At 41.0% G+C, this 57671-nt stretch carries 59 protein-coding genes, 1 tRNA gene and 4 pseudogenes; 47 read left to right on the forward strand and 17 right to left on the reverse strand.

What is annotated here, in order from left to right:
• Window positions 1–105 precede the first annotated feature (105 nt).
• Together mutS and mutL are read left to right on the forward strand one after the other, a co-directional pair.
• Window positions 106–2646 carry a DNA mismatch repair protein MutS gene (gene mutS / locus D0463_RS04755; protein WP_117305689.1) on the forward strand — a complete coding sequence of 847 codons (2541 nt, stop codon included), beginning with the start codon at window positions 106–108 and terminating at the stop codon, window positions 2644–2646.
• A 24-nt stretch (window positions 2647–2670) separates the two neighbouring features.
• Window positions 2671–4572: a DNA mismatch repair endonuclease MutL gene (gene mutL / locus D0463_RS04760; RefSeq protein ID WP_117305691.1), complete on the forward strand. Its 1902-nt coding sequence runs from the start codon at window positions 2671–2673 to the stop codon at window positions 4570–4572.
• Window positions 4573–4657: 85 nt separating this feature from the next.
• Here the strand turns inward: mutL and D0463_RS04765 are convergent, their stop codons facing one another.
• The 3 genes from D0463_RS04765 to D0463_RS04770 all read right to left on the reverse strand — a co-directional run bounded on the left by D0463_RS04765 (window position 4658) and on the right by D0463_RS04770 (window position 6270).
• Window positions 4658–4843, reverse strand: a complete 186-nt coding sequence (locus D0463_RS04765; protein WP_117305693.1) for a DUF4083 family protein — start codon at window positions 4841–4843, stop codon at window positions 4658–4660.
• A 117-nt stretch (window positions 4844–4960) separates the two neighbouring features.
• On the reverse strand, window positions 4961–5131 hold the full coding sequence (locus D0463_RS19565) for a hypothetical protein (protein WP_174234294.1): 171 nt from the start codon (window positions 5129–5131) through the stop codon (window positions 4961–4963).
• Between the two features lie 314 nt (window positions 5132–5445).
• Window positions 5446–6270 carry an STAS domain-containing protein gene (locus D0463_RS04770; RefSeq protein ID WP_117305695.1) on the reverse strand — a complete coding sequence of 275 codons (825 nt, stop codon included), beginning with the start codon at window positions 6268–6270 and terminating at the stop codon, window positions 5446–5448.
• Window positions 6271–6380: 110 nt separating this feature from the next.
• On the opposite strand from D0463_RS04770, the pseudogene D0463_RS04775 reads away from it, so the two are divergent.
• The 3 genes and pseudogenes from D0463_RS04775 (at window position 6381) to hfq (ending at window position 8682) form a co-directional block, all read left to right on the forward strand.
• Window positions 6381–7364, forward strand: a pseudogene (locus D0463_RS04775) (HD domain-containing protein).
• Between the two features lie 97 nt (window positions 7365–7461).
• Complete coding sequence (gene miaA, locus D0463_RS04780; protein ID WP_483295715.1) at window positions 7462–8415, forward strand: tRNA (adenosine(37)-N6)-dimethylallyltransferase MiaA; 954 nt, start codon at window positions 7462–7464, stop codon at window positions 8413–8415.
• A gap of 33 nt (window positions 8416–8448) precedes the next feature.
• Window positions 8449–8682 carry an RNA chaperone Hfq gene (hfq, locus tag D0463_RS04785; RefSeq protein ID WP_117305699.1) on the forward strand — a complete coding sequence of 78 codons (234 nt, stop codon included), beginning with the start codon at window positions 8449–8451 and terminating at the stop codon, window positions 8680–8682.
• A 44-nt stretch (window positions 8683–8726) separates the two neighbouring features.
• On the opposite strand, the gene D0463_RS20360 is transcribed toward hfq, so the two are convergent.
• Window positions 8727–8840 carry a YuiA family protein gene (locus tag D0463_RS20360; RefSeq protein WP_483295716.1) on the reverse strand — a complete coding sequence of 38 codons (114 nt, stop codon included), beginning with the start codon at window positions 8838–8840 and terminating at the stop codon, window positions 8727–8729.
• 323 nt (window positions 8841–9163) lie between these two features.
• On the opposite strand from D0463_RS20360, the gene spoVK reads away from it, so the two are divergent.
• Both spoVK and D0463_RS04800 read left to right on the forward strand, forming a co-directional pair.
• Entirely contained in the window at window positions 9164–10108 is a 945-nt protein-coding gene (gene spoVK / locus D0463_RS04795) for a stage V sporulation protein K (protein ID WP_117305902.1), read from the forward strand.
• 26 nt (window positions 10109–10134) lie between these two features.
• Window positions 10135–10383 carry a glutaredoxin family protein gene (locus D0463_RS04800; protein WP_117305704.1) on the forward strand — a complete coding sequence of 83 codons (249 nt, stop codon included), beginning with the start codon at window positions 10135–10137 and terminating at the stop codon, window positions 10381–10383.
• A gap of 26 nt (window positions 10384–10409) precedes the next feature.
• Here the strand turns inward: D0463_RS04800 and D0463_RS04805 are convergent, their stop codons facing one another.
• Window positions 10410–11018, reverse strand: a complete 609-nt coding sequence (locus tag D0463_RS04805; RefSeq protein ID WP_117305707.1) for a trimeric intracellular cation channel family protein — start codon at window positions 11016–11018, stop codon at window positions 10410–10412.
• 186 nt (window positions 11019–11204) lie between these two features.
• On the opposite strand from D0463_RS04805, the gene hflX reads away from it, so the two are divergent.
• The 7 genes from hflX (at window position 11205) to zupT (ending at window position 18120) form a co-directional block, all read left to right on the forward strand.
• The gene (gene hflX, locus D0463_RS04810; protein WP_117305709.1) at window positions 11205–12458 is read left to right on the forward strand and encodes a GTPase HflX; all 1254 of its coding nucleotides are present in this window, start codon (window positions 11205–11207) and stop codon (window positions 12456–12458) included.
• Window positions 12459–12471: 13 nt separating this feature from the next.
• Window positions 12472–13746 carry a methionine gamma-lyase family protein gene (locus D0463_RS04815; RefSeq protein WP_117305712.1) on the forward strand — a complete coding sequence of 425 codons (1275 nt, stop codon included), beginning with the start codon at window positions 12472–12474 and terminating at the stop codon, window positions 13744–13746.
• 134 nt (window positions 13747–13880) lie between these two features.
• Entirely contained in the window at window positions 13881–14285 is a 405-nt protein-coding gene (locus D0463_RS04820) for a MerR family transcriptional regulator (protein ID WP_117305714.1), read from the forward strand.
• Window positions 14286–14335: 50 nt separating this feature from the next.
• Window positions 14336–15670, forward strand: a complete 1335-nt coding sequence (gene glnA / locus D0463_RS04825; protein WP_117305717.1) for a type I glutamate--ammonia ligase — start codon at window positions 14336–14338, stop codon at window positions 15668–15670.
• Between the two features lie 122 nt (window positions 15671–15792).
• Complete coding sequence (locus D0463_RS04830) at window positions 15793–16566, forward strand: nucleotidyltransferase domain-containing protein (RefSeq protein ID WP_117305719.1); 774 nt, start codon at window positions 15793–15795, stop codon at window positions 16564–16566.
• Window positions 16567–16862: 296 nt separating this feature from the next.
• Window positions 16863–17018 carry a hypothetical protein gene (locus tag D0463_RS19300; RefSeq protein ID WP_160118362.1) on the forward strand — a complete coding sequence of 52 codons (156 nt, stop codon included), beginning with the start codon at window positions 16863–16865 and terminating at the stop codon, window positions 17016–17018.
• A gap of 292 nt (window positions 17019–17310) precedes the next feature.
• Entirely contained in the window at window positions 17311–18120 is an 810-nt protein-coding gene (gene zupT, locus D0463_RS04835; protein ID WP_117305722.1) for a zinc transporter ZupT, read from the forward strand.
• 165 nt (window positions 18121–18285) lie between these two features.
• Here zupT and D0463_RS04840 read toward each other — a convergent pair.
• Window positions 18286–18359 (reverse strand) — tRNA-Arg (locus D0463_RS04840).
• 206 nt (window positions 18360–18565) lie between these two features.
• Between D0463_RS04840 and D0463_RS04845 the strand changes: the two genes are divergently transcribed.
• Window positions 18566–19117, forward strand: a complete 552-nt coding sequence (locus tag D0463_RS04845) for a GNAT family N-acetyltransferase (protein WP_117305724.1) — start codon at window positions 18566–18568, stop codon at window positions 19115–19117.
• 118 nt (window positions 19118–19235) lie between these two features.
• On the opposite strand, the gene D0463_RS04850 is transcribed toward D0463_RS04845, so the two are convergent.
• A complete protein-coding gene (locus D0463_RS04850; protein WP_117305726.1) occupies window positions 19236–19454 on the reverse strand; it encodes a DUF378 domain-containing protein in 219 nt (72 codons plus the stop codon).
• 198 nt (window positions 19455–19652) lie between these two features.
• Between D0463_RS04850 and D0463_RS04855 the strand changes: the two genes are divergently transcribed.
• Window positions 19653–20075 (forward strand): hypothetical protein, encoded by a 423-nt coding sequence (locus tag D0463_RS04855; RefSeq protein WP_117305728.1) that lies wholly within the window; start codon window positions 19653–19655, stop codon window positions 20073–20075.
• A 71-nt stretch (window positions 20076–20146) separates the two neighbouring features.
• On the opposite strand, the gene lexA is transcribed toward D0463_RS04855, so the two are convergent.
• Window positions 20147–20770, reverse strand: coding sequence for a transcriptional repressor LexA (gene lexA / locus D0463_RS04860; protein WP_117305730.1), 624 nt, complete (start codon window positions 20768–20770; stop codon window positions 20147–20149).
• A gap of 159 nt (window positions 20771–20929) precedes the next feature.
• On the opposite strand from lexA, the gene yneA reads away from it, so the two are divergent.
• From yneA to D0463_RS04915, 11 genes are all read left to right on the forward strand, one after another.
• Window positions 20930–21238, forward strand: a complete 309-nt coding sequence (gene yneA / locus D0463_RS04865; protein ID WP_160118363.1) for a cell division suppressor protein YneA — start codon at window positions 20930–20932, stop codon at window positions 21236–21238.
• A gap of 18 nt (window positions 21239–21256) precedes the next feature.
• Entirely contained in the window at window positions 21257–21913 is a 657-nt protein-coding gene (locus tag D0463_RS04870) for a YneB family resolvase-like protein (RefSeq protein ID WP_117305735.1), read from the forward strand.
• 66 nt (window positions 21914–21979) lie between these two features.
• Window positions 21980–22216 carry a DUF896 domain-containing protein gene (locus D0463_RS04875; protein ID WP_117305737.1) on the forward strand — a complete coding sequence of 79 codons (237 nt, stop codon included), beginning with the start codon at window positions 21980–21982 and terminating at the stop codon, window positions 22214–22216.
• A 188-nt stretch (window positions 22217–22404) separates the two neighbouring features.
• Window positions 22405–24411, forward strand: a complete 2007-nt coding sequence (tkt, locus tag D0463_RS04880) for a transketolase (protein WP_117305739.1) — start codon at window positions 22405–22407, stop codon at window positions 24409–24411.
• 249 nt (window positions 24412–24660) lie between these two features.
• A complete protein-coding gene (sirA, locus tag D0463_RS04885) occupies window positions 24661–25101 on the forward strand; it encodes a sporulation inhibitor of replication protein SirA (protein WP_117305741.1) in 441 nt (146 codons plus the stop codon).
• Window positions 25102–25187: 86 nt separating this feature from the next.
• A complete protein-coding gene (locus D0463_RS04890; RefSeq protein ID WP_483295717.1) occupies window positions 25188–25403 on the forward strand; it encodes a YneF family protein in 216 nt (71 codons plus the stop codon).
• 357 nt (window positions 25404–25760) lie between these two features.
• Entirely contained in the window at window positions 25761–25973 is a 213-nt protein-coding gene (locus tag D0463_RS04895) for a phospholipase D-like domain-containing protein (protein ID WP_117305743.1), read from the forward strand.
• A gap of 162 nt (window positions 25974–26135) precedes the next feature.
• On the forward strand, window positions 26136–26348 hold the full coding sequence (locus D0463_RS04900) for a hypothetical protein (RefSeq protein WP_117305745.1): 213 nt from the start codon (window positions 26136–26138) through the stop codon (window positions 26346–26348).
• Between the two features lie 46 nt (window positions 26349–26394).
• Window positions 26395–26574, forward strand: a complete 180-nt coding sequence (locus D0463_RS04905) for a hypothetical protein (protein WP_117305747.1) — start codon at window positions 26395–26397, stop codon at window positions 26572–26574.
• A gap of 294 nt (window positions 26575–26868) precedes the next feature.
• Window positions 26869–27816 (forward strand): MBL fold metallo-hydrolase, encoded by a 948-nt coding sequence (locus D0463_RS04910; RefSeq protein WP_160118364.1) that lies wholly within the window; start codon window positions 26869–26871, stop codon window positions 27814–27816.
• A 126-nt stretch (window positions 27817–27942) separates the two neighbouring features.
• Window positions 27943–29475: a class I adenylate-forming enzyme family protein gene (locus D0463_RS04915; RefSeq protein ID WP_117305751.1), complete on the forward strand. Its 1533-nt coding sequence runs from the start codon at window positions 27943–27945 to the stop codon at window positions 29473–29475.
• 212 nt (window positions 29476–29687) lie between these two features.
• On the opposite strand, the gene D0463_RS04920 is transcribed toward D0463_RS04915, so the two are convergent.
• The gene (locus D0463_RS04920) at window positions 29688–29840 is read right to left on the reverse strand and encodes an aspartyl-phosphate phosphatase Spo0E family protein (RefSeq protein ID WP_254052713.1); all 153 of its coding nucleotides are present in this window, start codon (window positions 29838–29840) and stop codon (window positions 29688–29690) included.
• Window positions 29841–30067: 227 nt separating this feature from the next.
• Between D0463_RS04920 and D0463_RS04925 the strand changes: the two genes are divergently transcribed.
• The 5 genes from D0463_RS04925 (at window position 30068) to psiE (ending at window position 33034) form a co-directional block, all read left to right on the forward strand.
• On the forward strand, window positions 30068–30775 hold the full coding sequence (locus D0463_RS04925) for a cytochrome c biogenesis CcdA family protein (RefSeq protein ID WP_117305753.1): 708 nt from the start codon (window positions 30068–30070) through the stop codon (window positions 30773–30775).
• 192 nt (window positions 30776–30967) lie between these two features.
• Window positions 30968–31327 carry a response regulator gene (locus D0463_RS04930; RefSeq protein WP_117305755.1) on the forward strand — a complete coding sequence of 120 codons (360 nt, stop codon included), beginning with the start codon at window positions 30968–30970 and terminating at the stop codon, window positions 31325–31327.
• Between the two features lie 139 nt (window positions 31328–31466).
• A complete protein-coding gene (locus D0463_RS04935) occupies window positions 31467–31946 on the forward strand; it encodes a CcdC family protein (protein WP_117305757.1) in 480 nt (159 codons plus the stop codon).
• 229 nt (window positions 31947–32175) lie between these two features.
• Window positions 32176–32376, forward strand: a complete 201-nt coding sequence (locus D0463_RS04940; RefSeq protein ID WP_117305052.1) for a cold-shock protein — start codon at window positions 32176–32178, stop codon at window positions 32374–32376.
• A 232-nt stretch (window positions 32377–32608) separates the two neighbouring features.
• Window positions 32609–33034 carry a phosphate-starvation-inducible protein PsiE gene (gene psiE / locus D0463_RS04945; RefSeq protein WP_117305759.1) on the forward strand — a complete coding sequence of 142 codons (426 nt, stop codon included), beginning with the start codon at window positions 32609–32611 and terminating at the stop codon, window positions 33032–33034.
• An 83-nt stretch (window positions 33035–33117) separates the two neighbouring features.
• Here the strand turns inward: psiE and D0463_RS04950 are convergent, their stop codons facing one another.
• Complete coding sequence (locus D0463_RS04950) at window positions 33118–33672, reverse strand: helix-turn-helix domain-containing protein (RefSeq protein ID WP_117305762.1); 555 nt, start codon at window positions 33670–33672, stop codon at window positions 33118–33120.
• Window positions 33673–33928: 256 nt separating this feature from the next.
• Between D0463_RS04950 and D0463_RS04955 the strand changes: the two genes are divergently transcribed.
• Window positions 33929–34669 (forward strand): MerR family transcriptional regulator, encoded by a 741-nt coding sequence (locus D0463_RS04955; RefSeq protein WP_117305764.1) that lies wholly within the window; start codon window positions 33929–33931, stop codon window positions 34667–34669.
• Window positions 34670–35233: 564 nt separating this feature from the next.
• The gene (locus D0463_RS04960; protein WP_117305766.1) at window positions 35234–35674 is read left to right on the forward strand and encodes a peptidylprolyl isomerase; all 441 of its coding nucleotides are present in this window, start codon (window positions 35234–35236) and stop codon (window positions 35672–35674) included.
• A gap of 93 nt (window positions 35675–35767) precedes the next feature.
• Here D0463_RS04960 and D0463_RS04965 read toward each other — a convergent pair whose 3' ends face one another.
• Window positions 35768–36208, reverse strand: a complete 441-nt coding sequence (locus tag D0463_RS04965) for a hypothetical protein (RefSeq protein ID WP_117305768.1) — start codon at window positions 36206–36208, stop codon at window positions 35768–35770.
• A 12-nt stretch (window positions 36209–36220) separates the two neighbouring features.
• Window positions 36221–36560, reverse strand: a pseudogene (locus tag D0463_RS04970) (ASCH domain-containing protein).
• 178 nt (window positions 36561–36738) lie between these two features.
• On the opposite strand from D0463_RS04970, the gene D0463_RS04975 reads away from it, so the two are divergent.
• Complete coding sequence (locus D0463_RS04975; protein WP_117305770.1) at window positions 36739–37263, forward strand: type 1 glutamine amidotransferase domain-containing protein; 525 nt, start codon at window positions 36739–36741, stop codon at window positions 37261–37263.
• 25 nt (window positions 37264–37288) lie between these two features.
• On the opposite strand, the gene D0463_RS04980 is transcribed toward D0463_RS04975, so the two are convergent.
• The gene (locus D0463_RS04980) at window positions 37289–38101 is read right to left on the reverse strand and encodes an exonuclease domain-containing protein (RefSeq protein ID WP_160118365.1); all 813 of its coding nucleotides are present in this window, start codon (window positions 38099–38101) and stop codon (window positions 37289–37291) included.
• 143 nt (window positions 38102–38244) lie between these two features.
• On the opposite strand from D0463_RS04980, the pseudogene D0463_RS04985 reads away from it, so the two are divergent.
• A pseudogene (locus tag D0463_RS04985) lies at window positions 38245–38630 on the forward strand (VOC family protein).
• A gap of 114 nt (window positions 38631–38744) precedes the next feature.
• Here the strand turns inward: D0463_RS04985 and D0463_RS04990 are convergent.
• Window positions 38745–41114 (reverse strand): transglycosylase domain-containing protein, encoded by a 2370-nt coding sequence (locus D0463_RS04990; protein ID WP_216824884.1) that lies wholly within the window; start codon window positions 41112–41114, stop codon window positions 38745–38747.
• A 500-nt stretch (window positions 41115–41614) separates the two neighbouring features.
• On the opposite strand from D0463_RS04990, the gene D0463_RS05000 reads away from it, so the two are divergent.
• The 6 genes and pseudogenes from D0463_RS05000 to D0463_RS05030 all read left to right on the forward strand — a co-directional run bounded on the left by D0463_RS05000 (window position 41615) and on the right by D0463_RS05030 (window position 48290).
• A complete protein-coding gene (locus D0463_RS05000; RefSeq protein WP_117305776.1) occupies window positions 41615–42391 on the forward strand; it encodes a sugar phosphate isomerase/epimerase family protein in 777 nt (258 codons plus the stop codon).
• Entirely contained in the window at window positions 42384–42887 is a 504-nt protein-coding gene (locus D0463_RS05005) for a hypothetical protein (RefSeq protein WP_117305778.1), read from the forward strand. Before D0463_RS05000 ends, D0463_RS05005 begins: the two co-directional genes overlap by 8 nt.
• A 244-nt stretch (window positions 42888–43131) precedes the next feature.
• A complete protein-coding gene (locus D0463_RS05010; RefSeq protein WP_117305780.1) occupies window positions 43132–44349 on the forward strand; it encodes a D-alanyl-D-alanine carboxypeptidase family protein in 1218 nt (405 codons plus the stop codon).
• An 813-nt stretch (window positions 44350–45162) separates the two neighbouring features.
• Window positions 45163–45959: pseudogene (locus D0463_RS05020) on the forward strand (YwqG family protein).
• A 61-nt stretch (window positions 45960–46020) separates the two neighbouring features.
• The gene (locus tag D0463_RS05025) at window positions 46021–46374 is read left to right on the forward strand and encodes a VOC family protein (RefSeq protein WP_117305784.1); all 354 of its coding nucleotides are present in this window, start codon (window positions 46021–46023) and stop codon (window positions 46372–46374) included.
• Between the two features lie 386 nt (window positions 46375–46760).
• Window positions 46761–48290 (forward strand): class I adenylate-forming enzyme family protein, encoded by a 1530-nt coding sequence (locus D0463_RS05030; RefSeq protein WP_117305786.1) that lies wholly within the window; start codon window positions 46761–46763, stop codon window positions 48288–48290.
• A gap of 520 nt (window positions 48291–48810) precedes the next feature.
• On the opposite strand, the gene D0463_RS05035 is transcribed toward D0463_RS05030, so the two are convergent.
• Together D0463_RS05035 and D0463_RS05040 are read right to left on the reverse strand one after the other, a co-directional pair.
• On the reverse strand, window positions 48811–49134 hold the full coding sequence (locus D0463_RS05035) for a DUF2628 domain-containing protein (protein WP_117305788.1): 324 nt from the start codon (window positions 49132–49134) through the stop codon (window positions 48811–48813).
• Window positions 49135–49419: 285 nt separating this feature from the next.
• On the reverse strand, window positions 49420–50325 hold the full coding sequence (locus tag D0463_RS05040) for a LysR family transcriptional regulator (protein ID WP_117305790.1): 906 nt from the start codon (window positions 50323–50325) through the stop codon (window positions 49420–49422).
• A gap of 202 nt (window positions 50326–50527) precedes the next feature.
• Here D0463_RS05040 and D0463_RS05045 point away from each other — a divergent pair, with 202 nt between their 5' ends.
• The 3 genes from D0463_RS05045 to D0463_RS19305 all read left to right on the forward strand — a co-directional run bounded on the left by D0463_RS05045 (window position 50528) and on the right by D0463_RS19305 (window position 55029).
• A complete protein-coding gene (locus D0463_RS05045) occupies window positions 50528–52348 on the forward strand; it encodes an assimilatory sulfite reductase (NADPH) flavoprotein subunit (RefSeq protein ID WP_117305792.1) in 1821 nt (606 codons plus the stop codon).
• 27 nt (window positions 52349–52375) lie between these two features.
• Window positions 52376–54094 (forward strand): assimilatory sulfite reductase (NADPH) hemoprotein subunit, encoded by a 1719-nt coding sequence (cysI, locus tag D0463_RS05050; protein ID WP_117305794.1) that lies wholly within the window; start codon window positions 52376–52378, stop codon window positions 54092–54094.
• Window positions 54095–54861: 767 nt separating this feature from the next.
• Window positions 54862–55029 (forward strand): hypothetical protein, encoded by a 168-nt coding sequence (locus D0463_RS19305; RefSeq protein ID WP_160118366.1) that lies wholly within the window; start codon window positions 54862–54864, stop codon window positions 55027–55029.
• Between the two features lie 342 nt (window positions 55030–55371).
• Here D0463_RS19305 and D0463_RS05060 read toward each other — a convergent pair whose 3' ends face one another.
• Entirely contained in the window at window positions 55372–56217 is an 846-nt protein-coding gene (locus D0463_RS05060; RefSeq protein ID WP_117305798.1) for a YihY/virulence factor BrkB family protein, read from the reverse strand.
• 356 nt (window positions 56218–56573) lie between these two features.
• Here D0463_RS05060 and D0463_RS05065 point away from each other — a divergent pair, with 356 nt between their 5' ends.
• Together D0463_RS05065 and D0463_RS05070 are read left to right on the forward strand one after the other, a co-directional pair.
• Window positions 56574–56855 carry a hypothetical protein gene (locus D0463_RS05065; protein ID WP_117305799.1) on the forward strand — a complete coding sequence of 94 codons (282 nt, stop codon included), beginning with the start codon at window positions 56574–56576 and terminating at the stop codon, window positions 56853–56855.
• A gap of 151 nt (window positions 56856–57006) precedes the next feature.
• Window positions 57007–57396: a hypothetical protein gene (locus D0463_RS05070; protein ID WP_117305802.1), complete on the forward strand. Its 390-nt coding sequence runs from the start codon at window positions 57007–57009 to the stop codon at window positions 57394–57396.
• Window positions 57397–57671 lie beyond the last annotated feature (275 nt).

Genomic DNA, 57671 nt, shown 5'->3' on the forward strand with positions numbered 1-57671 from the left:
TCATCTTCTTCAGGCTGCCTGACCTTTTTTAAAATGTCCTTTACATAGGGTACAGTTTAGTATCAGGATGCCTTTTTATTTTTTCGTTTAGGCGATTTTTATGAAATGTTCTTCGAAGATGCTCTAAAGGCCTCACAGGAGCTTGAAATTACCTTGACCAGCCGGGAAGGCGGCAGTGAAGAGCGAATCCCGATGTGTGGGATTCCCTATCATGCCGCCGCAGGCTATATTGATACTTTAATAGAAAAAGGCTATAAAGTAGCGATTTGTGAACAGACGGAGGATCCGAAACAAGCAAAAGGAGTCGTGCGGCGCGAGGTGGTCCAACTGATTACCCCGGGTACCAAGATGGAAGGCAAAGGCCTGGATGAAAAGGAAAATAATTTCATCGCGTCGCTTACCGATTTTGCGGATGGAACATTCGGTCTTGCTTATAATGATTTATCAACTGGTGAAAACAAGGTCACCATCCTTCAGGGAAGCTTTGATGATCTGTACAATGAGCTTTCCATTCTTGGGGCGAAAGAGGTTGTGATCGCTCAAGACTTTCCTGCTGATTGGCAGCAGAAAATGAAGGAACGGGGAGTCGCCGCGCTTTCCTTTGAAGATTCAGTGGAAGTAGATGTTCAGTTTCAATCGGTGCTCAAACTGTTACAGGAGCAAAAACAACGTGCAGCTGTCTCCAAACTGCTGCATTATCTGTTCAGGACGCAAAAACGCAGCCTGGATCACCTGCAGCCTGCACTGCCTTATGAAACAAACGCTTATATGAAAATCGATTATTATTCCAAGCGTAATCTCGAGCTTACGGAAACGATCCGTTCAAAGGGGAAAAAAGGTTCTTTGCTTTGGCTGCTTGATGAAACCAAAACAGCGATGGGCGGAAGGCTATTAAAACAGTGGATCGAAAGGCCGCTGATTGATAAAAAAACGATTGAAAAAAGACAGCTGCTTGTCGAGACATTAAAGAACCATTATTTCGAGCGCCAGGACCTTCGGGAACGCCTGAAAGAGGTATATGATTTAGAGAGGCTTGCAGGTCGGGTCGCTTTTGGAAATGTGAATGCCCGGGATTTGATCCAACTGAAACGATCGCTGCAACAAATCCCCACAATTCGGGAGATCGTCTCATCCTTGGATGTGGCCGCATTAGCCGAAAAGCTCGATCCATGCATGGATGTAACCGAATTGCTGGAACAGTCATTAATTGAAAACCCGCCGCTTTCTGTCAAAGAAGGGAACATCATTCAGGATGGTTACCATCCCGACCTGGATACTTACCGGGATGCCAGCCGCAACGGAAAAACGTGGATCGCCCAGCTGGAACGGCAGGAGCGTGACAGGACAGGGATCAAGTCATTAAAAATTGGCTACAACCGCGTGTTTGGCTATTATATCGAAGTGACAAGGGCGAATCTCCACCTCCTTGAAGAAGGAAGATACGAGCGGAAACAGACGCTCACAAACGCCGAACGCTACATCACGCCTGAATTAAAGGAGAAAGAAGCACTCATCCTCCAGGCAGAAGAAAAAAGCATCGGCCTTGAATACGATTTGTTCCAGGAACTCCGTGAACAGGTGAAGGTGCACATTCCACGACTACAAGCTCTCGCAAAGGCAGTCAGTGAGCTTGATGTGCTGCAATGCTTTGCGACCATCAGCGAGGAACGGCATTATGTGAAACCGGTCTTTTCTGATGAACGAAAAATCGTTTTAAAGGATGGGCGCCATCCAGTTGTTGAAAAAGTACTGCAAACGCAGGAATACGTTCCGAACGATTGCTATATGGATAGCGAACGGGAAATGCTGCTTATTACCGGTCCGAATATGTCAGGGAAAAGCACCTATATGCGCCAAATTGCGCTCACTTCCATACTTGCTCAGATTGGCTGCTTTGTTTCGGCAAGCGAAGCCATTCTGCCCATTTTCGATAAAGTATTTACACGAATCGGAGCCGCGGATGATTTAATCTCCGGTCAAAGTACGTTTATGGTCGAAATGCTCGAGGCAAAGAACGCCATCGTAAATGCTACGGAAAACAGCCTGATTCTGTTCGATGAAATCGGACGCGGGACTTCCACTTATGATGGAATGGCTTTGGCTCAGGCGATCATTGAGCATATCCATGAAAATATCGGCGCTAAAACACTTTTCTCGACTCACTATCATGAGCTGACTGTTTTAGCGGACGAGCTCGCCTGCTTGCAAAATGTCCATGTCAGTGCCATGGAGCAAAACGGGAACGTCGTTTTTCTTCATAAAATCAAGGAAGGCTCCGCCGACAAGAGTTACGGCATCCATGTCGCTCAGCTTGCAGAATTGCCAACGTCTTTAATCAAACGGGCGAATGCCATTTTAACTGAGCTTGAGAAGGACAGGGTCACTGCAAGTGCAAATTCGATCAGTCCATTGAGCGAAAATAAAGTTCAAGCCGAATATAAGTCATTACATCAGAATTCGGAGACGGCAGCAGCTGCAAGCGACTCCCAGCTGTCATTCTTTGGAGAAATCAGCAATACTGATAGAAAAGCGCCTGCACCGAAAGAGAAAAAAGTGATCGATGAGTTAAAGGCGTTGGAGGTGCTTGATCTGACACCGCTTGATGCACTGAACCTTTTATATAAACTGCAAAAAAAGTTGAAATAAGCAAGTAAAGCGAGGCGACAGACCGTGGGGAAAATTGTTCAGCTTGATGAGGCATTATCCAATAAAATAGCAGCCGGAGAAGTGGTTGAACGACCTGCCTCCGTTGTAAAAGAGCTTGTTGAGAATGCCATCGATGCCAACAGCTCCATTGTAGAAATTGAAATCGAGGAGGCCGGACTGGCCAAAATCCGCATCATTGATAATGGCGACGGAATCATGCCCGAGGATGTCGAAACGGCTTTTCTACGGCATGCGACGAGCAAGATTAAAGACGAAAATGATTTATTCAGAATTCGTACCCTTGGATTTCGGGGAGAAGCGTTGCCAAGTATAGCTTCCGTTTCGCGGTTCGAGCTCAAAACGAGCACCGGTGGCGATGCAGGGATACGGATTGTGCTTGAAGGCGGTAGCGTCAAGGAACACGAACCAGCTTCAAGCCGCAAGGGGACAGATATTACCGTTTCGGATTTATTTTTTAACACACCGGCCCGGCTGAAGTATATGAAAACGATTCATACGGAACTTGGAAAAATCACGGATTTGGTTAATCGGCTTGCCCTTGCTCATCCGGAGGTATCCTTCCGGCTGACTCATAATGAAAGAAAGCTGCTTCATACGAACGGAAACGGTGATGTGCGCCAAGTGCTCGCCGCAATTTATGGAATCAACATCGCCAAGAAAATGGTGCCGGTCGAGGGAAGCTCGCTTGATTATACGGTCAAAGGATTTATTGCCTTGCCTGAAATTACAAGAACGTCTCGCAATTATATGTCAACGATGATTAACGGGCGATTTATCAGAAACTACGCTTTGATAAATTCGATTTTGGATGGATATCACACACTTCTTCCGATTGGGCGATTTCCAATTGCATTGCTTTTCATCGAAATGGATCCGATCTTGGTGGATGTGAATGTCCACCCGTCTAAAATGGAAGTCCGGATAAGCAAGGAACAAGAACTAACCCAGCTTGTCACAGAAGCCATTAAAACTGCATTTAAAACACGTGAACTGATTCCAAGCGGGGCGGGAGCTGTCCGGAAAGAACAAGCCAGGACGGAACAAGCTTCCTTTGAACTCGATCATGTCGTCAGGGAAGAGAGTACTGTCCGGGCGGACGCTGAGCAACAAGCTTCCCGGTTCATGGAGAATTTAGTTCGGGAGCCTGTGGTTGAGGAGCTGGAACAATCACAAGAAACCCGTATTGACAGGAACATGGCCTTACATGATAACGAAAATCAGCATCTCCAGCCGTCGAGCACGGTTCCGGAAGCAAAACAGGAGGACCCGTTTATTTTTAATCCGCTTTATGCTGAAACTCCGCTTTCCGATCATGTCCCGACACGAGTCCCGCCCATGTACCCGATCGGCCAAATGCATGGAACGTATATTTTTGCGCAGAACGAAAAAGGGCTCTATATCATTGATCAGCATGCGGCACAGGAGCGGATCAAATACGAATACTTCTCTGAAAAAGTGGGCCGGGTGGAAAACGAACTCCAGGAAATGCTCGTTCCGATCACGCTTGAATATTCAACAGATGAATGCATCAGGATTAACGAATATAAAGAAGAGCTGGAGAAGGTCGGAGTCTACCTCGAGGAGTTTGGCCTCAATTCCTATATCGTCAGGGCCCATCCGCAATGGTTCCCGAAAGGTATCGAGCAGGAGGTCATGGAGGAAATGATCGAACAGCTGCTGTTGATGAAAAAGGTCGACATCAAAAAGCTTCGGGAAGAGGCAGCCATCCTTATGAGCTGCAAAGGGTCAATCAAAGCCAACCACCATTTGCGCAACGATGAAATCCAGGCCCTGCTTGATAAACTGCGACAAACAACCGACCCGTTCACCTGTCCGCACGGCCGTCCGATCATCATTTCCTACTCGATTTATGAAATGGAAAAGATGTTTAAGCGGGTGATGTAAAAGGAAGAGCTTAGGAACATTGATACAACAATGTTCCTAAGCTCTTTTTTTGGATAAAGTTCTTACTTTATAAACCGTTTTAATATTAGTGCTTTTTATCTTTCTCAAGTAAGTCTATGACCCTATCAAGTTTTTGTTCGATTCGTACCGAATGATCGGGCTTTCTTTTAATTAGATATTTTATAAATAAGAAAATAGCAATAACAATTCCAATCAATACAATGAAACAAATGATTTGAAAAATGATATCTCCAATATTGAAAATGCCCATGTGCTCTTCCACCTTTTAGATTAAATATTCCTCGATTTTTGATTATGTAGCTAATAGGGTTGCCACTATGTTTAAACAATAAAAGTAAGAGTTGAGGAACTCTTTCGTTCAAAAAATCTAAGAAGCATGATTATTCTTCGTATCCATTTTATCAGATATTTTTTTAAGGATGGCATTCTGTTCAGTTTGGATTTTCAGGAACCTTAGTGCAAACCAAACTGCAAAGACTAAGGGAGCTAACGTAAACAACAAAGTCAAAATGGGAATAAATGCAGTGAATACTTCCATAGATAAAACCTCCCGCCACAATTGGCTAATAATAACAAATATAAAAAGCTATAAAAAGTATAGACTATTTAGAGGTAAATTGAAATATGGACGATGAAAAATCTGTATCCGATATTTTAAGCTTATCATCAGCATAGAATATGGATGAAAAAAAGCCTGAAACACAACGGGATAGCGTGTTTTAGGCTTTTTTTACTATCTGGGAAGTAAGGGTTTTAGTGAGTTGTCATCTAATTTGCGAGGATAACAAAATAGTTACAAAGGTTATAGAAGTAAGGATAGTTTTTAAAAAAAGGTTCCAAATGAACAGAAAATCATATATTCAAGCTCTTAATTGCCTGATGGAGACTCGAGAACGTAAATACATTCTTGAAATCTATGCCGATATTCACCATCGTTTGGGCGATTTCCGGTCTGATTCCGGTCAGCTTTGTTTCGATACTCACCAGCTTCAAGGAAGAAATGACTTTGAAAATCTGGTCGGCTACCATTGTATCGATGATAGGCACCCCGGATAAATCGATAATCATATACTGAAGATTAAGGTCTGTCCCTTCCGTTAATGCTTTGTCCATCAATTGTTGGGCTCTCTTCGTATCAATATTGCCCACAAGCGGGAGAACGCCGATTTCTTCGGTGACCCGAACGATCGGAATGGAGAGTTCATAGAGGGATTCTTCCGCAGTGTGAATAGTAGAAGAATGGTTACTTGAATAGGAGAGGCTCAGCCAGTGAACCGCCTTGTCGACGACTGAGTCGAAACGTGATAGCACTTCATAGAAAGTATCAATTGTAAAGTTATGTTTGATTGCTTTGTCTTTGATAATCACACCGATCGTATTACGATAAAAACGAACTTCCTCGATGGCAATATCAAGTGGAAGATTTAAATCGATCAGTAAATGAACGACTCCTTCTCCCCAGTCTTTTAAGCGGAGATACGTTTCATCCAATTCAATTGAGATGGAATCAGCATAGATTTCAATTAAATGCTCCCTCCATGTGGTTAAGATCTCATCAATTTTAACACTATAATCTCTTTCATCAGCTACATGTCGTTGTTCAGCAAGCTCTTCTTTTTTTGAAAGCACATGGTCCGTGATTTTTTCCAGTTGGGCTTTTAAATGAATCGTTTCCATTTTAACCTCCTTATAGATTAATAGTCTATAATGCGATACCATTTTAACATAAACCTATATCGACAGAAAAAGATTAAGCTGAAGAATTTGAACAGCATGGAGGTAAGCATTTGTTACTGTTGGACTCGATTTACGGAAAGCATCAGATTGAGGGAATATTAGAGGAGCTAGTGAATAGTCAACCCGTGCAAAGATTAAAAGGCGTACATCAAGGAGGGGCAAGTTTCTAAGTGAATCCAAGATGGAATATTACCCGGTATGAGCATTCCATTGGTGTGATGCTATTGATTAAGAAATTGGGCGGCTCCCTTGAGGAACAGATTGCCGGATTGCTTCACGATGTATCGCACACCGCCTTTTCCCATGTGATTGATTTCGTCTTTGATCATAAGGAAGAAAACTACCATGAACAAATCCTGAATCAATTTCTGAAAAAATCAGAAATCCCCGTTATTCTTCATGATCATGGCTACGATTATGAAGAGACCCTTCTGGAAGGTGCAAAATGGACATTGCTGGATCAGCCGGCACCGGAATTGTGTGCAGACAGGGTGGATTATACGCTTAGGGACATGTATCATTATGGGCACATTTCACATGAGGAAGTGAAAACCTTTTTAAATGATTTACAAGTAGTCGATGGAAAAATGTACCCTGCATCGATTAAGGCAGCCAGATGGTTTACAGAGACTTATTATAATGAAGTGATCGATTTCTTCATGGACCCTTTGAATATTTATGGATACCATCAGCTGGCACAAGCGCTTAAAGTAGCTTTGGAGAATCATATCATCACTTCTGACGACCTGCTTCGTACCGATGAAGAGCTATTATCCATGCTGCGGGCATCCAGCAATCAGCCTCTGCAAAGCATCCTAAATACTATTCATGATAACGTGAAGCTTATCGAGGATGACGAGCAATATGATCTTCATCGCAAAAACAAACTTCGACTTATAGATCCTTCCGTATTGGAGGAAGGCAAGCTCGTAAAATCATCTTCGCTATCAAGAAAGATTAAGATGATGGGTGAGGAAGCTTTGAAGAAATCTATCACAGGAGTATATGTGAAAGTTATTTCTACTAGCAGGTGAATAAAACGAGTCGGTTTTGTTTATAATGAGTAGAGTTTAGCTACTTTAGAGAAGATTATGGTAAGATAGGAAAAAAAGAAATAAGGCAGTGAAAGTATTGAAAATAAATAAGGCGAATCTTTTGGTGATTATAGGCCCTACCGCTGTTGGGAAAACCAAATTGAGCATCGAGCTTGCGAAAAGATTCAATGGTGAGATTATCAGCGGGGATTCCATGCAAGTATACAAAGGGATGGACATAGGTACCGCTAAGATTACCGAAGCCGAAAAAGAAGGCATCCCTCATTATCTAATCGATATTAAGCAGCCAGATGCACCCTTCAATGCCGCTGAATTCCAAGAAAGAGCCGATGCAATCATACGGGATATACATAGTAGAGGAAAACTTCCCGTCATCGTCGGTGGAACTGGTTTATACATCCAATCTGTCATTTATGACTACCACTTTTCTGAAGCGCCATCGGACCCTGGTTATAGGGAAAAGCTTGAAAGACAGGTTAAGGAAGAAGGAATAGAGCCTGTTTACGCAAAGCTTATCTCCATTGATCCGGAAAGTGCTGAGCGGATACATCCCAACAATGTCAGACGTGTCATCCGGGCTCTTGAAATTTATCATTGCACAGGTGCAACCATGAGCGAGCAGCTAGCAGAGCAGCCTACAGAATTAAAATATAATACCGTGTTAATCGGGCTGACCATGGAACGGGAGAAGTTATATGAAAGAATCAATCAGCGGGTTGAGATGATGACCTCGCTTGGTCTGGTTGAGGAAGTCCGTTCTTTTTACGAACAGGGATTAAGGAACTGTCAATCGATACAGGCGATCGGCTACAAAGAGCTTTATGACTATTTTGATGGTTCGAAAACAAAAGAAGAGGCATTGGAATCCTTAAAGCAAAATTCACGCAGGTATGCAAAACGACAGCTGACCTGGTTCCGCAATAAGATGGACGTAACGTGGTTCGATATGACAGAGGTTGAAAACTTTCCAAAAAAACTTGAGGAAATATCCGTTTTTATTGCAGGAAAGCTCTTAGGCAAAAGCGAATAAATAACAAATAGAGAGATTAGAGGAGGATTTAGGATGAAGCAATCCGTAAATATTCAAGATCAATTTTTAAACCAATTAAGAAAAGATGGGACGTATGTCACCGTGTTTTTATTAAACGGCTTTCAAATAAGGGGACAAATTAAAGGTTTTGACAACTTTACGGTTCTTTTTGAGACAGAAGGGAAGCAGCAATTAGTCTTCAAACATGCTATCTCTACTTTCGCTCCACAGCGAAATGTCCAAATCGATTTTGAGGCAAAAGAATAAAACGGAAAACAGGCATGAGTAAAACCGTGCCTGTTTTTAAATGATCATTTAATTTTTCCATCGCCCCCACAAATGGGGCAGGTTAAAATACCACCGAACGCAACATCAATATCTTCAAAGCCATCGCCCTTACAATTCGGGCATGTTTTATATTTCATGGAACCCCTCCAAAATTGATTAATAAATTCACTTTCCAATATATAACCAGACATCATTCCGTAGAATACAAATTTTTCATGTGATACTTTTTTCAACAAAGTATACTGACTTCCTGCTTTTTTGAATATACATAAACTTAGGAAATATTTCTCGGGAAAGCGCAGGATGTGACAACTCTGAGGTTTCCTTTGTAGAAATAATGGAATATTTGTCAGAAAATTGCGTGAAATTCAAAATTTATGTCTAGTTATGTAGTGAATCTATAGCCTCCATACAGGCGCATAAACAGAGCAGATCGTTTTTGAATGGAGAGGTGGATGCTTTGGAACAGCCGATCCGTATGAAAAATAACGGACAAATCAATGTGGTCTTAAACGGACAAAAAAGTAGAAGTATTAAGAAAGATCCTCCAAGGGAAATTCAAGAAAAAGAAATTCCTCTCCAGCATATCGCCTTAAAGGAAATCGAAGAGGAATTAGGAACCCTTGTCGGCATGGCAGAAATGAAACGGATGATAAAAGAAATATACGCGTGGATCTACATTAACAAAAAGCGTGAAGAACGGGGCCTCAAGGCAGGCAGGCAAGCTTTGCATATGATGTTTAAAGGAAACCCGGGCACGGGTAAAACAACAGTAGCAAGACTCATAGGCAAGCTATTTCTCAAGATGAATGTGCTCTCTAAAGGTCATTTGATTGAAGCCGAAAGAGCGGATTTAGTCGGGGAATACATCGGCCACACCGCACAGAAAACGCGCGATTTGATTAAAAAGGCAATCGGCGGGATTCTTTTCATTGACGAAGCGTACTCCCTTGGAAGGGGAGGCGAAAAAGACTTTGGAAAAGAAGCCATCGATACTCTCGTTAAGCATATGGAGGACCGACAGCACGAATTTATCCTGATTTTAGCCGGTTATTCCCGGGAGATGGATCACTTTCTGACCCTCAATCCGGGCTTGTACTCACGTTTTCCCATTGTCGTGGATTTTCCTGATTACTCGATTGACCAGCTCCTTGAGATCGCCGGAATGATGCTTGATGAACGAGAGTATGTCATGAGCAGGGATGCCGAGAGAAAGCTAAGGGATCACCTTACGTTCCTGAAAAATGTGATTGGGCCTTTGTCCTTTTCGAATGGCCGCTATATCCGCAATATCATCGAAAAATCAATTCGCTCGCAGGCAATGAGGCTATTGATTGAAGATGCTTACGACAGAAACGACTTGATCACCCTAAGAAGCCAGGATTTAGTTTTTGAAGAAGACTAATAATCGCTGTCCGAGGAGGTTCAAAAATGGAAGACAATCAGATTACCGTTTATACGACCGACACATGTCCTTATTGCGCTCAGGCGAAAAACTTTCTTGAGGAACAAGGGTTGGATTACAAGGAAGTCAACGTTCAGGAGGATTCTGAGGCAGCCGAACGGCTCATTCAGGTAACCGGTCAAATGGGAGTGCCCCAAATCAATGTGAATGGAAACTGGATTCTTGGTTTTGATCGTGAAGCTATCTTGACATTTGCCCGAAAAAATATAGGTTAAGAAAAAACGGCTTTTGGCCGTTTTTTCTAATGGTTGATTTTAAGCGGTTTGTGTGGAAGCTTCCATTTATATGTGTAGGATAGGATGCGCATCGCTGTAATGATAATGAACAAAGCATATAGCTGCCAGGCATCCGTGGCTATTTCCATACTGACGGCAAGTCCGCACAATATCGCCCAGACCGCATAGATTTCTTCCTTAAAAACGAGTGGCTTTCTACCAGCAAGCAAGTCGCGGATAATCCCGCCTCCGCTTCCTGTCAGAACAGAAGCCACGATGACAGCGCTGAGTGGCAGCTCCATGCTCACTGCATATAAAGACCCCTGAATTGCAAAAGCCGCAAGGCCGATCGCGTCTGAAAAGTTTCCCCATATCTTCCAATGTCTAAGCAAATTATTTGGAAAAAGAAACACGGCCGTAATCGATAAAAGGGCAATCGTAAAGTAAAGACCCTGATCCCAAAGAGCTGAAACAGGTACGCCAATCAGCAAATTCCGTAAGGCTCCTCCGCCAAATGCCGTAACGATTCCCAAAATATAAACCCCTAATATATCATATTCCTCTTCCATGGCAACGATCGCTCCGCTGACAGCGAAGGCAATTGTACCAATAATGGTTAGTACTTCCCACGTCATTGTCCATACCTCGTTGTTAAATAATTAATTATCAAGACAAATTTGATTCTAGCATGTTTATTAAAAGATTCAACTCTTTTTCTTTTAGTCAGGGTTTACGTAAAAAAACAAGACAGGAATCATTTTGGAAACCTATACTTATTTGGTATCATGTGTGATAGAGAACTCTAAAGGGTGGTGCGTTTTTTGGAACATAAGAAAAAAGAAAGCGTCATTTTGGTCGGCTGCCAAACATCAGATGATGACCTGCGCTATGAATACTCATTGGATGAGCTCGCGTCGCTTACAAAAACGGCGAACGGAGAAGTATTGATTACAGTCACCCAGAAAAGGGACCGGGTTCATCCCTCTACATATATCGGAAAAGGAAAAGTTGAAGAGTTGAAAAATCTTGAAGAGGAACTCGAACCTGATTTACTCATCTTCAATGATGAACTTTCTCCAAGTCAAATTCGGAATCTTTCCCAGCATCTCAACGCGAGGGTGATCGACAGGACCCAGCTTATTCTCGATATTTTTGCCCAGCGCGCCCAGTCAAAAGAAGGAAAGCTTCAGGTGGAACTGGCCCAGTTGCAGTATTTACTGCCGAGACTAATGGGGCAAGGTACTGCACTCTCCAGGCTGGGAGCGGGAATCGGAACTAGAGGGCCGGGGGAAACGAAGCTTGAGAGCGACAGACGCCATATCCGCCGCCGGATTGATGATATTAAGAATCAGCTGAATGTTGTGGTCAAGCACCGGGAAAGGTATCGCGATAGAAGAAAACGCAATAAAACATTCCAGGTAGCTCTCGTAGGCTATACGAATGCCGGGAAATCGACATTGTTCAATCGCTTGACAGAGGCCGCAACATTTGAAGAAAACCTGCTGTTTGCGACTCTTGACCCGATGACGAGAAAGTCGATTCTGCCAAGCGGTTTTACCGTCCTGTTGACGGATACGGTCGGGTTCATCCAGGATCTGCCTACGACACTGATCGCAGCATTCCGGTCCACTCTTGAAGAGGTAAGGGAAGCGGATCTCCTGCTTCATGTCGTAGATTCTTCAAGTCCTGATTATTTCAATCATGAAAGGACGGTTCGAGAACTGCTGTCAGACCTTGACGTGACCCATATTCCACAGCTTACATTATATAATAAGAAGGATTTGAAGCACGCAGACTTCATGCCTGCCTCAAGCGAGAAATCAATGCTGATCAGCGCCTTTGAGGAAAACGATCTTGAAGCGGTTCTCGCACAAATCGAAGAGAATGTCATCGCTGAAATGCAGGCATACCATGTTTTCCTTCCCGCAACTGAAGGAAGGCTCCTATCCCAGCTGAAGAATGAAAGTATTCTACGCTCATTATTCTTTGACGAGAAAAAGGAACAGTATGAGTGCAAGGGCTTTTCCTTAATTGATCATCATTTAACCGGACAGCTAGAGAAATATACAAATTAAAAGGAGAAACAAGATGTACGAGAATTTAACGAACGGAGATCAATTAAGGGTTCTCGCAAGATACGTCGAGGAAATGATTGCTCCATTACATCAAGAAATCGATGAGAGAATCGAAGCAAATCAATACCGGGTACTGCAGAGCTTCCAGAACTATAAAGTGAGCGATTCTCATTTTATCCCATCAACTGGGTACGGATACGACGATATCGGCAGAGATACGCTCGAGATGATCTATGCCGATGTACTCGGCGGGGAAGCGGGGCTTGTCAGGCCGCAAATCATTTCGGGGACGCATGCGATTTCCATCGCTCTGTTCGGGATTTTGCGCCCGGGCGATGAGCTTTTATACATAACCGGCAAACCCTATGATACGCTTGAGGAAATTGTCGGCATCCGCGGAAGCGGCGTCGGATCATTAAAGGAATTCCAGATCGGCTATGGAACCGTGTTACTCACGAACGAAGGAAAAGTTGACTTTAAAGCAGTGGAAAAAGCAATCACATCAAAGACGAAAATGATCGGGATTCAACGCTCTAAAGGATATGCAACAAGACCATCCTTTACGGTTGCTGAAATTAAAGAAATGATTGCTTTTGTAAAAGAGATTAATCCCGAGATTGTTGTATTCGTAGACAATTGCTACGGGGAATTCGTTGAAACGCTGGAACCATGCCATGTCGGGGCCGATTTAATGGCTGGGTCGCTTATTAAAAATCCAGGCGGAGGCTTGGCCAAGACAGGCGGCTATATCGTCGGGAAGAAAGAATATGTGGAAGCATGCTCCTTTAGATTGACTTCACCTGGAATTGGCGCAGAAGCGGGTGCTTCCCTATACAGCCTTCAGGAAATGTACCAGGGTTTTTTTCTTGCTCCACATGTCGTCGGACAAGCTCTGAAGGGTGCGATCTTTACATCAGCGCTTCTCGAAAAACTCGGCATGAACACCTATCCAAAGTGGAATGCGGAAAGAACGGATTTGATTCAGTCCGTGCAATTCGATGACCGTGATAAGATGGTCGCTTTCTGTCAGGCGGTTCAGTTCGCCTCTCCGGTCAATTCCCATGTCACCCCATATCCAAGCTATATGCCGGGCTACGAAGATGATGTCATCATGGCGGCAGGGACATTCATTCAAGGGGCGAGCATCGAACTTACGGCAGATGGACCGACACGAGCTCCATACGTGGCATATGTCCAAGGGGGGCTAACCTATTCACATGTAAAAATAGCGGTGCTTACAGCGGTGAATTCGTTAATGGATAAAAAATTGATTACACTCAAAATGTAGAAGAGACAGCTAGGAAACTAGTTGTCTAATTTATAAAAAATATTTATGTTATAAAACCTAACATTTATTTGACAACAAACATAACATGATATATAGTCAGAGTAGGAAAAGAAAATAAAAGGAGGACGTTGCGGATGAGCGGCAACAATATTCGTCGTTCGATGCCTCTTTTCTCAATCGGAATCGTGATGCAGCTGACAGATTTGACAGCTCGCCAGATCCGATATTATGAAGAGCATCAATTGATAACTCCTGAACGAACAGAAGGGAACCGCCGTCTTTTTTCATTAAATGATATCGACCGGCTCCTGGAAATCAAAGATTTGATCGAGCAGAGAGTCAATCTTGCAGGGATTAAGAAAATTTTCTCCGTAAAACAAGAATCGCTCGAGCCAGTCTCAGAGAATTTTGAAAAAAAACTAGAAAAACCTGATTTAAGTGACGTCGAGCTGCGAAAGCTACTAAGGAATGAACTTTTGCACGGCGGCAAAAACCGCGCATCGCTCCGTCAAGGAGATATGTCTCGTTTCTTTCATTAATAAGCTTTAAAAAATATAAAGTTATTTAATTTGGGGAGGAATTACCGACTATGGCAAAGTACACTCGTGAAGACATTACCCGTTTGGCGAAGGAGGAAAACGTTAAATATATCCGCCTTCAATTCACAGACATCCTGGGCACAATCAAAAACGTAGAGATCCCAGTAAGTCAGCTTGAAAAAGCACTTGATAACAAAATGATGTTCGACGGATCTTCCATTGAAGGCTTCGTTCGAATCGAAGAGTCAGATATGTATTTATATCCTGACCTAGATACATGGGTCATCTTCCCGTGGACATCTGAAAAGGGAAAAGTAGCCCGGTTAATCTGTGATATCTACAACACTGACGGAACTCCGTTTGAAGGAGATCCACGCGCCAACCTTAAGCGTATCCTGGCAGAAGCGAAGGAGTTGGGCTTTACAAGCTTCAATCTCGGACCAGAGCCAGAATTCTTCTTATTCAAGCTGGATGAAAAAGGTGAACCGACATTAGAGTTAAATGATAGAGGCGGATATTTCGACCTTGCGCCGACGGACCTTGGCGAAAACTGCCGTCGCGACATCGTGCTTGAGCTTGAGGAAATGGGCTTTGAAATCGAAGCGTCCCACCACGAGGTAGCTCCAGGCCAACACGAAATTGATTTCAAATATGCAGATGCAATTACTGCATGTGACAATATCCAGACTTTCAAACTAGTCGTTAAAACAATTGCCCGCAAACACGGGTTGCACGCAACATTCATGCCAAAGCCATTGTTCGGTGTGAACGGATCTGGAATGCACTGTAACGTTTCCCTTTTCAAAGGAAGTGAAAATGCATTCTATGATCATAATGGAACATTGGAGCTTAGTGAAACAGCAGAGCAGTTTATTGCAGGTACAATCAAACATGCACGTGCCTTTACAGCAGTAACGAACCCGACTGTGAATTCTTACAAGCGCTTGGTTCCTGGCTATGAAGCACCATGCTACGTAGCGTGGTCTGCTAAAAACCGCAGCCCGTTGATCCGTATCCCGGCTTCCCGCGGTGTAAGCACCCGTGTTGAAGTTCGCAGCGTAGACCCTGCAGCTAACCCGTATCTTGCAATTGCGGTATTATTAAAAGCAGGTCTAGATGGAATCAAGAACAAAATGACTCCGCCAAAACCAATTGACCGCAACATCTATGTGATGGACAAACAAGAAAGAGAAGAAGCAGGCATCAGCGATCTTCCGGCAACATTAGCCGCAGCTCTTGATGTTTTGCAATCAGACGAAGTCATCTGTTCTGCTCTTGGAGACCACTTGCTGGAACACTTCATCGAAGCGAAAGAGATTGAATGGGATATGTTCCGCACGCAAGTCCATCCTTGGGAGCGCGAGCAGTATATGACGATGTATTGATTCAGGCGGCCCATGGACACTATTAGTGTCCATGGGCTTTTTGTTTTACAATGAATGAAAAGGATAGACCGGAATTTTGCGTCTTCGACGTAAGACTGCTTAATAATATGGGAGAGATATGTATGAAAGAAAAGATCATGAAAGAATTGAAAAAGATTGATGATACTTATCGTGTTAAGGTTCTCTCCGCATGCGAATCAGGAAGCCGTGCCTGGGGCTTCCCGTCGAAGGACAGTGATTATGACGTTCGCTTCATTTACATACATGAAAGAGATTGGTATTTATCAATCGATCAAAAAAGGGATGTCATTGAACTGCCGATCAATGATTTGTTAGATATTAATGGCTGGGAATTAACAAAGGCACTGAGGCTGTATAGAAAATCGAATCCTCCACTGCTGGAATGGCTCCATTCAGGAATTGTCTATTACCAAGCCTTCTCCGTTATTGAAAAAATGAAGCAGCTTAGCGATAAGGTATATAAACCAACAGCTTGCCTTCACCATTATTTGAATATGGCGAAGGGGAATTATCGTCACTATCTGCAAAATGAACAAGTAAAGATCAAAAAATATTTCTATGTGCTTCGCCCAGTCCTAGCTTGTAAATGGATACAAAAGTACAACACGATCCCGCCGTTGGAATTTCAATCCCTGCTAGAAGAGATTGTCCCGGATGGTTCATTAAAGAAAGAAATTCAAGAATTACTGGAGCGAAAGAAAAGAGGGGATGAGTTAGATTTCGAACCGAGGATAGATAGCATTAATGAATTTGTAGAAACGGAAATCGAACATTTAACTCAATATGCGAAATCGTTAGATATACAATTAGAAGATCCAACCCAGTCGTTAGATCAGTTATTTAGAGACGCCCTCTATGAGGTTTGGGGGAATTAAATAAGTACAAAAACAAAAAGGATGGAACACCTTACTGAGAAGTGGGTGTATTTTTTTTTATCTTAATAAGTAAAAAGTAATAACAAGCAACAACCATTCCGTCTTCAATCAGAGAATAAAATCACGTTTTGTCTTTAGTTTTAAAAGAAAAATCCAGACTATAAAGCCTGAGTTCTTCATCAAGATTTGCACTGATATGACTTGTTTTAAGAGTCATTCTTTATCCGCATTTAAATAATGAAGTTAATCGTCTTCACTGCAGCCACAATTCACAACAACGATAGGGTTACCTACATTTGAAATGGTGTCTTGATCGTTTTGTGCTTGGTTTTGACGCTGAGCCTGTGCCTGAAGCTGTGCTTGAAGCTGAGCCTGAAGTTGATTTTGAGTTTGTTATTGTGACAGCGTTTGAGCGTTCATCTGTTGTTGTAATTGTTTTAAGATTTTTTTGAGAAGATCTCTGATGTCCGTCTGTCCGTTCTCCATTAATTAATACCCTCCCTTCAAATGTTCTAATTTATATAATGCGATATTCTGAAAACGATATGGACAAGCGCGAATAAAATGATGAAATCGCCGCACGGGGTAGGAATCACAAGTATAAACTGAAGCTAAAACTAAACAATTGTCAATTAGTTTACTTGGGTGTAAAATGTTTCTCATAGGAAACATTTATTGAGTTGGGCATAATGTGTAATTAGAGCTGATAAATGAAATTTTACGTTATAGAGGAGGAGAGCTATTTTGGATGAAAATCTGTTATTGGCATTTGGATTAACTTTATTTGCAGGTCTTGCTACGGGGATTGGAAGCATTCTGGCGTCTTTTACATCGAGGACAAATACGAAATTCCTGTCCATATCCTTAGGCTTTTCTGCGGGTGTCATGATCTATGTATCCATGATTGAGATCTTCGTCAAGGCAAAGGACGCCCTTACTGCCGCCAAGGGAGATGTAGTAGGAAACTGGCTCACGGTTGCCGGTTTCTTTGGTGGGATGCTTGTAATTGCAATGATTGACAAATTTATTCCTAAGCAAGGGAACCCCCATGAACTTAAGAAAGTAGAGGATATGAAGAAAGCGGGAAATGCCGGCAATGATCCTGATTTATTAAAGATGGGGACGTTCACAGCGCTAGCAATTGCTATCCATAACTTCCCTGAAGGAATTGCTACTTTCACTTCAGCCTTACAGGATCCCGCCCTTGGCATTGCCATTGCCGTAGCGATTGCCATCCATAATATTCCGGAGGGAATCGCCGTGTCCGTACCCGTCTATTTTGCAACTGGTGACAAGAAAAAAGCGTTTAAACTTTCCTTCCTGTCCGGATTATCCGAACCAGTCGGTGCGATTGTGGCCTATCTTTTCTTAATGCCTTATCTGAACGATTTAATGTTCGGCATCATCTTTGCAGGTGTCGCGGGAATTATGGTGTTTATATCCCTTGATGAATTACTCCCAGCTGCCCAGAAGTACGACGAAGCCCATTTATCCATCTATGGGCTGATTGGCGGGATGGTCGTTATGGCGCTAAGTTTATTATTGTTTATTTAAAATTCGCTATCTAATTGAAGTATTCAGAACAAAAGCCAGCAAATTGCTGTCCAACCCCAATCCGACCCCAAAATAATTTTTAATCGTCTATGTGGAGAATATTAATGAACGGAGCAAATAAGAAAACCCCTTGATACACAAGGGGTTTTCACTGTTTCATATAAGCGTCCCAGATAGGAATCGAACCTACGACCTACAGCTTAGGAGGCTGTCGCTCTATCCTGCTGAGCTACTGGGACATGATAAGTTTCACAGGGACTGTATAGTTCCCTATAAAATATGATAGCAACTTTTATATAATAACAATGCACGGGTGATTTATCAATCATTTTAACTAAAAAAATTATGTTAGAGATGGTTGTATAGAAAACAAGCAGGAAAAAGTGAAGCGCATCTAGAAAAGATTAGCGATTGGTATATGTAATACTATTCAAAGGAGACTAACATGACGGTAACTACTTCAAATCTATTTCACGGGGAATTTGTTAAACTATCAGCGGTAAGAGAGGGAGACGCTGACATAATGGCTAAGTGGGGAGAGGACCCGGAATATCTTCGTAATGTAGATACAGATACAGCTCTGCCTATCTCTAAACAGCAATATGAAAATGAAGGCGAGTCTGATCCGAACGAAGCCTACTTTCGTTTAAGAACGATCGAGGATGATGAATTAATTGGGTTTGGCGTCATCCACAGCATTGAATGGAACAATCGTGCCGGAATTCTATCGATAGGAATTGGGGAAGCCAAATACCGTAATAAAGGATATGGAACGGATGCCTTAAAGCTCATTCTCCGTTTTGCCTTTTATGAACTAAATTTAAACCGTGTAGGACTGTATGTGATTGAATACAACAAACGAGGAATACATGTTTATGAGAAGGCGGGATTTCAACATGAAGGGCGGAGAAGATCAGCTGTCCATCGCGACGGGAAAATGTACGATGGAATTATGATGGGGATTTTGCGCTCGGAGTGGGAAGCGACTCAGAAGTAATATATTAAGGAGTATAAAAGAGCACATGCAGGAAACCAGCCCATTCTAAGTTGATGGTCTGGTTTCTTTTGATTAGATCATTGGGCTCCGTGCCGGTTTTGCTCAAAAGGCAAAAAATTCATTCTGACTTAACCAGATCCCGTTCACCGACGGAATTAATAAAGGTTAAGGCATACAGGGCGCAAATTCCGACGACAACATAGATGATACGCGAAAGAATCGCATCCTCCCCGCCGAAGATTGACGCAACCAAATCAAATTGGAATAATCCAACCATTAACCAGTTTAACCCGCCGACAATCAACAAAATCATGGCAATCGTATTGAGCGTTCTCATCTGGAACCCCCTCCTTGTTAGCAGACTTTGTTAAGATGATACCCTTCCTAAAATGCCCTAAACAACTCGAAAAAATAAAGGGAGAAACAAAACATTAATTCAAAACAAATCATAATAATATTATGTAAACATACATCGAATTTTAAATATATATATAAACGTAGTATGATAGAGGTGAGCAAAATCTAAGGAGGAAATATGAAGGCTTTAAAAATTTTACTTTCTATTGTAGTTATTCTTGCCATTATAGGAGTCGGACTTTATTATGTCGGTACAAATATGGCGTCAGACAGATTGGTTAATGAAGTTTCGAATCAGCTTGAGAACAGCGGCGAAATGGATGAAATTAAACAAGCTATCGAGAGTGACCCGGAGCTTATGGCATTTGTAGAGGATGGCAAAAATGTCGACGAAAGCAAATTGCCTTTCACAACGAAAGAAGAGGCTACTAGGGTTCTGATCAATAAATTTGGCATTAATGGCTTAATGGAAATCCAGGAAAAGGTTCAAAATGGAACGATTTCCAGAGCAGAGCTGATGCAAGATGCGGAAAGCAAGCTGACAGAAGAGGAAATCCTCGCCTTAAAGGTCATTGCCTACAAAGAACTGAATGCGCAGTAAAATTATCTGAGTGAATTCAAAACAAAAAGCCCGTTCTGGGCTTTTTGTTTTGAATAAAGACAACTTGTGCCTTAATGGATCGTCCTGTATAAGCCGACGACTTTCCCGAGGATCGATACGTTTCTAAGGATAATCGGGTCCATATTCGAATTCTCCGGCTGGAGGCGTACATAATCTTTTTCTTTAAAGAACCTCTTAACAGTTGCTTCATCATCTTCTGTCATCGCAACGACAATGTCCCCGTTATTAGCGGTTTTTTGCTGTTTAACGATCACATAGTCTCCATCCAAAATCCCAGCTTCAATCATACTTTCTCCCATAATTTCAAGCATGAATATCTGCTCATCCTGAGGAGCCATGTTTTCAGGGAGCGGAAAATATTCTTCAATATTTTCAATTGCAGTAATCGGAATACCTGCCGTAACTTTACCTAATAAAGGTACATTAATGACACCGTTCTTGGGTATGGCTGCAGCTTCTTCAAGTTCCAAGATCTCAATGGCTCTTGGCTTCGTCGGGTCCCTTCTGATGAGCCCCTTGCTTTCTAATCTCGATAAATGTCCGTGGACTGTTGAACTTGAAGCAAGTCCGACAGCTTCTCCTATTTCACGCACGGAAGGAGGATATCCTTTTTTGCGAACTTCCTCTTTAATGAATCCCAGAATATCTTGTTGCCTCTTTGATATTTTTGTCATTTTCACCCACCCCATCTCAAATTCCTTGGCTTCATTATAGCATGTACATATACAAAATACAAACATAAGTTCGAATATTTTTGTTGACTTGAAACAAACGTTCGTATTATACTTAATTTATCAAAAGCGAACAAGCATTCTATAATGGAGGAAACATATATGAAAACATTGTTACAAAAACACTCTTATACCATTCTGCTTCTAGGCGTCGTATTTATTTTTTCTCTTTTCTTTTCTTTGAAGTCTGATAAACAAAATGTCGAGAACTATCTCTCGGTCACTGTGTCTTCGGGTGAAACTCTCTGGGAGTTGGCAGAGCGTTACGAAAACGACGATATGACAAGAAACCAATTCATTGATTGGATTGAAAAGCATAATGAACTGCAAGCCGAGTCCCTGAAACCGGGAGAGGAAATTGTCATTCCGATTGCAAAATCGGAAAATGTTAACCAGTTAGCCAGCGAATGATAAAGGGTTGGATAAAACATGAATGCTATTATTTATTGCCGGGTAAGCACGGAAAAAGAATCACAGGAAACCTCATTGACAAGACAGGAAGATGAATTAAAGCAGCTCGCTGCCAAACTGGGGCTTGGTGTCGCAGCCGTTATCAAAGAGCAGGCAAGCGGCTATGAACTGAATAGGGACGGTATTTTTGAACTGCTTGATCTATTGAAGGAAAAGCAGACTGAAGCTGTATTGATTCAGGATGAAACCAGATTGGGGCGCGGGAATGCCAAAATTGCACTTTTTCATGTGATCCTCAAGAATGGTGCCAGAATTTACTCATTGTCACATGACGGAGAAATAGAGATATCCGAGTCAGATTCAATGGTTCTGAAAATAGTGGGAATTGTTGAGGAATATCAAAGAAAGCTGCATAATCTGAAAATCAAAAGAGGCATGCTTCGGGCGGTCGATGATGGATATAAGCCGCAGAAAAATCTTAAAAATCAGGGAAACCCGGGGGGAAGAGAACGAAAGAAGGTCCCGGTCGAAGAGATTGCCAGACTCAGAGCCAACGGTCTGACCTTTGAAGAAATAGCCGCTACCTTAAGGGGATTTGGTTATTCCGTATCAAAGGCAACCGTTCATCGGAGATACTTGGAGTACGACAAAAGTGAACTTGACGGCGAAGCCTAGAACTTGTCTTTTTTCTTGATTTTATATAATATTGGCAGTATCAAAAATGTTGGAAGGAGCGAAATGATGCTGTCGAAAGAAAAAATGGCCCGAATTAACGAACTTTCCAAGAAGTCCAAAGAAGCCGGACTGACTGAGAAAGAAGCGAAGGAACAAACAAAGCTGCGAAGCGAGTATTTAGCTACCTTTAGGAATTCTATGGCAGACACATTAGAGAATGTTACGATAATCGATCCCGAGGGCAACGATGTTACCCCGGACAAAATAAAAGAAATCAAGAAAAATAAAAAGCATTTGCATTAATGATTTTCATTATGCCCCACCCATGAGAGAATGCATGAAGAATGTATTCTCTTTTTTTGGTTAAATATAAGAAAAGTCTGTGAAGCAAGTATGTAAAAATCTCGAGGAACAGAAAGGATTATAGTTGTCTTTATATAGAGCTACCTATAAAATATAAGAGTAATTATCAAGGAAGGGATGTTTTTTGCATGTTTGATAAGATTGATGCACTTTCCATCAGTACCATTCGTACTTTATCGATTGATGCTATTGAAAAAGCTAAATCCGGCCACCCCGGGATGCCAATGGGGGCTGCTCCAATGGCTTATACATTATGGACTCGGTACATGAACCATAATCCTAAGAATCCTGATTGGTTTAACAGAGACCGTTTTGTTCTATCCGCCGGTCATGGTTCAATGCTTCTTTATAGTTTATTGCATTTATCCGGATATGATTTATCCATGGATGACATAAAGAATTTCCGCCAGTGGGGAAGTAAAACTCCAGGGCATCCTGAACATGGGCATACGGCTGGCGTTGATGCGACAACGGGTCCCCTTGGACAAGGAATTGCAATGGCAGTCGGGATGGCGATGGCTGAGCGTCATTTGGCCGCTGCATACAATCGTGATTCTTTTCATGTCGTCGATCATTTTACATACGGGATTTGCGGCGACGGAGATCTAATGGAAGGTGTGTCTGCTGAAGCTGCGTCACTTGCGGCACATCTTAAGCTTGGAAAACTCGTGGTCTTATATGATTCCAACGATATTTCATTAGATGGAGATCTCCATAAATCCTTCAGCGAAAGTGTTGAAGGCCGATTTAAAGCTTACGGATGGCAGTATATCCGGGTTAACGACGGGAATGATTTACAAGAAATCGCAAAAGCGATTGAAGAAGCTAAGACTGATGATGACCGCCCTACAATGATTGAAGTCAAGACCATTATCGGCTTTGGTTCACCGAACAGATCAGGGAAATCAGCCGTTCATGGCGCTCCGCTCGGTGAGGACGAACGCAAGCTTACCAAGCAAGCTTATAAATGGACCTTCGAACAGGATTTCCATGTTCCTGATGAAGTGTACAAGCATTTCGAAGAGACCTGTATTGGAGAAGGCAATAAAAAGGAAGAAGAATGGAATAGCCTTTTCAATGATTATAAAAAGGCATATCCTGAGCTTGCCGCACAGCTTGAGACCGCAATAAAAGGCGAGCTTGCCGATGGCTGGGATAGGGAGATTCCTGTATATGAAGAAGGGAAAAGCCTTGCATCCCGTGCTTCAAGCGGTGAAGTCCTCAATGCAATCGCCAAAAATCTGCCAAGCCTTATCGGTGGTTCCGCTGACCTGGCAGGTTCAAACAATACAATGCTTAAAGGCTACGCTGATTATATGCCTGATGAATATGAAGGCAGAAACATTTGGTTTGGTGTGCGTGAATTCGCAATGGGCGCTGCACTGAACGGTATGGCTCTTCACGAGGGCATCAAAGTGTTCGGAGGAACGTTCTTTGTCTTCTCTGATTATCTGCGCCCTGCTATCCGTCTGGCCGCATTAATGGGCTTGCCTGTCACTTATGTATTTACTCATGACAGTATCGCGGTAGGGGAAGATGGCCCAACACACGAACCGATTGAACAATTGCCTTCACTTCGCGCCATGCCGAATCTTGGTGTGATCCGTCCGGCTGACGGAAATGAAACAGCCGCTGCATGGAGGATCGCACTTGAATCAACGGATAAACCGACGGCCTTGGTATTAACCCGCCAAAACCTGCCGACACTCAACACTACAGCTGAACTAGCTTATGAAGGCGTATCAAAAGGTGCGTACATTGTTTCTCCATCAGGTAAAGACCAGGATGATGCGCTCCTGTTGGCTAGTGGATCTGAAGTCAATCTTGCAGTAGAAGCTCAAAAGGCTCTGGCCAATGAAGGAATTGCAGTTTCGGTTGTAAGCATGCCTTCATGGGATCGTTTTGAAGTTCAATCCAAAGAGTATAAGCAAAGTGTCATTAATCCTTCTGTTAAAAAGCGATTAGGGATCGAGATGGCGACCCCATTCGGTTGGGATCGTTATACAGGGGACGAAGGCGAAATTCTTGCCATTAACCATTTCGGTGCATCGGCACCAGGAGCAAAAATCATGGAAGAATTCGGCTTCACAGTAGAAAACGTAGTAGCACGTGTTAAAGCGATGCTTCAAAATTAATATTCACTACCTACAAACCTGTCCCGTATTTTGGGGCAGGTTTTTTTCATGAATCTTGGTTATCAGCTGTCCCATATCTCAAATCGAAATCTTCAACAAGCAAATTAGTATAGAATCTAATAAAATCAAACAGCAAATTTCAGAAACTTGGTATTTCGACAAAAATAGAAGAGATTTTCACCATCAAACAACATAACTTTTTATTTTTCCAATATATAATGGCTAAAAGGAGTGCAGGAGGCAACTGGGATGAGAGAATATCGTATTTATCTGATTGAGGGTGAATTTGCACACCACTATTATGGAAGAGAGAAATTATTTTTCAATTTGTTTTTGGAGTATACTAATTCATCGGGGAAACAAAAGAGTATTTTGCAAAAACAAATCGAATATATCACAAAACCGGTTCCACTCGAAGCGTTGGTGAATATTTTAGAAATCCAATCCTTGAAGAAGAAGGGTTTTACCTGCAAAGAAGGGGTATATTATTTAGAAAAGAGTTATGGAAGAAGTAGAGCGGCCCTGAAACTCAATCGTGAATACATGGTTTTACAGGCTGAGGGAGACTTCGAAGCGGAAACGTCCTTTTTTGAGTGTATACGAAAATACGATTCCGACTTTCTCGCCATGGATCTGGAAAATAACCGCTACGGCTGGTTACAACCTATTAAAGAAAGAAAATTTGTGTAAAAGAGGGACAATTACAGCATGAATATTGTATAATATCCCTTGGTCTAGTACACTGTATGATAGACAACTTGAAGGAGGAAATTAGTATGTGGCAGTTAATTCTAGTTGGTGTTCTGGCATTGCTCGCTGGGATAGCACTAGGATTTTTCATTGCTCGCCGTTATATGATGAGCTACTTAAAGAAAAATCCGCCGATTAATGAACAAATGTTAAAAATGATGATGATGCAAATGGGGATGAAGCCATCCCAGAAGAAGATCAATCAAATGATGAGCGCGATGAACAAACAACAAACGAAATAAAGCGTTGGGAACGCTTGTCATAATGAGTTTTAGCGATTGATTGGTAGCGATTAATAAGCAAGATGACCGGAAAACAACTACCTGAAATAATCGTAGGTTAATCTTTTTAGTCATTTGCTCGAGAGTTGCATAATCTATCATATTTCCAAAACAAGACCACTTTTTCTGATGAATGATTCACAGAAAAGGTGGTTTTTTGTTGAGGTTAAAAGATGTAGTGTCACGAAACGCTGCTCAACAGCTTAACTTTGAGGATATTGTTTAGGTAGAGTTTTTGTAGGATGAAATTGTTAAAAATAGCAGGTAATCAACTCCTTTATGTAGAAGTTTATATGTAACACAGAAGGGGATGACCCAATGAATAAGGATAAGTTATTAAAAAAGCTTCAGAATGCCAGTCGGGGTAACTTTTTTTCGATGGAGATTGCAAAGGCTACTGAGGATGATGAGCATAAGATTGAAGAATTGGTGAAAGAATTAGAACGAGAGGGGAAAATTAAATTAAGAGAATGTGTGCAACGAGAATACTCCGTTTACTTATATGGAATCATTAAGTATGCATCCGAATAATCGGGTGCTTTTATTTCGATTAGACAATATAATAAGCTTAAATTTGGAGATAATGTTAAGATAGAGGTAGAAAATAAAACCCTTGGACAAAATAGCTAAAAGTGGATTGGAGGAAAGGTGTCACCTTTTGTCTAAATATAGATGTAAAAGGAGTGTTTAATAATGACTGGAATGACCACAATCACTTTCGCCAATAACCAAAAGGAATTAGATCGTAAAATTGAGCAAATTACGCAAAATCATGAACGTTGGAATCCTGAAAAAAGAGTCGAGATTTCTTACTTAGATCCAAAAGTAAACGATATTCATTTCATACCACACCAAACTACTCAATTACTCATCGGAATAAACATATTTGATAAACTAGAGGACTAAAAAAGCACTATAAAAACATACTTTTTATTAGGGAAGGGGTTTAAAGTTGGCAGATAAAAACAAATACAACATTGGAGAAAAAGTAAAAATAAAAACAACGGATGAATTAGTTACAATTAATAAATGGCAGTATGTGAAGAACATGAAGAAGTATTCTTATACAATAAAAGAACAACCATCTACTTTTTATTTCGAAGATGAATTTCAAAGTAGAAATGGTGAATAACCAAGTAAAGTCAGACAAGCACTCAGATAACCAATGAGTGTTTTTTTGTTTTGCGATACAGCTTAAGAAAATTAATGGCATGAGTATATGGGGGAACCCATATATTTATAGTAATCCAAAAAAATGAATGTTCATTCAGTGATGGCTATGCGGTCCTCAGGTGAGATAAAGAATAATAGCGAGAAATGATATTTATAGCAGGAATTCCCATAACACTACAGAATAATGAATAATATAGACAGAAAAGTCTGACTTTTTAACATAGCCAGTTTTCAAAAGAAAGGAGAAAAAGAGTTGGCCAATATTATCCCAATCACTGTTGAAACGCCTTTTGCAAATGGCTATGTTAACGCCTTTATTGTCGCCGGAAAGACAGCCACGCTAATCGATGCCGGCAATCCGGGGCAGGAATCATTCAAACAGTTAAAAAGCGGCATTGAAATGAAAGGCTTCCGTATCAGTGATCTTGATCAAATTGTTTTGACTCATATGCATACAGACCATAATGGTGGGGTCACATTTTTACAAGAAGAAGCTGGTCTGCCTGTATATGTGCATGAAAAAGGACAATTCATAATTGAAGAAGCGGGAACTGAATCGCGTAGAGTGGAGGAGTTTTTTAATCAGTTTGTTCATCAATGTGGAGCAGAAATACAAACTCATCAACCGATACGTGAATACATACCTGAAAATTGGAAGGATGTTCACTATTTAAAAGATGGAGACAACCTATCAATCGGCGGCGTGGATTTCGAAGTGATTTATGTTCCCGGCCACAGTCAGACAGATGTGCTTTTTTGGGATCCTGTAAGCAGGAATGCCATTGGTGGTGACCACATAATCGCTAATATGTCTATAAACGCTTTCGTGGAACCGCCTTCTCCTAATGAAAATCAGCGCCCCAAGCCTTTACTGCAATATCGGAAATCGTTAAAAAGAGTCCGGGAGCTGCCGATAAAGACGATTTATCCGGGTCATGGGGAGGCTTTTGGAGACCATGTTTCATTAATAGATAGAAGGCTGGAAGAGCAAGAGAAACGCTGCCTCCAAATCTGTGAAGTACTCCTAAAGGGTGCGAAAACGATTTATGATATTTCGATGGAACTATTTCCGCGCTTAAGAGATCGTACAGTTTTTCTCGGCCTGTCGCAAATCCAAGGCCACCTGGACTTGATGGAGTCCAGAGGCCAAGTAGAGGTATCAGCACGAAATTCCATCCTTTTCTACAGGCTGGTTAAATGATAGATTGTTAGAAAATAACGGAGGGGGTCGATGATCATAAGGGAATAACATAGAGTGTATGGGCTTAAAGATCAATTCGAGGCTAGCTTTCTTTAATAAAATAAACGGGGAAAAGGAGAGGTATCTATGAATCTTAAGCAGCTGTTGGAGACGAATATTCAAAGCTTTGGGGAATATCCGTTTCTTTACTACAACGAAAAGCAGTATACCAATACGGAAACGAGAAGCTACGCGGACCAGATCGCGGGAGGTTTAAAAGATCTTGGAATTCGAAGCGGTGACCGGGTCATGGTCTGCATGCCTAACTGTCCCGAGGTAATTTTTTCTTATCAAGGAATCGTAAGGGCAGGTGCGGTTATCGTGCCGGTCATGTTTACCTTGCATCCGAAAGAAATTCATTACATTGCCTTAAACTCAGGTGCTAAAGCGATCATCACATCATCACTCGTGAAAGAAAAAGTAGGGGAAGCGCTCGACGGTTTACCCATTCGGCCATATATCATTTCAGTTGACGAGCAACAAAATGAAAGCGCATACAATTTGTGGGATTTAATGAAAACCACTGAACAAGATAGCTATAAAGCCGGGATGGAGGCAAAGGAGGACGATACCGCCGTCATCCTGTACACATCTGGAACGACGGGCAGACCAAAAGGTGTGTGTTTAACACATAAGAATTTGTATTCCAATGCCTTGAATTCATTCAAGCATAATGAAACGGAACGGGATACGACCTTGGGTGTCCTGCCTCTGGCCCATGTGTTCGGCCTGACCGTCTCAAATATTTGTTTTTTAACAGGAAGTTCAATCGTTGTTTTTCCAAAGTTCGATCCAAAGGAAATATTAGCGGCGATAGGAAAGTATCAAGTAAAATCATTCTCAGGGGTTCCTGCGATGATCCACGCACTCGTTTCTTATCCATTGGCTGATCAATATGATTGTTCAAGCCTTGAATTTGTAGGATCCGGATCCGCACCACTGCCTATAGCTTTGATGGAGGCTTTTAGGGAAAAGTTCAAAGCGGATGTATTTGAAGGGTACGGCTTATCGGAGGCGGCACCAGTTGTCACCTCACACCGCAGGGATCTGGCTTATAAGCCTGGATCAGTAGGTGTACCTATTCCAGGAGTAGAAATAAAGATTATTGATGAATCGGGTATAGAACTTCCGCGCGGGCAGGTTGGGGAGCTTTTGGTCCGGGGAGAAAATGTCACACCTGGTTATTTTCAAAATGAAGAAGAGTCAAAGCGAGTCCTAAAAGATTCCTGGCTTCATACGGGGGATTTGGCAAAGATTGACGAAGAGGGTTACTTATTTATCGTCGATCGAAAAAAAGATCTCATTATCCGGGGAGGTTTCAATATATATCCTCGGGACGTAGAGGAAATTTTGAATGCACATGAAAAAGTATCGGAAGTGGCGGTCGTCGGACTTCCGGATGAAAGCATGGGGGAAGAAGTAGTTGCGTGTATCGTCAAAAAACCCGGTGTTGAATTGAGTGAGAGTGAAGTCATTGAATACTGCCAGAAGCATCTCGCTAAAAACAAAACCCCGAGAAGGGTATTATTTATTGAGGCACTGCCAAGAAATGGAGTTGGGAAGATTTTGAAAACGCATCTAAGGAAAACGGCAGGAGATTTAATGGTTCAAGAACAATAACTACTGGACAGGAAATATAATACAGACAATAGAAATGATCAAGCACAATAGGTAATGGATAATAGGCAGATTAATTCCCCAATTGGTGAGTTAACTGTCTTTTTTGCGGTTATGTAAGACGAAAGAAGGGAGGGAACTGGGTTTTCCGATATGGTTTCAAGGAATTAGGGGCAGAGGATTGTGTAAGACGAAAGATAAGTCTTTTGAATCCGTCAAGAATCCTTTTGATCATACTGGTTGAGCAGTTGATCCAGCTCCTGGCTCGTTTTGAGAGTTACACTAGAGGATAAACCGTGCTTGGAAACGATTTGGACTAACTCTAATCTCTTCTTTTCAATTTGTGCAAGAAATTCGCCTTTTGTCACAATAACCTGTCCTTTCCCGTGGGACTTCTTCATAGAATGGTAAAAAGGTGCATAGATATAGTAGAAGGGTAAGTATATCAAAATTATTATAAATGCTGATGGAAATAAATTCAAATACTTTTCTGCTACATTTTCAAGCTTGTGAATGATCACAAATGATTCAATATCTTTTTCACAGCCGGTTTGTTAAAATAATGATAGATTTTAGAAGCTAGGAGTTGGCTTACTTGAATGATGTGAACGTTTTTCTTGCTTTTGGGGCTGGGTTTTTAAGCTTCATTTCCCCGTGTTGTCTGCCGCTTTATCCGGCATTTCTTTCATACATAACCGGTATGAGCGTAGGCGATATTAAATCGGAAAATGCAATGCTTCAGAGACGAAGCATGCTGCATACTTTGTTTTTTCTGCTGGGTTTTTCCATTATATTTATTGCCCTAGGTTTCAGCGCCTCTCTGTTAGGACGGTTTTTTGAAAACTATCAAGACCTAATCAGGCAGATCGGCGCTCTTCTTATTATCTTTTTCGGTTTGGTCATTATCGGTGTGTTCCAACCGAAATTCTTAATGCAGGACAAACGCTTTGAATTTAAGAACCGCCCAGGCGGATATTTCGGTTCTGTGCTAATAGGTGTGGCATTTGCTGCAGGATGGACGCCGTGTATGGGGCCGATTCTTGGTGCCGTGGTTGCTATGGCAAGCACGAATCCGGAATCTTCGATTGTTTATATGATCGCGTATATATTAGGCTTTGCCATCCCGTTCTTTATCCTTTCCTTCTTCATCGGTAAATTAAAATGGATTAAGAAATACAGTCATAAAATTGTCAAAGTTGGGGGATATTTGATGATCGTAATGGGTGTCATTTTGTTTTTCGGCTGGATGGAGAAGATCATTTCTGTTTTCATGAAACTCACCGGAGGCTTTACCGGATTTTAGGCTTGTCAGTGTTCCCACGTGTTTCCCAGCTAAAAGGCGAATTAGCACGAAATTTGTCTTACGCTTTTGTTTGAAATCACGACATAAGTCCGATATATTTAAAATTGCGTCTAGCGTTCTTACATAATAATTGAAAGATTTATAGGATAAATCTATCAATTAAGTATTGTTTGGTGCGAGGAGGACTGGGAAATGGCGAGAATACTAATTGTCGATGATGCAAAATTTATGAGAGTCACCCTTTCTTCAATTTTGCAAAGTGCTGAGCATGAAGTTGTGGGTGAAGCAACTAATGGGAAAGAGGCGGTAGCGCTATTCCGTGAACTACATCCAGATCTGGTTACGATGGATATAACCATGCCAGTTATGAACGGACTGGATGCGATAAGAGAGATTAAGCATGAGTTCCCCGATGCTAAAGTGGTTATGTGCTCGGCGATGGGCCAGCAGAAAATGGTAGTGGAAGCCATCGAAGCGGGAGCAAAGGATTTTATTGTAAAGCCTTTTGACGAAAACACTGTCTTAGAAGCGATAAACAGGGTATTAGATTGACCGTTTAGCATAGCTAAACGGTTTTACTTTTTCTTTAAGAAAGGATTTGCTAGTAAGATTAAGAAATCTTTTTATTAGCGCTGTGATAGGGTATAATTGGGATAGAAATTTACCTTAATGGATTAAGGAATGGTTATAGGTGGTATATATTTCATCAGCTTTTGCGATTTTAATGGCAATTATGGCGCTAGTTATTAGAATGAAAGCCTCTGCACGGCCAGTCAGCACAAAGAAAATCATTTTACCGCCTCTTTTTATGAGTACGGGAGCGTTGATGTTTTTGTTTCCGGTTTTTCGGGTAACTCCGTTGAAATTGCTTGAAGCAGTAACCGTAGGTCTAATATTCTCGATCTTTCTAATCAAAACTTCCAACTTTGAAGTGCGTGATGATCAAATATATTTAAGGCGTTCGAAGGCTTTTGCATTTATTTTGATTGGTTTGTTAGTTATTCGTATTGCAGCGAAATTAATTTTAAGCTCATCCATTGATTTAGGAGAGCTGAGCGGAATGTTCTTCCTGCTCGCGTTCGCAATGATCGTTCCATGGCGCATCTCGATGCTTATGAAATACCGTAAACTAAAAAACGGGTGTAGCGATATGAATTTTAAACACATATAGACATACGATAAGCCTGCTCTCCTTTTTCAGGAGAGTTTTTTAATTTGTAATAAATATGTAACAGGACTGAGTCCCAATTTACTTGCTTATTGCGCGAAAAGCTGTTATTCTAAGAAAGAATTATTTTTGTTCGGGATAAACGATAGTAAATGCTTTTTACCGTCTTCATATCACTGAGAGCAAGGATAGTAATACATTGTGTGTTTAACACACTGGGAGGCAATTTTAAATGGAACAAGGTAAAGTAAAATGGTTCAACGCAGAAAAAGGTTTTGGATTCATCGAACGTGAAGGTGGAGACGATGTATTCGTACACTTCTCAGCTATTCAAGGCGAAGGATTCAAATCTCTTGAAGAAGGCCAGGACGTGACTTTTGAAGTAGAACAAGGCCAACGCGGACCACAAGCTTCTAACGTTCAAAAAGCATAATTACTACTCGTTTTGAAAACAGATCCGATGAATATCGGGTCTGTTTTTATTTTGGCTGATTAGAAAGTGCAGAGGTGTAAGTATTACCTCTAATCTCCACCTCCAGAGGCTCCCAGTCGGCGAGTTTTCCTTATGTGAAAATGACAATCTTCAGATGGTCTTCTTATTTTCTTAGTCATCTGGGCAGGATAAAGGGGAGGAATATTTGGTAACCGGAGATTGGAGGATCTTTATGAGATTGAAAAATAAAAAGAAATCGTTGAATGTGCAAATTTCCGTAATTTTTCAGTACGCTCTTAATACTGCCCTGATTCTACAGGCCATTATTTTGTGTATATTGCTTGGTGAGGAAATTGGTTTTTTCATTCATTTTGCTTTTAACCATGAAGGAATCGAAGTTCATTATGAACATTTGGAACGTATCCTTGTTTTCTTCTTGTATTTTGAATTCATTGCCATGATCGTGAAATATTTCCAAGAGAATTATCACTTTCCGATTCGTTACTTCCTTTATATTGGTATTACAGCTTTGATTCGTTTAATTATCGTTTATCATGAGAATCCGGTCCATACACTTTTATTTACATGCGCCATACTCGTGTTAGTCATCAGCTTCTATATTATGAACTCCGCGACAGCACGAAGGGGGAAGCTGTAAGTAGCGAATTATCAATCATAGTGAGGCGGATTAGAATCAAACATGGAGCATTTTAATTTACCTTTGAATTCGCAGGTACAGATCTATACTTTATGTGAATCAATAATCAGGTAATAATGACAGTCATAATCGCTCAAATTTACAAAACGACGTTCGGTGTCGGCTTCAAAAAAAATTGAATCTCCTTCGTCCAATACATGGACATCCTGCCCATTGCCCAACTCAATTTTCAGTTTGCCTTGTGCTACATATATGTATTCCACTACCCCTTGTTTTTGAGAGGGAAGAGGCCCGGATTCCTTTAGTGGGGGGATAACATGAAAAATAAACTCGATTCCGTTTCCTGAAAGCGAAGGTGACAGGAGATGTCGTTCAAACCCTGAAACTTGATTTCTTTGAAATGGTCTTTGATTTTTTCGGATAACGATAACCTCTTGCTTATTATGTTCCCCTAACATTTGTGAAATCGTTACTCCTAATCCTGCCGCTATTTGAGCCGCTATTTGAATAGTGGGGTTTTTCTCCTCCCGCTCAATCTGAGATAACATCGATTTGCTCACATTACTCCGCTTTGAAAGTTCCTCTAAAGTTAAATTCTTTTCCTTACGCACTTTTTTTACACGCTGGCCAAATTCCATGTCATAAACCTCCAGATTAACTTACAATTCACTATAGAGAAACTTTCATCTTAGGTTATATTTTATCAAAAAATAGGATGGAATTAAATTCTATAATAGAGGGACAGCAAGTTATCCGAATTGTAATAGAAATTCCACTGTGGCTAAATAGGCGCAGTATATGATTTTATATAAAATATAAAAAAATTATATTTTTTTATTGACTCTGACGTTACGTGATACTTTAAAGTGATCATTAAGGGGAGGCGAGTACATTTTGAAAGTGAAAGAAGTAGCGGATTTAGTCGGTATTAGTGTGCGAACACTGCATCATTATGATGAAATCGGGTTATTAACCCCGGAGGAGATAACGGAGTCTGGTTATCGGCTTTATTCAGAGGCAAATCTCGAAATGTTACAGCAAATTTTATTTTTTAGAGAACTTGGCTTCCCTTTAAAGAAAATAAAAGAAATTATCAGTAGTCCCGCGTTTAATCGACAGGAGGCGCTGGAGCTGCACCGGCAAATGTTGCTTGAAAAACGCACCCGGCTCGATAAGATGCTTTCGACTATTGATAAGACGATTCTACACTCGAAAGGAGAAATTAACATGACAAATCAAGAGAAATTCGAAGGGTTTGACTTCAGCCATAATCCGTATGAACAAGAAGCGCGAGAACGTTGGGGAGACGAAGCCGTCGACCGCTCGAACACCAAAATTGGGCAGATGTCCAAAGCGGAACAAGAAGCGATGTCACAGGAAATGAATGAAATTTATAGAAAACTGGCGGCCCTTCGCAACGACGCTCCTGATTCCAAAGAATCACAGGCCGCGATTAAAGAATGGTATGACTTGTTGAACAGGATGGGCAATTACTCGCTCGATGCTTTCAAAGGATTGGGTCAAATGTATGTGGACGATGAACGCTTCACTAAAAACATCGACAAATTTGGCGAGGGCTTGGCGAAGTTCATGCGTGATGCTATGGCAATCTATGCGGATAATCATAAAAAATAATGTGAGATTTCATGAAAAGCTTTGGAGCCTGTCTTCCAAGGCTTTTTTTAGATGGGCAGCTTACTTATATCACAAAAGGAAAAGATCTTTTTAGTTGAAGGCCTGTCATTAATTAAATATAGATTCTTAGATTCTTGCTTTTAACTAAAGCTTGAACAAACAAGAACACTGCACTAATTAAAGCTATCATAAATATAAACATCAATATTTGAAAAATTATATCCCCCATATTCATCTTCCCTCATTGGTTTTTCCTAAATTATACCATATTACTTTTGTTCAAAGAACAGCTTTTCGATAACAAGGCATTGATTATAGGTAAAGAGGGAGGTTGCGAACGTTTCAGAAGTACATTCGAAATCTGTTCGGAACCTAGCTCCGAACTCATCGGAAGGTTTTGGATGATTCAGAAGATTGTTCTGAACCTATTCGGAAGTTGCGAATGAATCGTAAGGTGGTTCTGAATGCAGATTTATTCGCAAATAGGAATTCAAAAGTTATTACTTTGAAACCTTTTTATGTTATTATAAGGTCTGTTTAATTATAGAAAAGGAGATGTTTTACATGGCCAAAAAAGGATACATACTTATGCAAAATGGAGAAAAAATTGAGTTTGATCTTTTCCCTAACGAAGCTCCTAATACAGTGGCGAACTTCGAAAAATTAGCGAACTCAGGATTTTATAATGGTGTTGTTTTTCATCGGGTTATTCCGGGCTTTGTCAGCCAAGGCGGCGATCCAACCGGAACAGGAGCGGGTGGCAGCGGTACGACTATTAAATGTGAAACTGAGGGCAATCCTCATAAGCATGAAGCAGGCAGCTTATCAATGGCCCACGCCGGCAAAGATACAGGCTCTAGTCAGTTCTTTATTGTTCATGCGCCTCAGCCACATCTTAATGGAGTTCATACTGTATTTGGGCAGGTCACTTCAGGCCTTGAAACAGCCAAAGCAATGGAAAACGGCGATGTAATGGAGAAAGTAGAAGTATTTGATGCAGAATAATGTAAATGGGGGGAGCAGAAATGCTCTCTCTTTTTTTGTGTAGATTGAATGTAAGAACCCCAGCCATTCATCCAATAAGGCTGGGGCACTTTCTTACCATAAAACCGGTTTAACCACCATGAACCACAGCATAGCCAATAATAAGACGATATAAATCCAGATCGATCGATTTAGTTTAGCAGCGAGTTCTTCTTTATTCTGGCCGTCTTCATGAAACTTCCTGAGGGTTGGTGAAAACGCGCGAGCAAGAAACAACAATGAACAAAACAGGATAATAAGTGTTGTAACAATCCATGGGGTACTCCAAGTCCATGGACCTGAGATAACGAGCAAGATCCCTGTAACAACCAGCACATGTCCTGCATGCTTCGCGAATCGGACGGCAAACCGAAATGTGTCCAAGTAAGCATTCATTTCAGCTTCTGTTGCCATCCTAAGTTTTTTAACAACCGGCAATAAAATAAAAAACGGTCCAATTGAGGCGATCACACTGAGAACATGTATGTAGATTATGATACGGTACAAATAATCCATCTTTTCTGCCTGTTAACCGATGACCGGGCGGAACTCATGCACCCAAACCTTCATGTGAGGAAGCCAAGGCATTCCCGGATGATAGGACAATATAGATTGTTTATATGCCTCTACTGTATTATAACCCTCCTGCCGGGCATGTTCATTTGTTAATTCGCCCAGAGATTGAGAGTACACTCGCTCTACAACGAATTTTTTTTTCCTTTAATATCATGATCTCGCCAACATCAGCATATCTTCCATTCCGGCGTGTCGCGGTTTTTTTACCTTCGATGACTTTGTTGACATCTTCCGCCATCGTTACGAGCTGGTCAATGGTACATGTCTTTGCCGGCAGCTCCTTGTTCGTCATAAAAAAACTCCCTTCAATACGTATCTAACTTAAATGTATCATACTTCGAAAAAGACTACGAAGATAGATATTTTGTCAGGGCATTTATCTTGCATATCACAATAGTAAGTGCTAAATAATGTAGAATAGAAACATAACGGAAAGTCTGAGTTGGAACTTAACAGAAGGAGGAACTTACATGCGCTTAAAAGGAAAGAAAATTGTCAGTCTAGTCCATCATGACTTCGAAGACCTGGAGCTTTGGTACCCCATTTTACGATTGCAAGAAGAGGGGGCGGTTGTTCACCTTGCTGGAGAGAAAGCGAAAGAGAAGTATGTCGGAAAATACGGGGTACCGGCCGAAGCTGATTTTGCTTATGGCGATATAAATGCCGAAGAATACGATGCTATTCTTGTTCCGGGCGGTTGGGCCCCTGATAAAATCAGACGCTTCCCGGAGGTTATTTCACTTGTACAACATATGGAAGAGAACAAGAAGCCGATCGGGCAAATTTGCCATGCGGGCTGGGTTTTAATTTCAGCAAAAGTATTACAAGGGAAGAAGGTGACAAGTACACCGGGCATAAAAGATGATATGGAAAATGCGGGTGCAACCTGGTTTGATGAGCCGGTTGTTGTGGATGGTCATCTTGTATCAAGCAGACGGCCGCCGGATCTGCCGGATTATTTACGAGAACTGATAAAGGTTATCGAACAAAAATAATAGACTCAAAAAACAGGTTAAGTCATTAAACGGACTTAACCTGTTTTTGTAAAATGCTATTGATGATATTGGTTTTGTATTTCTCAAACTGTTTTTCATAATACTTTTCAAGCACGCTGTCAATCTGAAAATCGTCTTTAAATTCAACCCATTTAGAATGCGATTTAAATTCGAACCAAGAAAGATGCAAATTTCCGGTTTTTTTGATAACTGAATTAATTAGTTTCGCATATTTCTTTTTCCCAGGACGATTGATAGTCCCGTCGATAAAATAAAGCACTTTAGCATCACGCTTTGGTTTTTGAACCGAATGAATATCGAACATTTTGGCTAAAGCGATAAAAATTTTTGCCGTACTTTCAGCATCACTCAGTGCTCTGTGGGAATTCGCGTTTTCGTCTATCTCTAGCGCCATTAGTGCTGAAGAAAGACTTGGTGTATTGAACGTCTTGAGCACACCATACATATATACTTCCTGGATATCCATAAAGCTAGCAGGAATAAAGATATCTGTATTGTTTCGAATGCAATCAACCTCAAAGAAACGATAATCTTCTTTGCCCCAAGAGACAAAAGTATAATCTTCCCCTAAAAAGGTAACAAAATCGCGATAACATTCATGAAAAGTCGGGGCGTCTTTGATCATATTTTCATTGATTTGTGTAAGTTTAATGGTGAAACGTGAAAGGGCACAGGAAGGTTTAATTAACGAGGAAAAAGTGTCTATCATTTCACCGTCTTTGTTTAATTTAACGGCGCCAATCTCAATTATCTCACTGGGCTTGTCCGTTTCATAATTGAAGCTGTTTCTCTCGACATCCACAATAATATAATTCATTATCATCACCTTTTTCTATATAAGTATAAATTATAACAGAAAAAGGTTAGTTTGTTTTGAAAAAAATAAGAATACCATCTAACAAATAAAGGAACATAGAATTTATCTAACATATTAAAAGGAGGATTTATTATGATCTATGAATTAAAGTTCGAGTTTCAGATGTGGAACAAGGACAAAAATGGTATCAAACATTTCTTCAGAGAGAGCCGGATTTTATTCCTCATGAAGGATTCATCGAATGGGAGCTAACACCAGACAGCTGGTTGCAAGTCGCAGAAGGAATGCCGGCAGAGGGGAGCGGCCCGTTGCGATTCGGTGTTACGGATATAGAAGCAGAAAGAGATAGAATGATAAAAGAATTACACATAGAAAGCTATGAAGTTTATTCAAGAGAAGAAGTTCCGGTCAAATGGGGTACGTCACCGATCCTTGGGGAAATCGAATTGGTTTTTTTGAATATATAAGTGAGACTGAAATGAATGAAAGAATAAAAACGATTTTAGGAGACGTTGAAAAAGATATATAAAAATGGTTACTATAATAAACGAAGAATTTTGATAGAATTTCAGATTATTGAACGAAACAGCTATCACTCTGATTCAATGCATATAAAGAAAACTCGCCAATCGGCGAGTTTTCTCTATTCTTTAGGCTGATTTGACTTGCCATTCCCTTGCCCCGGAGGCTGTTGCTTTTCCTTGTTCCGCGGAACACTGCTTTCGCCCATATTCCCGGCTCCCTCAGTGTCATTATCATCTTGACCATCATCCGGTGAATCATCATCAGGTGGATCATCATCTGGTTCTTCAGGCGGCCCGTCATCTGAGCCATCATCGTCATCATCATTCTTATTGCCATTGCCCTTATTTGGATCGTTCTTTTGATCAGGGGGTTTAACTTCGGGTTTATCCTCTTTTTCTTCTTCTTCTTTCGTTGCTTTAGGTGCTTCTACTCGCTTTGAAACGGGTTCACTTCTTTTCTTGACTGGCTTATTATTTTTTTGTGCGACCATAACCGGCTGATGCCCTTTTACATAATACTCACCGGAACTGGCGACAACACTGTCTGGCTTTTTGAAGTCCGCGGTGGCTACGTCCTTTGATGCGTATTCCATCAGGTTCTTAAATAAATATTTAGGAATTGTCTGGGACTCCTTTCCTAAATATTCTTTCTTGCCTTCCTCGGGATCATAACCAGCCCAGATGGCCACAGTGTAATTCGTCGTATACCCGGCCATCCAGCTATCTGGAACTCCTTCGGCAGGGATATTGTACGCGATCCGGTCTTTTTCCTCAAAGTTCGTCGATCCGGTTTTGCCGGCAATAGGAAGCGACGGTACATTGGCAAGACGTCCCGTGCCGTAGCTTTCTTTAAGAACGCTTTTTAGCATATCGGATACGATGAACGCTGTTGAATCCTTCATTACTTTCTTGGATTCTACTTGTTTTTCAAAAGCAGTCCCGTCTCTTAACACAATCTTTTTGACTGTGTGAGGCTTCGTATACGTACCGCCATTTCCAAAGGCACTGTAGGCGCCCGCAAGCTGCACCGTTGAAAAGCCATCACCAAAACCCCCGATTGCATATGCTTCATAGATTTGTTTAGGCAAAGGAATACCAAGGTTTACCGCGAAATTTCGCGCTTTATCAAGTCCCACTGCCTGTATCGTTTTCACAGCAGGAATATTCAATGAGCGGCCTAGTGCTTCGCGGATTGACATCGTCCCGTAATAGCGATTGGCTGCATTTTTTAAAGGGACTCCATTGGTATACTGATATTCTTCATCTTTAATAGGATGAGAGGATCCCCAATTCAAATATTCAACGGCTGGACCATAATCAAGAATCGGTTTAATTGTCGATCCGGGCTGGCGTTTTGAATCGACCGCGTAATTAAAACCGCGTGAGACCTTCGTATTCCGGCCGCCGCCGATGGCCCGGATTTCGCCGGTTTTTGTATCCAGCAGTGTAATGCCGGCCTGTAGTTTTTCACTTGGGTACTTAACGATTTCATCGGTATTCAGCATTTTGTAGACATATTCCTGAGCATCACGGTCAAGTGTCGTATGGATCTCCAATCCATCGGTATATACATTGTAATCGCCAATGCTTTCCACTTCTTCGATCACGGTATCGACGAAAGCGTCATACGGGCTCATATCCTTTTTTGTTTCCTTTTTCACAAGCCCTTGGGCAATCGGCACATTTTGAGCGGTTTCCATTTCGTCTTTACTGATAAAACCATGTTTATTCATAAGGTGGAGAACAACATCCCGTCTTTCTTTGCCCTGTTCTGGATTTTCGTAGGGATTATATCGGTTCGGGCTTTGCGGCAACCCTACGAGCATCGCTACCTCGTTTGTCTTTAAATCCTTCAAATCTTTTCCATAATAGACCTTGGAAGCTGTGGCAATACCGTTTGCACGTTCCGAAAAGAAAATTTTATTCACATACATTTCGAAAATTTCTTTTTTCGTATATTTTTGTTCAAGCTTGAAAGCTAGCCACATTTCCTGTACTTTTCGTTTCACCGTTTTATCTGCACTTAAATAGGAACGCTTTACCACCTGCTGTGTCAGTGTACTGGCACCCTGTGAACCAAATCCGTCCGTAAAGTTGGCAAGCACTGCTTTTCCGAGGCGAAGCGGATCGATTCCGTGATGCTCATAAAAACGGACATCCTCGGTTGCCAGCACAGCGTCTTCCACATGTTTCGGTATGTCCTCATAAGCGACAAAATCACGTTTTTCCAGTTCGACCCGTGTCAATAGCTCGCCATTCCCATAATAAATTTTTGAGGAAAGGGGATCCTTCAACAGCTTTTCATCCAGCTCGGGAGCATCACTGATAAAATAGGCAAACGTTGCCCCGGCGGCAATTATAGCGAGGATACTGAAGGCAACCAGGATAAAAGCAATCCGTTTGAAAAGTCCGCCTTTAGTGCTCTTCCGTTTTTTTTGAGCTCCTTTTTGTTTGCGGCGTTCCTCTCGCGTTGTATAGTTTTCAGCCATTTTTAATAGACCTGCCTTTCTTAAATATAACTAAACCTTGCAGTGAAGATTAGAATTAAGAATGCCCGTTTTCTGTGAATCAAGAGTAAAAGGAAAACTAAAGGTTATAGCTGAAAATCATGTGTAGAAGAAGTAATGGATATCCATGGTATTAATGAAAATCAAGGGGATTAAAACTAAGTGACGAAAAATGGGATATAGTGGGTCAAAAAAAGCTATTGTTCTAAAATAAATTCGATACTTCCTGTTGTATTACCTTCTTTCTGAGAGTGATCCGTATGATAATAAATATATTAGTAGTGGACCATACCCGAATTTACGGTTTGTAAAGCCTCTTTTTTAAAGAAACCTTGATTTGTGTATCATAGCAGAATTTCCAGATTACTTCCATTAATTTAGTTTTATTTTTTAAAAATTTCCTTGGTCTTAAAACGGCGATGCCAATAATCCATGTTAGAATTATTTTATATAGGTCATATCCGGAAAAGGAGCTTGCTGTCATGAACCAAATTTCGATTGCCTTACAAATGTATACCCTTCGAGACGAAAGTAACAAAGACTTCGTAGGAACTTTGGAAAAAGTGGCCGAACTGGGATTCCAGGGAGTGGAGTTTGCAGGGTACGGTGACTTTCATCCAGGTGAATTAAGGAAACGAATGGATGAGCTCGGTTTACGCTCTGCGTCCAGCCATGTTCCCATTCATGACCTGGCATATGATATTGAACAAGTCATCCATGATCAGCAAATATTGGGTAGCAACTATGTCGTTTGTCCTTATATTGAGGAGCGATCTGAAGCTGATTATGTCAGACTTATAAACACCTTAAATGCAGCAGGCGAGAAATGCCACAGGGCAGGAATTTCCCTCTGTTACCACAATCATGATTTCGAACTGGAACGTCTGAGCGACGGACGTACGGCATTGCAAATGATTTTAGAGGAAACCAACCCCGAATGGGTGAAGGCAGAATTTGATATTTATTGGCTGACCTTTGCCGGAGAAGATCCTGTGACATGGATGAACCAGTACAATGGAAGAACCCCAATCGTTCATTTGAAAGATATGACGACAGATGGTGAGCGGTTTTTTGCTGAATTAGGGACAGGGGGAGTCGACATTCATTCGGTTCTTGAACTGGGAGAAAGCTCCGGTGTAGACTGGTGGATTGTCGAGCAGGACGAATGTAGAAAAGACCCTTTTCTAAGTGTCAGCGAAAGCATGAATTTCTTTAAAAAAACATTGGGAATCAATCTAGGGCGGTTTAATGATGGCTAAGCTTAAATCAGTAAAAATCGATGGGGAAAGTATTTATATATTTAATAGTGCGATTTATATTTTTCAGTCAACGGCAGGATCCACTTTAGAACTGACTATGATTGTAAGCGAAATAGTTCTGAATAAATATGGCCAAGAGGAAAATTTAATACTAGAGATCGAACTCCAAGACGGAGGAGTGATAAACGCCATAATGCATCCGCAGAGGTTGCCGGACGTTTTGCCGCAACTACACTTATATTGTGAAATAGATGATATTGAAGAGTATGGAAATATAAACATCGTACATGAAAACGATTCTTTTCCAAAAATAGAGGAAGGCATCACGATACAGGACATCAGAAAAGTTGAAATGCCTGATGAAAAGTTGGTCTTAAAGTTAAAACTGCCAATCGACCAGGCTGAGTGGCTGCGTTCGCATAAAGCAACTCTAAATGAGATTCTTAAAGAAGCGATCTATGATTATTGGAGAAAACGGGAGGGAGAAGATACATAGTGTTCGCTCACAAGCGATGCAAAATGAATGCCCAAAAATTTCACCTTCTGATAGGCCCATTTTCATGGTAACATTAATTAATAATCAATTAATGAATGTTCACAACTTAAAAGTGTGGCAAAGAAAATGGAGATTACGTATGTCGGGTACATAAAAAACTCTCTCTTCTGCGGGAGTTTTTTTAATGCATGGATCCTGCACTACCACCAATTTTCAGTATTTGTTTATTTATGGAGGTACATAAATGGGGAAGTTTGGAAAAATAGTTTTAGGAATATCATTATCGGTGGGCGTTGCTCTTCCTCTCGCAGAAACGGAAGCAGCAGCTGCAGTACAGCCTGATATTACAGGCGAATTAGGGGTGGCAATTGACGCGACTACCGGTGAAATACTATACGATAAGAAGGCAAACCAGCAAGGGTATCCCGCGAGTATTACCAAAGTGTTAACGGCTATCGTATTAGATGAGAACATAAAAGCAGATGAAAAAATTACAGCATCAGCAACTGCGGTGAAACAAGATCCCAGTAACCAGGCATTTTTACTGAAAGAAGGAGAACAACTTTCTAAGGAAGATGCCTTAAATGCGATGATGATCAAAAGTTCAAATGATGTTACTTATGCGGTTGCGGAAAAAGTGGCGGGCAGCGTAGAAGACTTCGCTGTGTTAATGAATAAAAGGGCGAAGGAGATAGGAGCAGTAAACAGTCATTTTGTCACACCAAATGGTTTACACGATGACCGTCATGTAACTACACCATACGATATTGCTCTCATTACCAAAGAAGCGATGAATTATCCCACTGTGATTCAAGCAATGGGAACCAAGGAAGATGTCATTCAGACGAATCAACGTGAAGTGAGAATTGTGAATAGAAGTGAAATTCACGATAATCCACTGGCCCTAGGCGGAAAAACAGGGTTTACAAATAAAGCGCGAAACACACTTGTTGAAATCCTCCAGAAGGATGGAAAGACTGTCATTGCGGTTGTCATGAAAACCTCAAGAGCCGAAGAATATAACGATATAGCGATTATGGGGAATCATGCCTTTGACAAGCTGCTTGCAAAGCAGATTATCACGACCGATCAAGTTATGGATACGAAGGAAGTAGAAGGTCAAAAAGTATCTTTATTAGCTGCAGAAGATTTCGTGCTTACTTATGGAAAAGGTGAAAAACCTGAGTACGAAACAAAAATTGAAACAATTGATTTAAAACAAGGATTCAAAGCAGGGGACTTGATAGGTAATGTAAATATCTTAAAAGATGGCAAAGTCATAAAACTAATTCCTCTAAAATCTGATACGACGATTAATGTTGTCAAAAGTTCTAGTATGAACGATAAAGAAGATGAGTCGGGGAGTAAGATCGTTTTTATGGTACTCGTTGGATTCTGCTTCTTGTTAGCTGTGTATCCCAAAAAAAGAAACAGTAAATCTAGAAGAAGGTATTTGGGTTAGTGGCAAGAGGCTTGACTGTAATAATCCGATTTCTTGATAAGCATTATAAAAAGGTTAACTGGTTTATCACATTCTTGTGTGTCTTTGTTTTTTTCTTTTTCCGGAACTATATGACTGGCATATTGTTTTTACTTATAATCGTACATTCAGTGAAATATAGACAATCTATTAAGAAGGCCTTTCAAAGCATATCATTTAAGGCAAAGCTAGCCTATTTGTTTGGCTTCTTCTTCCTAATAAGTATTTTGACGGTGGTTATGATCAATTCGTTAACTTATTTAAATACCATAGGTGCGCCTTTATGGTTAGAATATGTGTATATTTTTATCATCATAAATGTTGCTACATTCGGCTATCTTTTTGTTATGAGATGGTTGATAAAAAGGAAGGCTATCTGAAGGATTTTCGAATCTATTCGGAAGTTCTGAACCATTCGGAAGGTTGTTCTGAAAATAAGTGACGAAAACTAAAGCCCAGGGGAATCCCTGGGCTTTAGTTTTGATAAGATCTGAGGCTCTATAGGATGTTACCAAATGACAGGTTGAAGAAGGGAAACTATATATTTTGTCAAAAAATAAAGGAAGACGGATAAAGATTGTGAATATACAATAAGGGATTTTATTTAAAGATTCAATGAAATTCACAGGATGAATTGTTGGAATCGTAAACATTCATTGATAATGTTTTTTTATAAATAGCCGAATAATTAGTGAAGGAAAAAAGTAATTGTGTAGAGAATCTAGTTAATGCATATTGATTATTTTGTCTAGCGTGAGTTATAGAATCGCTTAACCTAATAATAGGGAGGTTCCCATGGAGCAAAACAGGAAGAGCGCATTGCCTAAAGAATTAGAACCGTATCGGAATGAGATTGAAAAACACGTCAAACCTTTCATCAAGATAACAGGAAACAAAGAAGATACATCTTTATCACAAAGCAAGTTCGGCGGTGCGCCTTATTTGCCTAAAACAATGGACCATCCAAAAGATGAATCTGGCAAGGCAATGAAACTTTTAGCACAAATCAACTTCGAACAGGTGCCAACATTGCAGAGTTTCCCTCCAAAAGGTATTTTGCAATTTTACATATCCATAGATGATGATGGTTATGGTCTTGATTATGATCATCCGACAAAACAAAAGGATTACAGAATCATTTATCATCCGGAAATTCTTACTGATGATATGTTAGTTACCGATTTTTCCTATATGGACGATTTTGATGAAAATTATTTTCCATTAGAAGAAACGGCATTATCCTTTGAGCTTGATTATGAAACTGTATCGGTCGCTGACTATCGCTTTGTATATGTTGATATTGACCTAGAGCAAGTTATCGGTGAAGGGGAAGACGGAGAAATCACTCTTTGGGAATTATATGCTGATGAGCTATCAAATGAAGGCCATAAAATGGGTGGGTATGCTTTTTTTACCCAGGTTGACCCAAGGGAAGACGAAAAAAAGTATAGAAACCATACGATCACCCTTCTGCAAATTGATACGGACGACGATTTGAATATCATGCGGGGGTGGCGAACTTTTTCATTAAGGAAGAGGACCTGTTAAAATTGGATTTCTCTAATGTTCTCTACAACTGGGACTGTCATTAAATCATCTAGATGGTGCTGTTTTTCACTGGAATATTAGAATTAGTGTCGGGAGGTGGACAAGATGAAGATCAAGGGTTTTGGAGGCGTATTCTGGAGAACAAAAAATATTGAAGCTTTAAAAAAGTGGTATGTAGAGGTTTTAGGAATATCGATGGAGGCTGGTTGGAATGGTACCGTCATCAAGCCTCAACAGGACAATGAAACTATCTTTTCATTCTTTACAGAGGATAGCAGCTATTTTCCAAAAGAACAGGCAGTAATGCTTAACTTCCAGGTGGAAAATATGGAGGATTGTTTAGCTCATCTGCAAAAGATGGGAGTCCCGCTTGTTAAGGAGCCTGAAAATAGTCAATACGGTACATTTATTTGGATTTCAGATCCGGATGGCAGATGGATAGAAATATGGGAGAAGTGAAATATTTATCAAAAAATATTGAATATTCAGAATCCTATTCGTATAATATTATTATCATACCTAATCAGTAGTTTAGATTAATGGATAGCAAAAGGACAAGTTACATATTATTGGTACATCCTTTAGAGACATTCTATTTATTTTACAAGCCAATAAAATATTTAATTGAATGCTTTAAATACTTTAAGAATAACTACGACGACTCAAAATATAATAATTCAAACCGTATCAAGAGAATCTGTAATGGAAGAAGCAATCGCTCGTTAGTTAACTGCCTGCTAGTTTCTAAACAGATTCTTTTTTTATAGAGTTATTTTGAGAACGCTTACAAAATTATAATAAATTAATCCTAAAAAATAATATCGAAAGAAAGGGAGGGAAAAGTTGTGAATTTGTTTGAAGGATTAGAACGAAACGCACGAAATAATGGGGAAAAACCAGCAATTATTTTTAACGAAAGGGTGCATACATATGCAGAGTTCAATGAGGAAACGAATTGGATTGCAAATGCCTTAATTAACTATGGAGTGAAAAAAGGTGACAAGATTGCCATCATGATGAAAAATTCTAACCAATTCCCTTATGTTTATTATGGGATCTTGAAAGCTGGGGGGGTTGCGGTCCCAATTAACTTTCGGTTAACGGCTCATGAAGTAAGTTATATTTTAAATGATTCTGATACTACGATTGTATTTGCTGATGACGATCTTTCAGAGACGATTTATAAAGCATCTGAAGGAAACGAAAAGCTTCGATTGCAAATCATGATTGGTTCGGATAAAAAAGACCATCAATTACTATTATCTGAGTTTCGTAGTTCAATATCAGAAAACCCCGATATCGGTGTCTCAGAATCGGATGATGCTGAAATCCTTTATACATCCGGTACAACGGGCTTACCTAAAGGAGTAGTTCTTGATCATCATCGTATTCTCCACGTAGCTATCGGTACGATTATGACAATGAAGATGGGCCATGAAGATCAATTGCTGCATATCGCTCCATTATTTCATTCAGCCCAACTAAATTTATTTATGGTCTCGGGTACTTTACTCGGTTGTACACAAGTGGTGCATCAAGAGTTTAACCCTGTACAAACCTTAAAAGATATTAACCACTATAAGATAAGCCTGTTTTTTGCTGTTCCGACGATGTATAACTTTTTGCTTCAGGTTCCTAATAAGAATCAGTATAATTTATCGAGTGTGAAGCGATGCGGATACGGAGCAGCCCCTATGCCTGTTGCCTTGTTAACGCAAGCAATGGATCTGTTTGGGACCGATCAATTTTATAATATGTGCGGACTGACGGAAGGCGGTCCTGGAGGGGTCTTCTTAATGCCGGAAGATCATAAATCGAAGCTGGGAGCCAGCGGCAGGGCTTCCCATTTAACGGATGCAAGAGTAGTAAACGAAAATGGAGATGACGTGCAGCCAGGGGAGGTTGGCGAGTTTATTGTTCGTGGTGAAACCATCATGAAGGAATATTATAAAAAACCTGAAGAAACGAAAAAAGCCCTTAAAGACGGTTGGCTTTACACAGGTGACTTGGCCACGATCGATGAGGACAGATTTATTACGCTCGTGGACCGGAAAAAAGATATGATCATTTCTGGCGGGGAGAATGTTTACTCAACCGAAGTCGAACAGGTCCTTTATAAACATCCGGATATTTTAGAAGTAGCCGTCATCGGAATTCCCCATGAGGTTTGGGGAGAGACAGTAGCAGCTGTCATCGTACCGAAACCAGGGAAACAGGTAAATCTAGAAGAATTACAACAATTTTGCCGGCAAGAACTGGCCGGCTACAAAATTCCGAGAGTCTTCCATGAACAAGACCAACTACCCAGAAACGCATCTGGGAAAGTATTGAAGTATCAGTTGCGTGAGGGATATAAGGAAATACCTGCAAGGTAGAAAAACAAGTGCTAGAAAAAACTCATTTAAAATGTTTATTGAGGGTTTGTTTTTTACGTGTATGGAGTCTGAGTCAAAAGACATAAAGGTAGTTATGAGTATTCACAGCTACGGTAACATGGTAGAGATCATAGCTTTGAGCCCGGTTTCGATTATTCATACAGAAAGAGCGGAGATTCTATATGTACAAGGATTTCCGCTCTCTTTTTGATTGTAATAATTCTTGTTAAATGACTAATATAGGGAATTGGAGACAATAAATAAAAACAAGCCTAAATTTGGTTTGAATTCTAACTGTCACGCCACTCTCTACTCAGTGCACTTATAGATGTCTTCACGTTCTTTTTATCTTGAATAATCGGATATTTAGAATATTATGGAATTATTCACTTTGAACTTGTTACAAAAAAAGTTAAAGCGTAATTTCATGATGTTCCATTGGAAATCATTTACAAAACTAGAGCCGGTCATCCTTGATGATCGGCTCTGCTTTTAAGTATAGTATTTTTTTCTTGCTACATTATACCGCTTTTGGCATTTCTGAAACAATTCCTTTGGTTGACAGTTCAGCTTGTGTCTGTTCATCTGCAGGTCTATATCCTTTTTCTAGCAAATCTTTAATAAAAATTTTATTATAGACAAAAGAAAAAATAATTCCTGGGATCCATGCTCCGAATCCTAAAGTAAGAGCTCCGATTACAGCTGCAGTAATAAACATAATGGCAGCCCACTTTAAATCTCCTCTAATAAGAGCTGGAAAAAAACCGAAGAAAAAAGTGGTCCAACTGAACCCTACTTTTACTTCTTTTACTACACCTGCTTCGTTTTTTAATCTTGCTTTCATTGTTCTAAAACCTCCATGATATATAAATAATAACCAGCTAATTATACTATAAAATATAAACACCGTCTTAAAATAATGATAATTATTCAAAAAATCAATCATTATCTAGTAGTTTTTACTTAGGGAATTGATCCTGCATACATGTATAATTTGTTAACTACAAGTTCGTTTTTACTAATTAGAATCGATGGAAAGAGGCCGTTTCTATGATCCCGGCCGGAGTTAAATAATTCTCGTCTTTTTTGGTAAGAACGATGCTTACCATAGGATTTATAAAGGAGAAAATTATTTATTATTTGTTACTCTGTCAGGCCATTTTCTGTTCAATGCACTAATAAAAGTCTTCACGTTCTTTTTATCTTGCATAATCGGCGAATATACATAGGAAAGCGTTCTGTTAAAAGACTGATTTTTCAACGGAATTATAGAGAGATTCCCATGTTGTATGTCTCTTTCAATGACACTGCGCGAAAGGAGAGATAGCCCCATACCATTTATAATGGTTTCTTTAATTCCTTGATTGCTGCTTATGGTAAGAAATGATTTCACTTTCAAACCATTTGAACGAATGACGTGGTTAAGATATTCACGGGTACCTGATCCAACTTCTCTGGTTACCCATGCCTGATTCGTAAGGTCAGCAATCGTAACTTCATCTTTACAAGCAAGTTCATGATTGTTCGCGGAAACAATAAATAACTCATCTTCCATAAAAGCGTGGACGGAAAGCTCCTTTTCATTTGTTTGACCTTCAATTAAGCCGATATCGACTTGATACAACCGGACGGCTTGAACGATTTCTTCTGTATTTCCAATCACAACTTGAAGCTCAAGTTCAGGATAATCTTTCTGAAGGTCGTAAAGTAAAGAAGGCAAGATATACTCGCCGATTGTAAAACTGGCGCCTATCTTTAATTCTCCTTTTATGGAGTTATGATGCTCGAGAATGTCTTGTCTAGTCTGTTCGTAAATCGTGATCATTTGTTTTGCACGATCGTATAAAATCTCACCGGTGGGGGTGATTTTTAAGATTTTGGGAGAACGTACAAATAATTTAGTTTGGAATTCTTTTTCTAAATTTTTAATATGCAAACTTACACTCGGTTGGGACATGAGCAGAATTTCGGCTGTTTTTGTAAAGTTTTTCACTTCTGCCAAGGTCACAAATGTTTTTAACGCATCATAGTACAAAAGAATCCCGCCTTATTATTAGAAATCTTAATAGCTGTAATCATTTATATATATTTTACTAATGCTTAGTCTTCAGGTAAAGTTCTTATAGAAACTTTTTTAATCGCTTATATCTTTAAAACCGACTTGATTTATAAGAATAATAGAGATATAACATAATTAATGAATGTAAAGTTTATAGTCCTTTGTGAGGTGGATATCGTTGCAACTTCAGGTAATGAACAGTCCGTTTAATCAGGAGCAGGCAGAGCTCCTAAACCGCCTTCTGCCATCTTTGACAGAATCACAAAAAGTCTGGCTGAGCGGTTATCTGGCAGCAAGCCAGACTGCTTCCGTTATCGGAACACCGGAAGCGCCAGTGGCGGAACTTCCTGTCGCAAGCGCCGGGCCAACAATCTCAAAAGAAGTGACCATTCTTTACGGCTCACAGACAGGCAACTGCCAGGGGCTTGCGAAGAATGCAGGCAAGACGCTTGAGGGGCGCGGCTTTCAAGTAAACGTCTCGTCGATGAGTGATTTTAAGCCAAATAATTTGAAGAAAGTCCAAAATCTTCTTATTATTGTTAGCACACATGGAGAAGGAGACCCGCCCGATACCGCGCTGTCTTTCCATGAATTTCTTCATGGCAGACGGGCACCAAAGCTCGATGATCTCCGTTTTTCTGTTTTGTCGCTTGGAGATAGCTCATATGAGTTTTTCTGTCAGACGGGAAAGGAATTCGATCAGCGGCTGGAAGAGCTCGGCGGCACACGGCTTTATCCGCGCTTTGACTGCGACCTGGACTATGATGAGCCTGCGGCCGAATGGCTTGAAGGGGTTCTTGGAGGCTTAGGTGAAGCTCAGGGTGGAAATGCAGCTCCAGCTTCGGTCTCAGCACCTCAAGCTGGTGAATCGGTGTATTCCAGAACAAATCCGTTTAAAGCGGAAGTGCTTGAAAATATAGATTTAAACGGACGTGGCTCGAATAAGGAAACACGCCACCTCGAGCTATCGCTTGAAGGATCAGGGCTTACTTTTGAACCGGGTGACAGCCTTGGCATTTATCCGGAAAATGATCCGGCTCTTGTAGATATGCTTCTTGAGGAAATGAAATGGGATCCGGAAGAAATTGTGACGATCAATAAACAGGGAGACGTTCGTCCGTTGAAAGAGGCGCTCACCTCTCATTTTGAAATTACCGTTTTAACAAAACCGCTTATTGAGAAGGCGGCACAGCTTTCAGCGAATGAGGATTTACGGGAACTGTTATCACCAGGCAATGAAGAAATACTAAAAGCCTATCTTGATGGGCGCGATTTGCTTGATTTGGTCCGTGATTTCGGCCCTTGGGGTGTATCGGTGCAAGAGTTTATCTCTATTCTCCGGAAGATACCGGGCCGCCTTTATTCCATTGCAAGCAGCTTATCCGCCAATCCGGATGAAGTCCATTTGACGATCGGCTCCGTCCGCTACAATACACACGGTCGCGACCGAAATGGTGTTTGCTCGATTTTATGTGCAGAACGCCTGCAACCGGGGGATACGCTGCCGGTTTATATTCAAAATAACCAAAACTTTAAGCTGCCGCAGAATCCGGATACACCGATCATTATGGTCGGTCCGGGAACCGGGATTGCGCCGTTCCGCTCGTTTATGCAGGAACGTGAAGAAGCCGGAGCGGAAGGGAAATCATGGCTCTTCTTCGGTGACCAGCATTTCGTAACGGATTTCCTTTACCAGACAGAATGGCAGAATTGGATTAAAGATGGCGTGCTGACGAAAATGGATGTTGCATTTTCCCGGGATACGCAGGAAAAAGTATATGTGCAGCACCGCATGCTTGAACACAGCAAGGAATTGTTCGAGTGGCTTCAAGAAGGGGCGGCAGTATACATTTGCGGCGATGAGAAAAACATGGCGCACGACGTCCATCACACACTGCTTGAAATAATCGAAAAAGAAGGCGGCTTAAGCCGTGAAAAAGCGGAAGAATATATCGCTGAAATGCAGCAGCAAAAACGCTACCAGCGCGACGTATACTGATTTTTGGATTGAAAGGAGTTTTTCAACATGGCGAACCCAATTTTAAAAGCGCCGGATGGCCCGCCCAGCGACGTTGAGCGTATTAAAGAAGAAAGTAACTATCTACGCGGCACACTGAAGGAAGTGATGCTGGAACCGATCAGCGCCGGTATTCCAGACGATGACAATCGCCTGATGAAGCATCACGGTAGCTACTTGCAGGATGACCGGGATCTCCGTAATGAGCGGCAAAAGCAAAAGCTTGAGCCTGCGTATCAGTTCATGTTGCGCGTCCGTATGCCGGGCGGTGTAGCAAAAGCTGATCAATGGCTTGTCATGGACGAACTGGCCGAAAAATACGGCAACGGAACCTTAAAACTGACTACACGAGAAACATTTCAAATGCATGGCATTTTAAAATGGAATATGAAAAAAACGATCCAGGAAATCCATTCGTCCATGTTGGATACGATTGCAGCGTGCGGAGATGTAAACAGGAACGTTATGTGCGCATCAAATCCTGATCAATCTGAAATTCATTCCGAAGTATATGAATGGTCGAAACAGTTGAGCGATTATTTATTGCCGCGTACAAGGGCATATCACGAAATCTGGCTTGATGAGGAGAAAGTAGCCGGGACGCCGGAAGTGGAAGAAATCGAACCAATGTACGGACCGCTATACTTGCCGCGTAAATTTAAGATCGGGATCGCCGTACCGCCATCGAACGACATTGATGTCTTTTCACAGGACCTAGGCTTCATCGCTGTAGTGGAAAATGACAGGCTTGTCGGCTTTAACGTTGCAATCGGCGGCGGCATGGGGATGACACATGGCGACAAATCAACATACCCGCAGCTTTCCAAAGTAATCGGCTTCTGTACGCCGGATCAGATTCTTGAACTGGCTGAAAAAGTCATAACCATCCAGCGAGACTACGGAAACCGTTCAGAACGGAAAAACGCGCGGTTTAAGTACACAGTCGACCGGTTAGGTTTGGACGTGGTCAAAGCTGAACTGGAAAACCGCCTTGGTTGGAGCCTGCAAGAGGCAAAGCCGTTCCATTTTGACAGCAATGGCGACCGTTATGGCTGGGTGAAGGGCATTCAAGGCAAATGGCATTTCACTCTGTTTGTCGAAGGAGGCCGCGTTGCTGACTTTGATGACTTCAAGCTGAAGACTGCTTTGCGCGAAATCGCCAAGATCCATTCTGGTGAGTTCCGCCTGACAGCGAACCAAAACCTGATCATCTCCAATGTACCGAGCCAGAAAAAGAAAAAGATCAGCGAATTGATCGAACAATACGGCCTGTCCGATGGCAAAAATGTTTCTGCGCTCCGCCGCAGCTCCATGTCATGCGTCGCACTTCCGACATGCGGACTGGCGATGGCCGAAGCAGAACGCTATCTGCCGGTGTTGATGGATAAGATTGAGGCGATTGTTGATGAAAGCGGCCTTCGAAATGACGAAATCACCATCCGCATGACTGGCTGCCCGAACGGCTGTGCACGTCATGCACTCGGTGAGATTGGCTTTATCGGTAAAGCGCCTGGTAAATACAATATGTACCTAGGCGCAGCCTTTGACGGCAGCCGCCTAAACAAAATGTACCGTGAAAACATCGGGGAAGAAGAAATTTTGAACGAACTGCGCGTACTTCTACCGCGCTACGCAAAAGAACGCCAGGAAGGCGAGCACTTCGGTGATTTTGTCATCCGGGCAGAGGTTGTCGAAGCGACAACGGACGGCACGAATTTTCATGATTGATTGAGAAGCAACAGAGACAGGAACCTATTCCTGTCTCTTTTTATTTTTTCGTCTTAATGCAAGACACATTCCAGCTGATCTAACATATTGCGCATCGGAATAATAAAAGTGAACCATGGTTAAGAAAGAATCCGCAAATGTGGAAATACGATGCTATACTTCAATATTAAGCCAATACAATCGTATAAAGTGAATTTAAAGCTGGCACTGGAGGATAAAGAAAAGGCTTGTCCAGAATCTTCGAATGGACAAGCCTTAATATATACTGTGAAGCGTATCTATGAAGTTGATGTTGCATACTGGGTGGCTTCGTCATTTGTCCCTGATAATACCGGCCAGGCTCGATGATACAACCTTTGATTCAGGCTCACCGATACAACCTGCGATCTTAAGCTGGAATGGAAGCTCTAAATTGTAACGTGTTGGCTAGGCTCACCGATACAACCTTCTTTTAGGCTCGATGATACAACCCGCCTTACGACATGTAAAATATTTAACCTTGCTGTGCGGTTACACGGCGAGGTGTTTTGTTTATATTTGTATATTAACACTTAGAACGTGCGTTCGCAACAATAATATATTAAAAATATGGAAAACATTTCGACACTATTAGTCAAATATCGCTGCCTATCTGTGCCTTATCAAGTCCGTGGCGTGACGCTTAATGAAGTGAAGGAGCGTAATAGTCATTTAAAGTTATTTTTTTGCGTATAAACTAAATAATACGCAGATAATATAAACCCATAAGTTAAAAAGGAGGGACGCTTATGTCAACACCGAATAAAAAGAAGTCCGATTTCACACCTGAAATAAAAGGCGGACAAAAAGTAGTGAAGTCTGCACCGGATCTGGCTGGATTGGACGACAGGACTACTTTGGATGAAAACAGGTCAGGCAAGGATTTAATGAATGGAACTCCTGGACATAACGAGTAATAACCAAGGAACCGCTGAGATTAATCAGTGGTTTTTCTTTTCATTTAGGAATACAAATGGGACTCTCAAGGATGCAGAAACTTCAGTTACACCATCGAAAATAACGTTTGCAAAGTAGACGCAATTTTTCGGCTAAAAAACTTGTGCCATCTGGGCGCTATTCCGCTTTCTTTATAATACCAATGGCTTTAAACCTTCCCCGGCGTGGGCAATGCCACTATTTTCGATTTAGCCAGTTCTCTGCCTTATGACTAGACCGAGCGAAGGAATATAGCCACACGCTGATGCCAAGACACATGGGAGGATCCTTCAAAGCAGTAGAACATCTTGACCATAAAAAGTCTATTTTTTCACAAACAATGGTTTTCTTTTCGAAATCCTGCTATTCCTATGAAACAGGGAGTTCACTTCTCCGCCTAAAACTAAAGCAAACCCGGTAAAGTACAGCCAAAGCATCAGGACAATGACCGCTCCTAAACTTCCATAAGTGGAAGAGTAATGAGCATAATGATTAACATAAAAGGTAAAGCCCACAGTTATCATAAGCCAGACAACCGTGGCGGCAAATGCTCCCGGAATCACTTGTTTTAAGCGGTAAGCTCTATTAGGGGCAAAACGGTACAGAATACTGATAACTACTGCGATAACGACAACGGAAACAAGCCATCTTATTACATGCAGAAAAACAACTACTCCATCTGGAATAAATACTAGTTCGTATACCGCTGAAAAAATCAGATTGCCGAACACAGGGAGCAGCAATGCTACAAGAAAAGCAAAAATCAAGCAAAAGGTAAGCAGAATCGAAATGCATTTCGTTTTTATGAAACCCCTTGTTTCCTCGACATCAAAGGCAATATTCATAGAATGCATAAAGGCATCCATTCCACTCGAGGCAGACCAAATCGTTCCGACAATGCCAAAAGTAAGCAAGCCTTCATTTTGTTTGCTGAATATCTCCAAAATATTGTCATGAATGACAGTCGCTGTTTCTGAAGGAAGAAAGGTATTGAGAATCTCCAGTGCCCGCGATGGTTCTATCGACAAATATGGGAGTATGGAAAGTAACAGAATCAACAGAGGAAAGAGGGCGAGCAAATAATAATAGGCCTGTTCTGAAGCCAAACCTGTTGCTCTGTCTCTTTTTAGTTTCTTGTTCAGCTCTATTCCAAAGGAAATGAGATTCATCTGTTTCACATCCGTATTACATATTTTTCAACTTAGATCATTTTCACCAATGTCCTTATCAATCACTAATCACCTTGACTGCTACTCAGCCCTAGTCTTCCCCGTTTATTAGAGATTATATTAGACAGCCTTTTGTTAGAGAACAAGAATTAGAGGATGTTATTAAAACTAGATCAACCGTTTATGATATACCCTTGAAATCTATGGAAATGACGGGAGGAATAATGATTACAATTTACGATATATATGAGATATGTATATCCATTTAATAGTTAATATTTAGGCTAAATTCCTAGTTTTGCCATTTTGAATGATGGGTATCTAACACACATACCTTAATTGAGGAGATGGTAACGATGACAAGAGTTAAAAACGTGACACCTTATGTATTCTTTGGAGTCGGAATTGCCGGCATTACATTTTTGACTAAGGGCAGCCATAAAGAAAAAATCATAACCACATTTCATACTCTTAAGGAGCGAGCAGTGAACTATAGACACAAGAAAAAACAGGACGCATGCCAAGATGTATGGATAAAAGCGAGTCATCCGGATCCATATGATATCGAAGATTCCCGTATGGTGGATGAAGGGGGAATATACTACGTTCATTACTATAATAAAAAAATGCATGGATAGTGAAAAACTCATCCGGTTGGCCATCATGTAACTAACTGGAATCCTGATTATTTTTAAAGTATAAAGAACAATGAGATGGACCATACTGTTTGTACGCTTCAGTAAATTTGGTCAAGTGAAGTTCGTGATTAATTTGAAGGAGGCAGTAAGTATGAATACCAAAAGCAAAGTGATCGGCACAATTGCACTGGGAGCAACCGCATACTTCATGCGAAATAAAGAATCACGTGAAAAAGTGGTGAAGGGAATACAGTCCTATAAAAAGCCGGAAACGATTGGGAAAGTCCAGTCCAGGGTTCAAACCCTTGTTTCGCCAGAGACAGTTGATAAGGTAAAGGACGGAGTGCAAACTTATATAAAACCCGAAACAGTAGATAAAATAAAGAACAGTGTCCAATCGTATGTAAAGCCGGAGACGGTTGATAAAATCAAGAATGGCGTACAATCATTCATCACGTCGAAAACGAATAGTGATTCCAAAGATCAGGATTCATCGTTGGAAACCAGCGAGAGCATGCAAGACAATACAAAATCTCATTAGGGATTAAACCCGCCAAAAAACCAGGATATGATCATTCGTCAAAAGAAGAATGATGAGCTAAGTTTTAGGATCAGAGTACTCGAAAGAAACTAAGTGGATGCATTTCGATGTGTCCGCTTTTTATTTTGGATTCCATTACGGTGCCAATATCTGAACTGTGTTCTTAAAAATCATTTGTAATAAAGGAATGCCACGTTGAATAGGATGTAAAGGGTTGTACTGTAAGCAAGGTGGTGGTTTTTAACCATTTGTTTTCCTGCACATCCTTTAAGGAA

The organism is Bacillus sp. V59.32b, from assembly GCF_003429085.1.
Lineage (GTDB): Bacteria > Bacillota > Bacilli > Bacillales > DSM-1321 > Peribacillus.

Excerpts from the sequence above, each read along its gene's own strand:
- mutS (WP_117305689.1), top strand. The coding sequence starts at position 106 with ATGTTCTTCGAAGATGCTCTAAAGGCCTCACAGGAGCTTGAAATTACC.
- D0463_RS04765 (WP_117305693.1), bottom strand. The coding sequence starts at position 4,843 with ATGGGCATTTTCAATATTGGAGATATCATTTTTCAAATCATTTGTTTC.
- D0463_RS19565 (WP_174234294.1), bottom strand. The coding sequence starts at position 5,131 with ATGGAAGTATTCACTGCATTTATTCCCATTTTGACTTTGTTGTTTACG.
- D0463_RS04770 (WP_117305695.1), bottom strand. The coding sequence starts at position 6,270 with ATGGAAACGATTCATTTAAAAGCCCAACTGGAAAAAATCACGGACCAT.
- hfq (WP_117305699.1), top strand. The coding sequence starts at position 8,449 with ATGAAGCAATCCGTAAATATTCAAGATCAATTTTTAAACCAATTAAGA.
- D0463_RS20360 (WP_483295716.1), bottom strand. The coding sequence starts at position 8,840 with ATGAAATATAAAACATGCCCGAATTGTAAGGGCGATGGCTTTGAAGAT.
- D0463_RS04800 (WP_117305704.1), top strand. The coding sequence starts at position 10,135 with ATGGAAGACAATCAGATTACCGTTTATACGACCGACACATGTCCTTAT.
- D0463_RS04805 (WP_117305707.1), bottom strand. The coding sequence starts at position 11,018 with ATGACGTGGGAAGTACTAACCATTATTGGTACAATTGCCTTCGCTGTC.
- D0463_RS04815 (WP_117305712.1), top strand. The coding sequence starts at position 12,472 with ATGTACGAGAATTTAACGAACGGAGATCAATTAAGGGTTCTCGCAAGA.
- D0463_RS04820 (WP_117305714.1), top strand. The coding sequence starts at position 13,881 with ATGAGCGGCAACAATATTCGTCGTTCGATGCCTCTTTTCTCAATCGGA.
- glnA (WP_117305717.1), top strand. The coding sequence starts at position 14,336 with ATGGCAAAGTACACTCGTGAAGACATTACCCGTTTGGCGAAGGAGGAA.
- D0463_RS04830 (WP_117305719.1), top strand. The coding sequence starts at position 15,793 with ATGAAAGAAAAGATCATGAAAGAATTGAAAAAGATTGATGATACTTAT.
- D0463_RS04845 (WP_117305724.1), top strand. The coding sequence starts at position 18,566 with ATGACGGTAACTACTTCAAATCTATTTCACGGGGAATTTGTTAAACTA.
- D0463_RS04850 (WP_117305726.1), bottom strand. The coding sequence starts at position 19,454 with ATGAGAACGCTCAATACGATTGCCATGATTTTGTTGATTGTCGGCGGG.
- D0463_RS04855 (WP_117305728.1), top strand. The coding sequence starts at position 19,653 with ATGAAGGCTTTAAAAATTTTACTTTCTATTGTAGTTATTCTTGCCATT.
- lexA (WP_117305730.1), bottom strand. The coding sequence starts at position 20,770 with ATGACAAAAATATCAAAGAGGCAACAAGATATTCTGGGATTCATTAAA.
- yneA (WP_160118363.1), top strand. The coding sequence starts at position 20,930 with ATGAAAACATTGTTACAAAAACACTCTTATACCATTCTGCTTCTAGGC.
- D0463_RS04870 (WP_117305735.1), top strand. The coding sequence starts at position 21,257 with ATGAATGCTATTATTTATTGCCGGGTAAGCACGGAAAAAGAATCACAG.
- D0463_RS04875 (WP_117305737.1), top strand. The coding sequence starts at position 21,980 with ATGCTGTCGAAAGAAAAAATGGCCCGAATTAACGAACTTTCCAAGAAG.
- tkt (WP_117305739.1), top strand. The coding sequence starts at position 22,405 with ATGTTTGATAAGATTGATGCACTTTCCATCAGTACCATTCGTACTTTA.
- sirA (WP_117305741.1), top strand. The coding sequence starts at position 24,661 with ATGAGAGAATATCGTATTTATCTGATTGAGGGTGAATTTGCACACCAC.
- D0463_RS04890 (WP_483295717.1), top strand. The coding sequence starts at position 25,188 with ATGTGGCAGTTAATTCTAGTTGGTGTTCTGGCATTGCTCGCTGGGATA.
- D0463_RS04895 (WP_117305743.1), top strand. The coding sequence starts at position 25,761 with ATGAATAAGGATAAGTTATTAAAAAAGCTTCAGAATGCCAGTCGGGGT.
- D0463_RS04900 (WP_117305745.1), top strand. The coding sequence starts at position 26,136 with ATGACTGGAATGACCACAATCACTTTCGCCAATAACCAAAAGGAATTA.
- D0463_RS04915 (WP_117305751.1), top strand. The coding sequence starts at position 27,943 with ATGAATCTTAAGCAGCTGTTGGAGACGAATATTCAAAGCTTTGGGGAA.
- D0463_RS04930 (WP_117305755.1), top strand. The coding sequence starts at position 30,968 with ATGGCGAGAATACTAATTGTCGATGATGCAAAATTTATGAGAGTCACC.
- D0463_RS04940 (WP_117305052.1), top strand. The coding sequence starts at position 32,176 with ATGGAACAAGGTAAAGTAAAATGGTTCAACGCAGAAAAAGGTTTTGGA.
- psiE (WP_117305759.1), top strand. The coding sequence starts at position 32,609 with ATGAGATTGAAAAATAAAAAGAAATCGTTGAATGTGCAAATTTCCGTA.
- D0463_RS04950 (WP_117305762.1), bottom strand. The coding sequence starts at position 33,672 with ATGGAATTTGGCCAGCGTGTAAAAAAAGTGCGTAAGGAAAAGAATTTA.
- D0463_RS04960 (WP_117305766.1), top strand. The coding sequence starts at position 35,234 with ATGGCCAAAAAAGGATACATACTTATGCAAAATGGAGAAAAAATTGAG.
- D0463_RS04965 (WP_117305768.1), bottom strand. The coding sequence starts at position 36,208 with ATGGATTATTTGTACCGTATCATAATCTACATACATGTTCTCAGTGTG.
- D0463_RS04975 (WP_117305770.1), top strand. The coding sequence starts at position 36,739 with ATGCGCTTAAAAGGAAAGAAAATTGTCAGTCTAGTCCATCATGACTTC.
- D0463_RS04980 (WP_160118365.1), bottom strand. The coding sequence starts at position 38,101 with ATGAATTATATTATTGTGGATGTCGAGAGAAACAGCTTCAATTATGAA.
- D0463_RS04990 (WP_216824884.1), bottom strand. The coding sequence starts at position 41,114 with ATGGCTGAAAACTATACAACGCGAGAGGAACGCCGCAAACAAAAAGGA.
- D0463_RS05000 (WP_117305776.1), top strand. The coding sequence starts at position 41,615 with ATGAACCAAATTTCGATTGCCTTACAAATGTATACCCTTCGAGACGAA.
- D0463_RS05005 (WP_117305778.1), top strand. The coding sequence starts at position 42,384 with ATGGCTAAGCTTAAATCAGTAAAAATCGATGGGGAAAGTATTTATATA.
- D0463_RS05010 (WP_117305780.1), top strand. The coding sequence starts at position 43,132 with ATGGGGAAGTTTGGAAAAATAGTTTTAGGAATATCATTATCGGTGGGC.
- D0463_RS05025 (WP_117305784.1), top strand. The coding sequence starts at position 46,021 with ATGAAGATCAAGGGTTTTGGAGGCGTATTCTGGAGAACAAAAAATATT.
- D0463_RS05035 (WP_117305788.1), bottom strand. The coding sequence starts at position 49,134 with ATGAAAGCAAGATTAAAAAACGAAGCAGGTGTAGTAAAAGAAGTAAAA.
- cysI (WP_117305794.1), top strand. The coding sequence starts at position 52,376 with ATGGCGAACCCAATTTTAAAAGCGCCGGATGGCCCGCCCAGCGACGTT.
- D0463_RS19305 (WP_160118366.1), top strand. The coding sequence starts at position 54,862 with ATGTCAACACCGAATAAAAAGAAGTCCGATTTCACACCTGAAATAAAA.
- D0463_RS05060 (WP_117305798.1), bottom strand. The coding sequence starts at position 56,217 with ATGAATCTCATTTCCTTTGGAATAGAGCTGAACAAGAAACTAAAAAGA.
- D0463_RS05065 (WP_117305799.1), top strand. The coding sequence starts at position 56,574 with ATGACAAGAGTTAAAAACGTGACACCTTATGTATTCTTTGGAGTCGGA.
- D0463_RS05070 (WP_117305802.1), top strand. The coding sequence starts at position 57,007 with ATGAATACCAAAAGCAAAGTGATCGGCACAATTGCACTGGGAGCAACC.